We start from the raw sequence: 57671 nt of genomic DNA on the forward strand, positions 1-57671 counted from the left end.
ACCCTTTTTTTCACTTTTTTCGCAAAAATAACAAAAAAATTCAAAAACAGTGCCAACCCGTCCTTTATACCCACAAACTCACACCTTATCCACAGGGTTTTCCACAAAATTAGCCTAAACCTATTCTTTGTGAATGCTTACTGGGCTTATAAAACATTCTTTATCTATCGATTATTTTGTTCTAAGTGACAGTTTTTGCTTATTTCACTATATTTACTACAGTTTCTAGGAGTGCCGTCATGCAACAACAAATCAATCGTCGCCAGTTTATCTCTTATAGTCTTGCTGCAAGTATGGGGTTATTACCTTTAACTAAATTGCAGGCTGCGCAATCTTCAACCTACAAAGTCGGTACTGTTCTTGATCCATTGTTCTTTAAACATACCCGCAATGGTCATACTGAAAGCGCACAACGTTTAATAGCAATTGATAAAGAACTCACCAGACGGGATTACTGGTCTTATCTGACACCGGTTAAAACCCGCATGGCGACTAAAGAGGAACTGTTAAGCACACATCAATCCGGTTATGTCTTCGAGATTAAAACATTGGCCGAAGAAGGGAATGAGATTTTCTATAGCGCTTACAGCAACGACACCTATATCAATAAACACAGTTATGATGCTGCGCGAATGGCTGCCGGCAGTAATATCGAACTGAACTTAGCCGTATTTGATCGTAAAGTTGATCGCGGCTTTGCTCTGCTTAGACCGCCAGGACACCATGCTCGTGCAGATCAAGCAATGGGCTTCTGTATTTTTAATAGCGATGTCATCGCTGCTAAGGCACTACAAAAATATCGTGGCGTAGAACGTGTCGCAATTATCGATTTTGATGTGCATCACGGTAACGGTACTCAAGACCTAACCATTAAAGACCCCTCAATAATGGCAATCTCAATTCACCAACACCCTTTCTGGCCGATGACTGGCTTCAGCAGCTTTACCGGCATTGGCGAGGGTGAAGGCTGGAATATGAACTGCCCATTTAAGAAAGGTGCCGGCAATAAAACCTATCTAGATGTCTACGAACAGGTGATTCAACCGAAACTGGAAGCTTTTAAACCGCAGCACATTATTGTCTTCGCTGGTTATGACGGTCATTGGCAAGATCCATTGGCAGGACATCAACTGTCGGTAGCCGGTTATAACCAATTGGTTCAAAAATGTATCAGCAGTGCCGAACAACTATGTGGTGGACGAATTAGCTTCTCGCTGGGAGGCGGTTATAACTTGGAGCCGCTGGCACAGAGTGTCGCCGGCACATTACATACTATGCTCGGATTAAAAGAAACGTTTACCGATGAAATCGGCGAAAGCGAAGAGTTTGAAAGTGATTTTTCCGGCGAAATTGCGGAATTGCGAAAGCTACATCTCACTAAGGTATAGAAGACTCACTCTTCTATAGAATATTCACACCCCATAGCATTAAGCTGTGCCTGTAATTCGGCGATATTTTCTTCTGGAAGTTGCAGGAGCATAGTGACTTGTTGTGCATAATCAACCGCATCCACAATGCCCTCACCCTGCTGGCACAGATAACGTACCTGCTGTTCCTGAGCAAAATCACATAATACGCTGATAATTTGCATCGGAATTTGCTGCTCAGTAGGCAGCACCTCCATTACCGCCTGTGCTGCTTGGCCGTAAGCACGGGTAAGGCCACCGGCTCCCAGTTTAATGCCACCGAAATAACGCACCACCACAATCATAATGTCACCAATGCCTTTGTGCTGAAGCACATTCAATATTGGTTTACCGGCAGTGCCAGAAGGCTCACCGTCGTCGCCCATACCCGCGTTAGCAGCACATTGCGGGTTACCCAGTAGATACGCCCAACAGTGATGACGCGCATCTGGGTATTGCGCTTTTAGTTCATCTAACCACTTCATCCCCTGTTCACGGCTATCGATGCCATGCGCATAGGCGATAAAACGGCTTTTCTTGATTTCAATTTCTGCAACGGCTTGCTCTGCCGGAACCGGGTAAGACATCTGCTAGGCGACCTTCTCAACGTTGACCTTAAACCAAAGCGCATAGAGTGCCGGTAAAAACAGCAAAGTCAAGAGCGTGCCGACGCCAATCCCGCCAATCAACACATACGCCATCGGCCCCCAGAAGGTCGAGGTAGTTAGCGGGATAAACGCTAACATTGCCGCAATCGCAGTCAATAGTACCGGGCGCGCTCGACGAATGGTGGCATCAACCAACGCCGTGTAATCATTCATACCTTGACGTTTATTATCATCAATCTGCCCTGTCAGAATCAGTGTATTACGCATTAGAATTCCGGCTAGACCAATTAAGCCAAGGTTGGCAACAAAACCAAACGGCTGCTGGAATAAAACCAATGCAGCCACTGCGCCAATCAAGCCAAGCGGTGCTGTAAAAAGCACCATGAACATACTGCTGAAGCTACGCACAAAAATCATTAATAGAAAGGTAATTGCCAACAACATCAGCGGCATCATCGCTTGAATCGAACCTTCTGCAATCGCAGACTCTTCAACCGAACCGCCAACATCAATACGATAACCATGCGGTAAATCGGCTTTAAGCGGCTCCATGAGATCTAGAATTTTTTGGGTCGCTACCGGTGGCTGCATTCCCGGCACAACTTCGCTGTTAACGGCCAAGAATAATTCTCGATTACGACGATCCAGAAGCATATCTTCATATTGCGGCTGTACCCCTGCCAAATGGCTAAGCGGTACTGTCGCTGATGGAGTGCGAATCATAATATTGTCAAGATTACCGAGATCCATTCGCGATTCAGCATCAGCTCGGAGCATTACTTCAACAGTACGATTTGCCTGCCGTACTTGTCCGGCAATCGCCCCCTGCAACTGTGCATCGAGTTGACTCATAACCTGTTGTTGCGTCATACCTAACTGCAATAGACGATCCGCATCAAATTGCAGACGCATTACTAAGGAGCGCTGCCCCCACTGAAGATGCGGGTCAATAGTAAAATCTTGTTTAGCCATCAGCAAGCGAAGCTGCTCGGCAATGTTTCGCAACTGTTCTGGGTCAGGACCAACCACACGGAAAGTTACCGGCCAAGGTACCGGCGGGCCAAATAACAATGGATGGACACGCACGCGTGCTTCCGGGAACAGTCCTTGATAAATCTGCTGTTGCAACTGAGCCTGCAGTGCATCACGCTCTTCTTTGCCATGTGTCACCACAATGATTTTAGCAAACGCCGGATTTGGCAATTCTGGGTTTAATGCCAAGAAGAAGCGGGGCGCACCTTGCCCAACATAGGTCGATAACGATTTAACCTGAGGATAATCCTTAATCAGATTCTCAACCCGCTTGGCAACTGCATCGGTAGCTTGCATAGCAGTCCCTTCCGGCATGGCAATGTCAATCATCAGCTCAGGACGGTCGGAACTTGGGAAAAACTGCTTCTCTACCACATTTTTCATGCCCATCGCCGCTAACACAAAAATCAACACTGTCAGCAAGACCACACTTTTCTTAAAACGTACGCAACTCTTCACAAGGGAGCGTAAGCTAAGATAAAAACGGCTGTTATACATTTCCTGATGCGGATGACTGACTTTCGGTAACAACTTCACCCCTAAATAGGGCGTGAAATACACCGCCACTAGCCAAGAAGCGATCAGTGTCATACCCAGAACCCAGAAAATACCACCAGCGTAATCGCCAACCCGCGACTGTGCCAAGCCAATCGGCAAGAAACCGACCACCGTTACTAGGGTTCCGATAAGCATTGGGGCAGCGGTAACACTCCACGCATAGGCAGCAGATTTAGCTTTTTCCATACCTTCTGCCATTTTGACCAACATCATTTCAATAGCAATAATCGCATCATCAACAAGCAGGCCAAGTGAAATAATCAAAGCGCCCAAACTAATACGGTCAAAATTCAAATCATTTAAATACATAAATACAAATGTCATTGCCAAAGTCAGCGGCACCGCCAAAGCGACAATCAAACCGGCACGCAAACCCAGTGCCAAGAGACTTACTAACAAGACCACGCCTAAGGCACTGACAAATTTCAGCTGAAAGGTACTGACTGCGCCGTGAATCGCGTCGGCTTGGTTGGTCACCTTGTCCAAAACCACTCCGGCCGGTAGTTGATGCACATAGTCTTTTTCAAACTCGATTAAACGTTTTTCCAATTCAAGACCGTCAACACCAGCGGCCATTACTACACCAACTAATAACGCTTGTTCGCCCTTATCACGAACAATATAGTCAGCCGGTTGCTGATAACCTTGTTGTACTTTGGCAATTTCACTAAGAGCAATCGTGTGTTCGCCAACACGAATCGGCAAGACCGCAATCTGTTGAGCGCTCATTGAACGACTGCTGTCGGGCGTGCGCAAGTAGACTCTTGGGCCGGAAGATTCAATAAAGCCACCGGATGTTTTTTGTAGATGGGCGCTGATCTGTTGCTGCAAGTCGCTTAAATCAAGCGCCATATTAGCAAGCTTCTTGGTATCAAAATCAATGTAAATTTTGGAAGGTTGTTCGCCTATTAAACTGACCTTTTTCACACCGGCCACGCGTTTCAAAGCTACCGACATGGTTTCCGCAACCTGTACCAAATCACGGTGCGGCCAATCCGGTGCAGTCAAACTATAGAGAGTAAAATAGACATCTTCGAAATCATCGTTAAAAAACGGCCCTTGCACGCCTTGCGGCAAACGAGAAGCTAAATCTCCGAGGCGTTTACGAACTTGATAATACAAATCTTGCGACATACCGCTCGGCGTACCTTGGGCGAACAGCACCAATAAATCAGTGCGTCCTGGGCGAGATTTGGTCTCAACTCGGTCAAAAAATGCAATCTGTTCCAACTCTTTTTCCATCGGATCAGCAACTTGCTCTTGCATCTCTTGTGCCGTAGCCCCCGGCCAAGTCGCCGAAACCACCATAGTATTCAGCTCAAAGCTAGGATCTTCAGCGCGACCCATTTGCATAAATGCGTAGATACCAGCCAAGGCCACCACAATAATAAAGTATAGAGTAACGCTCTGTTGTCGCACAGCAAGCGCGGAAAGGTTCCATTTCTGAGAAGACACTATGGCATCTCCTCTAAAGATTGCCCTTCATTTAATAGATGCACGCCAAGTGCAATAACCTTGGCATGTGCCGGAAAATCGCCTTTAACCCATGCGCTCTCGTCGCCAAGACGAATAATTTGCACCGCTTGACGTTTGGCTTTACCGTCAACCAATAACCACACAGACGGATAATCACCTTGTTCATAAAGCGCACTTAGCGGCACTTCAACTCCTTGATTCGGTGCCGAAAATTGCAGCGTAGCGGTTTGCCCTAATGAAATTTGATTCAAAATATCGGCATCTGCTAGCTGATAATAGGCATTCCAAGTGCGGCTAACTGCATCGGATTGCGGTTCGGTTGTGCGTAGCGTCACTGAATAAGATTGCTGCTGCACAATCGCCTGTGCTTGCTTTGGTAATTGCCCGATACGATTTTCCGGTACAGCGACACGAATTTCACGCTGACCATCGACAATTAACTGCAAAAGAGCTTGGCCTGCACCAACAACTTGACCGTCTTGAACCATTTTCTGACTAATGACGCCGGAATTCGGCGCTTTCAGAGTCGTGTAGTCAAGCTGATTCTCGGCCTGTTTCAACTGCTGCTGGTTAGCATTTTGCTGAGCCTGTAAAGCTTTCAATTGGTTTTCTAGCTGTTGCTTAGCTTGTTCGGAAGCCAATTTTCGTTGTTGCAAAGCCTCAATACGTTTCAAGTCTGCCTTAGTTTGCGCAATCTCTGCTGCGGTTGCCTTAATTGCTGCTTGTGCCGATTTTACCGCCAATACGAAGTCGGAATCGTCGACACTTAGCAAGGCTTGATCGACTAAGACACTATCACCCAAATCAACTTGCAAGTTTTTAATTTTGCCGCCGACTTGCAATGCTAACGGCGTTTCAATTCTTGCTTGTAAAACCCCATTAAGGTGCCAGTTATAGCTAGACGGGCTATCATTAATCAACACTGTTTTAACTTTCAACAGGGGTACCTCAGCAACTTGTTGATCCTGCTGGCAACCACTTACAAAAACCAAAACGCCAGCTAATGCCAGCGCTATAGAAAGACGATTGTTTTTTTCTTTGGCTTTAGTCGTCTGCATGTACTGATTTTCTCGAAAGTAATTCCACATTTGCCCGTCCATTTATAATATCTACCACTAACACATGATCACCTTCTTTAAGGCTTATTTCATCCGTTTCAATTGGCCAGCCTCTACCCTTGTAGATAACGCACAGCTCACCGTCTGCTTTGCTAATTATGCCGGTACCGCCTTCTTGGTGTTCATCCGCCACACGAATGTGCATCCGCTGTTTATGCCCCAAACGATGTAGCATACCCCAGAATAACAGGAGGCCGATCATTTGGAACAAACCGTCCTGAATAGCAAAAACGACACCTAAAGCACCAGTCAACACCAAACTTAAACCGAGCGTTTTTAACCAGTGCTTCATGGTTAAAATTTCCAGCACCAATAATACCGCACCGAAAGCAATCAAAAACCAGTGATTTATTGATGATAATACCAAGTCCACAAGTCACCTCCAGATACGTAAACCCATCAACGCCGTTCAGCCGTGTAAATAGCTTACTGTGAAATTTCTGATTAATAAGTGACGATGCGCTCACTAACAGACAATCTCACCGTTATTTGATACACATCAACCACTTAATTCTAACGTCAATTCAAGAATCGTTTAACGTATTAGAAAAACATTAATATCGCGATTTGTCTTCATACCAATCTATATAGCGCTAATCGCTCTAGGAAGGTCTTATGCAAACTCAATCCCTGAAGTTCAAAATCATTTCTGTGTCAGTCGCAATTACGGCTTTAGTGGTCACTCTACTCGGTGCGACCATGTACTTTACCGAGATAAAGCCATTGCAAGGCGAGGTTTCCAAAAACCTGCAAAACGAAATGCTGACCTTTATCGATGGTCAAATGGATTTAAAAGTGCAAGGCGCAATTATCGGCTCAGCCATGTTAACGCTGGATGACAAAGTCAAAGATGCGGTGCGCAGAGGCAATACCGACGAAATTTATCCACTTCTAAAAACCATGAAAGCCGATTACGCTGCGAAAACCAACTTCCGCGGCGTATTTACCGAAATCATTGATGCCCAAGGACAGTCGCTATTACGAAGCTGGAAACTTGATCAAAAAGGCGGCAACCGCTTGAACGACCCACTTATCAAAAGCGTTTTCGACAGTAAAAAAGCGCAAGGCTCTCTCATTTTTGGAGAACGCGGCGTTTCGATCGTTTCTGCGACGCCAATTATGGATGGTAAAACCTTCCTTGGTGCGGCGACGGTGGTGATGGGCGTTGGCTCAATCTCGCGAGACTTCGCTGACCAATACCAAGCGGTCGACGGCAAATGGATTATGCTGGTCGACAAAGAGTATGTCGCGCAAAAACTCGGTTCAACCAAAGCGGTTGATAGCCTAAAACCCATTACTGATCGCTATGTCATCGCCAATAATAAATGGTTTGCCGACGATGTCGTCGCCCAAACCAAAGCGCTTTTCCATGAAGTCAATGGTGATCACAGCGAAGTCTATTTAAAGCAAGGCAAAGTCGTCGTCGATTTACCCGCCTATGACGAAACCGGCATTGTCTTTGGTCGTCAGATTTTCATTCAAGACGAAAGTGTCTATAGCGCACCTTTACAGCACGCGATGAATAATGCTTGGATGACGCTGATTATGGTGGCTTTAGGGATTTTGATTCTGGCGACCATTATTATCGGACTTATCATTCGTTTGGTTATCAACCCGCTACAAGAACTCAATAAAACCATCACCGAAGTCGATCAAAGCGGTAATTTTGCGCTGCGCTCAAAAATTACGAGCGATGACGAAGTCGGCGAAACCGCTAAAGCCATCAACCGACATCTTGATAAAGTAAACCAAGCAATTAAACAGGCAAATTCTGTGGTCGGCGCTCTAGCTAAGGGACAGCTTGAACAGCGCATCGAAGGCAATTTTACCGGCAGTTTGATGACCTTGAAACAAGGTATTAACGTCAGTATTGATAATGTGCAAACGATGATGAATGGTTTGCAAAAAACTCTACAAAACCTGAATGACGGCAACTTCTCAGAGCAGAGCAGTAATGTGAAGGCTGAGGGCGCTTTCGGAGAGATGATGCAACAAAGCCAGCAGGCAATGCAAAATCTATCGCAGATTATCTCTGAAATCAACCAAGTGATGAATAAAGTGTCACATGGCGACTTCCAAAACCGAGTGCATATTAACGCTACCGGCGAACTCAACGATCTGAAACAGGAAATTAATCAAACGGTTGAAGTACTCGCCAAAGTCATTGACGAAATTACCGGTGTTATGCAAGCCCAAAGCAACGGAGACCTAACGCGTAGTATCACCGTTGCCTGCGACGGTGAACTGGCGCAATTAAAAGAGGCGATTAACAATAATGCCAAGCACCTCAACCAAACCATCAATCAAGTCATCAGCGCTTCCAATACGGTTTCACATGTCGCTAGCGAAGTCTCCAGAGGATCAATGAGCTTAAGCGATAGCGTTCAACAACAGGCCGCATCAATGGAAGAGACTTCGGCGACCATGACCGAAATGAACAGTGCAATTGAGGCCAATGCCAACAATGCTGTTAATGTCGATAAACTGGAACATGAATTGCAGAAAAACTCGGTTAATGCCGGTCAAGTCATGAAGCAAACGATCAATGCAATGGGTGAAATCCAGGAGTCCAGCAAACGCATTGAGGAAATTGTTACCCTTATTGACAGCATCGCTTTCCAAACTAACCTGTTAGCTTTAAATGCAGCGGTGGAAGCAGCACGCGCCGGGGAACACGGCCGCGGCTTTGCCGTGGTGGCCGGTGAGGTCCGTGCCCTAGCTCAGAAGTCTGCCGATGCAGCACGCGAAATCAATCAATTAATTGGCGATAGTATCAGCGTCATTAATCGTGGTACTGAGTTAGCCAGCGAATCGGAAGCCGTTCTAACCCAAATGAATACGTCTATTGATAATGTCACACAAATGATCGGCGATATTGCCAACTCTTCTTCCGAACAATCACGCGGTGTTAATGAAGTCAATCAGGCGCTGCATCTAATTGATGAAGTGACGCAAAACAATGCGGCACTGGTCGAAGAAACTTCCGCTGCTGCCCAGAGTATGCAAGACCAAGCTGATGAGCTGGAAAAACAGATGCAGTTCTTTAAAACTAAATCTTAGCGGTTTTTGGAAAGCCTAAACAGCAACCCTTCTAACTTGAGTTAGCTTGTTGCACACTACGCACATTCTGGTAAATACGGAAAACCCCGGTCGACACATAACCAATTGATTTAGGGTGTTTTAACACCCTTTTAATCATTTGATATTCATTATCGATTACTATCGGAGCTTGAAAGGCACCGTTGAAAATCTTGCGGTTCCAGATACGTTGCAACCAGCTTTCATTAAGTTGCATAACTTGCCTAGCGACTCCTTTGGTCGCTTCGTGATTATTCGGCAATACATATAATTGGATTGGCGTACCGTCCGGCCAGTACTTTTGACGAAGACTAATCACATCAACCATATTTAATCCTAGTGAAGGCTCTTTGCTAGTTAAAGCAACTAAATGCTTTCCATCCAAATTAGCAATCATTGTGACCTCATCTTGCAGATCAACACTAATACTTCCGTTAGCACTAAGCGGAACAGGCTGAACTAAAGCAAAATACAACAAGAGTTTTACTAAAACTATCCGGCCTCTCATAACACCCTCCTCTGTTCAATAAGCAGTCAAAGACTATTAATTTTGGTTTTATGTAAATTTTTTTCACTTGTATACATAGATTACCAGAACAAAGTAAGTATTAATACTTAAATAAGTGTTTTTTAAATTTTTGATAACGGATAAGAAAACAGAAAAGCAAAAAACCCAGCTTTCGATAAGCTGGGCTGAAGGGAATTAAAAATGGAACTAGCTGGAAGAATCCGCACTGGTGGAAATATCACCATTCACCCCATTTGGGAAGAAGCCGCCGGAACTGACGGAATTAGGGTTGAGGTAAACAATATTCAATACCTGCCCCGGAGAACGGCTGTATGCCAAACCATTACTGTCCAAAGGCACAATGTTTGATGAAGTGTAATCCATATCATTTAGTCTCACCGTTGTATTTGAAATACCTTGGTCAAGATCAGTGCTACCATCCAAACTATCGCGCGCATCAGAAATTGCATCTGCTTCGGCATTAAAACCAGCGGACACTAAAATACTGCGAATCAAACCTGCATGATAGGCTTCGGCGGCCAGCAGACCAGCCGCCGCTTCTAAAAAGGTTTTATCTTGAACAAATGGCGAAGCACCTTTATAAGCCGTCACCCCAACATCTTCAAAAATATAAGCAGCTAGTAAGAAGTTATTTTCATTCTCAAATGGATCAAAAGTTTCGCCATCGCCTATTACACCCGCTGCCTGAGCCGCAGCGGTAAAGCTATCGACAAAATCAATATCTGGACGTGCCACTGCACCCGTACCGAGCGCGGCACGTAAAAAATCGACGTGATCACGTTCATCACCGGCAATCTCGGCAGCATAATTGGCAATTGCAGGGGTCACAAACGATACTTGCGATCCACCAGTAACCGTACCTTGTGTACCGAGACCGGTAATTTGTGTACTATCCAAACCTGAACCTGTGACGGCTCGAAGATAAAATTCCGCTTCAAGATACTCTAGATTTAGAGCAAAGTTTAAAACTTGGTCGTCAGTCGGACCGGTTGCCGCAATGGCATTACTGGTACTATTACAACCACCCAACATCGCTGTACCAAAGAAACCGGCTCCAGCGGCAGTTAATCCGCGTAAAAAATTACGGCGGTTCGCTTGATAGCGGCTGAATTTATGATGTAAATCTTGTTCGAGATCGGTGCCTTTCGGTAGCCCGTATTTATTAAGTTCTTGCTGACTCATGTCATACTCCTAATTACCGCGATGTTCGCGATGAGAGAATAAGTTAGGCAACAGGAAGCCGATGCATTCAATTCGGTAAGTCGAATGCATGATTATTCCCGTTGAAGTTAGCAAGCTTGCATGTATAGAAACGCGCCCTATACAAAATTAGATGCAAAGTTTTGCAATCTATTCGATAAAGGCATGACAGCGCTAGGATAAAAAGCAGAAAGAATTTTGAATTTACGCCAAACTAGGGAACAATCCCTTCAATCCATTGGCAATAAACTCAATAGCGATGGCCGCTAGCAACAACCCCATAATTCGGGTAATGATATTGATACCGAGTTGGTCGATGTGTTTTGAAATCCACGGCGTTAAACGCAGAATAGCCCAAATTATCACGGCCAAAGCCAAAATAGAAACCGCAAGATAACCATAATGCACAGCGCTTTCGTGACGATGCGCTTCGATAATCACAGCGGAAATGGCACCCGGTCCTGCCAAAAGCGGCATTGCTAGCGGAACAACGGCAATCGAATCATTTTGCTCGGGATCATATTCTTCATCTTTGGTTTTGGTTGGCTTCTCACCTTTGGCATGCATCATCGAAATCGCCATCAGCAAAATCAGAATTCCACCACCGACACGGAACGAATTAATAGAGATACCGAAAAAATTAAGAATCGCCTCACCAAAAAGTAGGCTGATCAACAGAATTGCTGCCACTGAAATGACCGTGATGTGAGCAATTTTATAACGCTCTTGCGGTTTCATCTCCGCGGTCATTGCTAAAAAAATAGGAATCGCGCCTATTGGGTTGACCACAGCAATCAGCCCAATCAAAAATTTAGTATATTCGGTAAATTCCATTTTAAGACCCTAACGCCACTGGAGGTTTTATCTTAAGCAATTAGGGAAGCGCAGAACAAGTCAATGGGGACTTATTCTGCGCTTCCTTAGACTACTTTCCGATACAGAAAGAACTGAAAATTCTGATTAGCTTTTCGTCAATCAATATCTAAAAATGAACAGATAAACTTAAATTAGAGTAAAGTGCCGGAGCATTTTCATGTGCACTCTGAACAGGATTTGCATAAACAGTGAAATCAGCCTGCCAGCTATCCCAGTGCCAACCTACACCAAATGTTGGCACAAACGGAAAGGGGAGCTCTAGATCTTTTGTCTGCTGTGATGTCAATTTGAGTGGCACTACGGCACCAAGCCTAAAAGTCGTCATTTCAGAATATTGATACTCTCCACCAAATCTCGCGATCTGAAAATCTAAAGAATCTTTTCCATACTCTCCATTTATCGCCTCATAATCCCCAGTAAGCAATAATTTATCAGACAAATTGAATGCAACACCAAAGAGAGCTTTTATAGGAAATGACAACTTATAATGTTCCGTTGTGGTCCCTAAATCATCTGTCGTTGTAATTTCTGTTTTTAGGGAGCTATTAAGGTCTGTCAAAGATATGCCTATTCGTAAATCTTGCCTTGGCTTTAATAAAAGACTCACGCCAAGGCTGGTTGCTTTCGCATCCCCAGATGAGATTGAATAGCCGTTTGATGTCGCCGTTGTTCCACAAAAGTTTGTTTTGCAATCAATATAATCAAAGCTAAAACCAACAGACCAGAATTGACTATCCTTGGGCTGAGCACTAAATGCGAGTCTATAAACTTTTGTTTTACTTTCTAAATTTCCTGCAAACGTACCATCTAAACCTGGCAACAAGTAACGCAAAAAAATACTCTCAAAATCACTTTCGGCAAAAGAACCTGATGCACTCGCATGTATTCTCGGAAAAAAAGCAAAGCCAACAGTGGTTCTAAAACCTAAGAATTGGTCTACTGGTAATGCCGCTGTAACTCCGAAATAACTTATATTCCTTAGCTTTGCATTCAATTGCCTATCAACAGCTAGATCTTTTCCAACACCCATAGCAGCAGGATTGTAATACACTGTGTAGGCGTCCTTGGTCGATGCGACTCCAGAGCCTCCCATGCCAATTTGTCTTGCACCAACTCCAGCACCAGTATCTGCACCTTCGGCAAGGAAACTCCTAGCTTGTACACCGGACGAAGACCATAAACTAGCCAACAAAATGGACACAACTATGGAATTGTGTACCACATGACTAGAACAACGGCCTCCCTCTACACAGGCAACCATGTTCAATCCTTCATAAATAAATCAAACTTGTAGGAGAGCCCCAGAGCCATAACATTTGCCTTAAAGTTACCGTTAGGAGCCTCCATTCGACCAGCGCCGACGGTCAAGCTAAGATGATCGTTCAATTCATAACCAAGATTGGCATTAGTTTGCCAAACAAAACCACCGCCAACATCGACACCGCCACCGCCGGCCGCGCCAACTAACACTTCAGCTTCCGCATATAGAGAGCCTATAAGCTCGGCGTGTAAACCTGCACCAACTAAACCAGCCATGTAAGCACCGGCTTCTCCATCGTAGGCGGCAATGCCTTGGCCGCTAAGATATAGATTATCGTAAGGAAAATAATCAATTTGTACGCCGAGATTATCGATATTCAAATCGGCGTGATGGGCGCGCCAAGCTGGATCAGCCTTCATATATTGCTGATGAGCTAAGCGAAAACGGAAATGATTATTGTGATAACCAGTTAGTGAACCCATAGGGACTTTCGAACCGGAAACCCTAGGCGTCCCAAACTGATAGCCTAACTTAGCCACCAAACTCGTGGCTTCAAAACTCGCTTGTGGGGCCTGCACATAACCTGCCCCCACCTCAGCGAATAGTTGGCCGCCTAAACGTTGTTGTAACGAAATTTGCGAATCAAGTAACAAACCGCCACCAGTATCCATAGCACCGCCCCCTGCCACACCTGCTGAGGCAGACAATTTCAGAGCGGTACCAGGAGTTAAGCTATACCGGTAACCACCACCCAGAAAAATCTGCATATAACCCTGACTACGGCCTCCCATCGCCCCTTCCGATTCAACTTTCACAAAATAATTATCGTTAAGGTAGTTACTCCATTCCGCACCAATTAAATCAACCGTTGGGTGTTGTGGCAGCCCTGAATCAGTGGTCACACCAGACGGGATTTTGTAACGACGCATAACGACAGAAAATTCTTGAATTGAGGCCTTAGCAGACTTACCGGTATAACCGGAGAAGCTATCACCTCTCCAGCCAGAACTGTGTAGGGTAGTAAACGGATAGCTATAAGTTAAATAAGGCTGAGTACTATCAATGTGACCGTTTGGAAAGTTGACATTACTAATGCCTACGCCCAACTTTCCCCAACCATCCAAATGGTAATTTGCACCAGCGTGCGCTCGCAACATAAGTCCACCGCCAGAGAGGGTATAACCGCCACGGCCACCACCCGCGCCCACAAAATAACCCATATTGAAACTCAATTTATCGGTTAAAGACAATTCCGAATCTACAGCTGCCCCCAAGGTAATAAAGCCACCTCTTTCACCAGTCAAAGCACCATAGGCTGCCGGACCAACGGAGAGCCAAGGCGTTAATTCATACAAAAATTGCCCCCCAAGAAACCCCATTTTTTCATTATCCGGTAGAGTTACGGTTTCAAAAGATAGCTTAAAAGCGGCATCGGTGGTTGGTAAGCTAAGTGGCTGTTCTATATTTCCTGCGAAAACCGCTGAACTCGCGGTAATAAGAGAGGACAGCCCAATGGTAAGTCTCAGTTTTTGTAACATTTTGGTGAATCCGGTAATGAACTAATATAACGAGTAAAACCGATTATCATTGATAAGTCTAGGAACCCTATCAAGTAACCGTAAATTATTTACCTATACAGAATGAACTGAAAATTCTGCCGAGTAGATCGTCCGAGGTAAAGCGCCCGGTAATTTCCGACAGCGCGTCTTGCGCCATGCGTAAATCTTCGGCCAAGAGCTCACCGGCGGCAAACAGTTCTAACTGTTGTTGACCATTGAGAGTGTAATCGAGTGCCAATTGCAATGCATCCAAATGTCGTTTGCGCGCCATAAACACGCCTTCTTCGGTCTGTGCATAGCCCATTTCGGTTTTTAGATGTTCGCGCAGCAATTCCAAACCGACTTTATGTTTTGCCGATAACCAAATCACCGAGCGCCCAGTGGCTTGTTCCACTTCAATCATCGGCTGGTGATTAATTAAGTCGATTTTATTACGTACCAGCGTTACCGGAATTGAATCCGGTAATTTATCGAGAATCACTTGGTCTTCTGGGTGAATCGCTTCACCGGCTTGCAGCATTACCAGTACTCGGTCAGCATTATCAATCGCTGCCCAAGCACGCTCGATACCGATTTGCTCGACTTGGTCGGTCGCTTCGCGTACACCGGCGGTATCAAGAATATGCAGCGGCATGCCGTCGATATTGATTTCTTCTTTGACAATGTCACGCGTAGTACCGGCAATATCAGTGACAATAGCAATCTCTTTACCCGATAGTGCGTTTAATAGCGAAGATTTTCCGGCATTCGGGCGACCGAGAATCACCACAGACATCCCTTCGCGCAGTAAAACACCCTGCTGCGCCGAAGCAAAGACCTGATGCAAGCGGTCGAGAATATGTTGCAACTGCCCTGCGACTTTTCCGTCCGATAAGAAATCGATTTCTTCTTCCGGAAAATCAATCGCCGCTTCGACATACAAACGCAGTTGAATTAACTCTTCGACCAGCGTATTTACCTCGCGCGAGAAATCCCCTTGCAAAGAGCGCAGTGCGGATTTTGCCGCCTGCGCGGAGGAGGCTTCAATTAAGTCGGCAATCGCTTCCGCCTGCGCCAAATCGAGTTTGTCGTTCATAAAGGCTTGTTTGGAAAATTCGCCCGGTTCAGCCAAACGCGCGCCCAATTGCACAACACGCTCCAACAACCATTGCAACACGACAGGTCCGCCATGACCTTGTAACTCTAAAACGTCTTCGCCGGTAAAGGAATTCGGATTTGGAAAATACAGCGCAATACCGCGATCCAGCACTTCACCCTCGGCACCATAAAAGGGCCCGTAATGTGCGTAACGTGGTTTTGGTAATTTTCCTAAAATCGCTTCAGCAATCTCTCCAGCTTTATCGCCCGAAACACGCACGATGCCAACCCCGCCACGCCCGGGTGCGGTCGCCACAGCAGCAATGGTTTCTATATTTTCAAATTCCATAAGCGACTCTCAAAAAGTAATGTCTGCAATTGTAGTCAAAAAACAGTGTCGATAAAAAGCAAAACGCCCACCGAGTCGAAACTGGGCGGGCGTTTTTTTCGAAAAAGCGCGCTGCTTAGCTTGCCAATACTTTATAAGTTTTGGTTTCTAAGTCAGTAATGAAGTCTTTCTCTTGATACAGCGCGATGGTTTTATCCAGCTTCTTTTTCGAAGTAAAGCTTTGCTCTTCAGCTTCGCCATTCACTTTAAAAGACAGCACGTAAAGGTCGCGTGTATTCACATCAGCGGCCTCCGCTGGAGCGGTTGCAACCGGTGCTGCACCTTGTTCTAGCGGGATATAACCGTCAGCGGTTTTGTAGCACAGAGGTGAAGTACCATCTGCAACCAAAAACTCAACTTTGCCATACATAGGGTGGTCAGTACCCAGTTTTTGATAAGTAATTTGCATTGTTAAAATCCTTTATTTCTTATCTTCGCCAGCTTCGATCTTCTTAGTAATGTAGTACTGCTGACCGACCGATAGAATGTTGTTCACTAGCCAGTATAGTACGAGACCTGCTGGGAACCATAGGAAGAAGAAAGTGAAAATAAACGGTAGTAGTTTGAACACTTTCTGCTGCATCTCATCCATCATCGCCGACGGGTTAAGCTGCTGCTGAATATACATGGTCACACCCATTAGCACCGGCAGGATGAAATAAGGGTCCATCGCCGACAAGTCTTGAATCCATAGCATAAACGGCGCTTGACGCATCTCGACCGAGTACAACAATACCCAGTACAGCGCGATAAAGACCGGCATCTGAATCAGAATTGGTAAACAACCGCCCAACGGGTTAATCTTCTCTTCTTTATACAGCTTCATCATCTTCTGCTGGAAGATAACCTTATCGTCACCATAGTTCTCTTTAAGCTGTTGTAGCTTAGGTTGGAACTTACGTAGACGTGCCATAGAACGGTAAGAGGTTTCCGATAGCTTGTAGAACACCAGTTTGATTAAGATGGTCAGCAAGATAATCGCCACACCCCAGTTACCCACTAGGTTATGAATCTGTTTTAGCAACCAGAAAATCGGCTCAGCCAAGAAAGTCAATACACCATAGTCGATAGTCAACTCTAGACCTGGAGCAATATCCGCAAGAACGTCCTGTAGCTCAGGCCCGATATAAAGTTGCGAGCTTAGCTGACCAGAAGCACCGGCCGGAACCGTTACTAGCGGTTCAACCACGCCCACCGCGAAGTTACCGCCTTCCAGAGGCTTAGCGTAATAGTTGTTTTGTACATTTTGCGCCGGCACGATAGCGGTCAGGAAGTACTGCTGAATCATCGCAGCCCAACCACCGGTTACCGCTTTACCGCTCACCGCTTGCGTAGTCAGGTCATCAAATGAGTGCTTAACATACTGTTCTTCCGCATTACCGTCATACAGAACTGGACCAGTATAGGTGTACATCATCCAGTTATCTTCCGGGTTGTAACGGTTTCGCACTAACTGCGAGTACATACTACCCGACCAGTTTTCCGCCGCGTTATTGTCTACCTTGTAGACAACATCAATCAGGTGACTGCCTTTAGTGAACTTATAAGTCTTAGTTACCTTGATACCGTCTTTTTCCCAAGTCATTGGTACTTCAAGGGTATCACCGCTCATCACATAGTTCGTTTGCGTGGTTTGCCAGACGTCTTTGTGCGTCGGTGCAGGCAGAGCAGCACTTTTTTGTACCGCAAGACCGTTTTGCGCCATATAAATTAATGGGCCTTTGTCGCTCATTAACTGGAATGGTTGGCTATGATCTTCTGTCGCCCCGTAACCAAGCAACTTAGCGTCACGGATATCACCACCCTGGGTATCGATAACCAAGTCAAGCAGGTCAGTGGTTACAGTAATGCGCTGTGCAGAACCAATAGTTTCGGCAATGACCGGTACCGCTTCATTACCGACTGTGCCAATATTAGCGCCAGGCACCGCTGAAGCACTGCTACCGACACTTGGTACTGCTGTATTATTGCTTGCGACCGGCACTTCTTGTGCAGCGCTGCTTTGCAAAGTTTGCTGCTCTTTCTGCGCAGTAAACTGCATCCATTCGAGCCAAATCCAGGTTAGCGTAAAGGCTAAAGCTAACCACCAAAAAGATCTCATATTCATGTATAACCCTTTATCACACTGATTTTGCGGGGCGGTTTTTTAAATTACTTTTCTTGATCTTACGAACTAAGTGCATAAAGCTGTCATGCAGAACTTGGTTCTCGATCTGCTCCATGCCCTTTCGTCCCAAGACGACAATATCATAACCAGATAAGTCTTTTTTATGTGAACGAAATGCCTCACGCGCAATTCTTTTTACCCGATTACGCCAAACCGCGCGTGCCAACTGCTTTTTAGCAATCGCCAAACCTAAGCGTGGATAGGATTTATCATTAGGGCGGACAATCATGGTCCAATTACGGTTACCAAAGCGTTCCGCTTTAGCAAAGACATACGAATAATCTTTCGGTGTCAGTAACCGAAGCGATTTATCAAAAGAGTTATCTGAAATAGATGGGGAGACGGGAGAAGTTTGGTGAGCTGAGCGCTGTTCTTGGGTCAGCTCACCTGAGGTCGATTCTGCGTGTACCATTCGACAGCACACCCAGAATTAAGGCGTTAAGCGCTTACGTCCTTTCGCACGACGAGCAGCTAGAACTTTACGACCGTTTTTTGTCGCCATACGGGCACGGAAACCGTGAGTACGAGCGCGCTTGATTACGCTTGGTTGAAATGTACGTTTCATCTCTTAAGTCCTTAATATTGACTTTCCAGAATCGGAAAAAACCGGAATTATAAAGAGTTACACTTCAGAAAACAATTCTTTTTTCAATAATTTAGCGCTTTATTAATAGACAACGCTAATTCAACCTATGATTACTGAAGCCATTGAATTTGCAAAGAAAATTTATATTGTGGTCAAGCTACCCGTAAACCACAATATAAGCGATTACTGAATTTAAAATTTAACGTTCTCCAAAAGCGGTTTAAGTATAAAAACACCAACCCGTTTCATTTTCTACGTGGCCGCTCTTTATTTAAATAACTAAGTAAAAAATCGTATTATTCAGAATTTAATTATTTCATTTTATAAAAAATTCTTGACGGATATTAAGCAATATTAGACTGTATTTTATGCAACAACCACTACATCTATACGTTACTTAAAAATTTAATAAATCTATGAATTACAATAATTTATAACCTATTTAGGGTAAATTCTAATTACCCAATATAAACCACTCCCTTTCAGAAGAATTCAGCTACGCCCCAAAAAATTTAAATACCCAAATTCATCGCTAAATGTTGACCAAACAGCATCAGTCGCTAACAATAACGCCTGCTAGCGACAAGATGGCGGTTGCCAAGCAACAATAAAAACAATTTAGATAAACGGAATCGAGTAATCGATGACGTTGCTAAAGATCTTTACAAAAAGCATGTTAAAAGTACTGAGCGCTAACTAAGGAAACACAGGAATAAGTCCCCATTGACTTCAGCGAGGAGTTTGGACTTGTTTTGCGTTTCCCTAAGCTTAGTTGTGCAGGACTTAGGTGTTGCACATTAAATATAAAACCGAAGGCCAGTTTTTAATGGCCTTACCCTAAAACTTCGTTTCCTGAAGCATTAGGATTTTAGTTGAGTTGTTATGTTAAGCGGGTTTTAACCCGCTTTTTTTCTTTTAGCCGCTCGGTCACCTTCGCGAAAGTTATTCCTCATTACCGTAAACAAGCCTTCATGTTTTCCACCGTTAGCTCCTCTATAATAAATGCTTGATTACCCCCTTCCACTTCAAACTGAGTAAACGCTATGCCGGAACAGTTCCTCCTAGAAATTTCCATCTATTTAGTTACCGGGGCATTTGTCGGTTTTGCTGCAGGTTTGTTAGGTATTGGCGGTGGATTGATTATCGTTCCAGTATTAACGACCGTCTTTGTTTACTTTCTTGATTCGAGCGATATCGTGCATATAGCCATCGGTACCTCACTGGCGACCATCTTAATTACTTCGCTTTCCTCTGTAAGAGCCCATCATCAACACGATGCGGTGCGCTGGGATGCCTTCAAATTACTGACCCTTGGCGTACTTGCCGGCGCTTTTATCGGCGGTTGGATTTCACAATATTTCGCCTCCGCAACCTTATCGAAAATTTTTGGGGTCTTGGAATTATTGATTGCCATTAATATGTTACTGTCCATCAAACCAAACCCCTCGCGTCAGCTACCGGGCCTTGCCGGCAACACTGTAGCTGGCTTGATTATCGGTAAACTGTCTTCTTTAGTTGGCATTGGTGGCGGAACTCTGACCACCCCTTACCTAGTCTGGAACAATATTTCCATGCACCAGGCGATTGCTACCTCGACCGCGGTCAGCTTACCGGTTGCCTTGGCCGGAACGATTGGTTATATCCTTGCAGGTATGCAGGCACATGATTTACCGGCATACACCACAGGCTATATTTATTGGCCGGCTTTCTTCGGCATTATTCTGGCTAGTATTTTCACCGCACCGATTGGCGCACGCTTGGCGCATAAGCTGCCAGTTAAGCTTTTAAAGCGTGGTTTTGGCATTTTTTTACTGTTGCTCGCAGCAAAAATGCTGTTTTTTTAGCAGAGAGTTATCAACCGATAAAACTCTTTAAAAAACAACTCATTAAAAATTTAAATAACAAAGTTATCCACACCCCTTGTACACAACTTATCCACAAAAATACCGCTTGAGTTAACTTTACTCACAGGTATACTGTTTCCAAAAAAACAGAATGGTTGAACCCATCTGAATTCTGTCAAAAATTTCTATTTTTAATTTCTTGTCTGTTCTGCTGAACAAAATTCGGCATGGATAGCTTTTTGGTAAGGAAACTCACTTTGTCTTCACTTTGGGCACAGAGTCTTAAAATTCTCGAAGATGATCTAAACGATCAGCAGTTCCATACATGGATTTTGCCGTTACGCGCGATTGAAGATCAAGACACAATCCGTCTTATCGCGCCTTCTACTTTTATCTTGGACTGGGTAAACAAACGCCTGATGGAAAATGTCCGTCAAGCGGTAGCACGTGTGGCACCGATTAATACGCCGGAAGTATTGATTGAAATGGGCGATTACGCCATGAATGACGTCGAGGAAGATTCCCAACCGACCATTCCACAACCTTTGAAAGAGAAAAGTAAGCCTACGCCGCAAAAACCTAAGACTGGCGCATCGGGCATTCAGCACAACCTAAATACCAATTTCACTTTCGATACCTTTGTACAAGGTAAAGCTAACCAACTAGCCGCTGCAGCTGCACGTCAAGTCGCAGAAAACCCAGGCGGTAGCTACAACCCGTTCTTTATTTACGGCGGTGTTGGCTTGGGTAAAACACACTTAATGCACGCCATTGGTAATCAGCTTTTGGCTGACAATCCACAAGCACGCGTCGTTTACCTGCACTCGGAACGTTTTGTACAAGATATGGTAAACGCGCTACGTCACAACAAGATTGATGAATTTAAGCGCTTTTACCGTTCTTTAGATGCGCTTTTAATCGATGATATTCAATTTTTTGCTAATAAAGAGCAGTCGCAAGAAGAGTTTTTCCATACCTTTAATACACTACTGGAAGGCAATAAGCAGGTTATCTTGACTTCCGACCGCTTCCCGAAAGAAGTGGAAGGTCTAGAAGACCGTCTGAAATCGCGTTTTGGTTGGGGTTTAACGATTGCCGTTGAACCACCTGAGTTTGAAATGCGTGTCGCCATCTTGCTGAAAAAGGCGTCTGAATACAACATTACTCTGAGCGAAGAAGTGGCATTTTTTATCGCCAAACGTCTACGTGGGAATGTTCGTGATTTGGAAGGCGCGCTAAAACGTGTTGATGCATATGCGCAGTTCAGCAATAGCCGCGGCATTACTGTCGAAACAGTAAAAGAAGCGCTAAAAGATTTGCTGGCTCTGCAACAGAAGATGGTTACACTAGATAACATCCAGAAAACGGTGGCTGACTACTACAAGATTCGCGTTGCCGACCTGCATTCCAAACGTCGTTCGCGTAATGTTGCCCGCCCACGCCAAATGGCAATGGCGATTGCAAAAGAATTGACCAATCACAGCTTGCCGGAAATCGGCGATGCATTTGGTGGTCGCGACCATACAACGGTATTGCATGCGGTTCGCAAGGTTAAAGAACTGCGTGAAACCGAGCACCAACTTGACGACGACTACAACAGTTTAATTCGAATTATTACCAATTAATTTTTGCGATAAGCATTCAAAGGCATTGGCATGAAAATCACCATTACCCGTGAAAATCTTTTAAAAGTTCTACAAACGGTTGGCAGCGTTGTTGAAAAACGACACACCATGCCGATTTTGAGTAACCTGCTGTTTGTGGTCAACAACAATATGCTGACAGTGACTGCATCGGATTCGGAAATCGAAACCCGTGCACAAACCGAGTTAGAATCTTGCGATTTAGAGCATTTCAGCATTACATTACCAGCGTTGAAATTAATCAATATCGTACGTTCTCTTCCAGACGGATTAACCGTGGTAATGGATTTTGAAGAAACTCGCTGCGCACTTTCAGCTGGTCGTTCGCGCTTCAAGCTGTCAACGCTTCCGGCGGAAAACTTCCCTATTATCGACTTGACGCAAAGCGATCTAAGCTTCTCGCTATCGCAGAACCAGCTAAAACAACTTATCAGCCACTCAAGCTTCGCGATGGCGAGCCAAGACGTACGTTTCTACCTAAATGGTATGTTGTTCGACATCAGCAACCAAACTTTGCGAGTGGTTGCCACCGATGGACATCGCCTCTCAACTTGCTCAACCGAGTTAGCAATTCAAGGATTACCGGCAACGCAAGCGATTCTACCGCGTAAAGGGGTAATGGAATTGTCTAAGCTGATTACTGATGAAGACAATTTGGTACAGATTTCATTGGCGAAAAATTACCTAACTGTTGAACTGGATTCAACCGTCTTCACTTGTAAATTGGTAGATGGACGTTTCCCGGACTACCGCCGAGTTATTCCACAAAACAACGACCAAGTAGTACAGACTGACCGTGAAATGCTACGTAGCCTGCTACAACGTGCATCGATTCTATCAAATGATAAATTCAAAGGTATTCGCTTAAACTTGAGCCAAAACCTATTGGCGGTTAGCGCATCCAACAGCGAACAAGATGAATCACACGAAGACATGGCTATCGACTATAGCGGTGCAGAGATGGAAATCGGCTTTAACGTTAACTATATTCTTGACGTCTTAAGCTCGATCCAAGACGACTGCGTAACGCTCCTATTTAAAGACGCCAACAGCAGCTGTTTGGTATCTGCAAATAACAATAACTGCTCTTGCCAGCACGTTATTATGCCAATGCGTCTATAGAGGCCACCACCACTAACGACCTAAAAAGGAGTGCTTGCTTTAATTTAAAAGGCAAGCACTCCTTTTTGTTTTAATAAATGAGAATGATTTGCACTCAAGTCTATTTTCTATATAGAATAGATTCTTCGCTCATACTACAACTTATGGTGGTCAATATATGACTAATCCACAACTCGTTAGAATTGCGACAATCGCATCAGTAAGCGTTGCCATAACGCTTCTGGTTATTAAATTCTATGCTTGGCTACAAACTGACTCGGTCAGTATTCTTGCCTCTACGCTAGACTCAGCATTCGATATTATTGCCAGCTTAATGATTATGATGGCCGTCTATATCGCGCAAATCCCTGCAGACAAAGAACACCGCTTCGGACACGGCAAAGCCGAACCGCTAGCCGCTCTGGCACAAAGCGTTTTTATTGCCGGTTCGGCAGTGTACTTAATGGTCTATTCCCTAGAACGTATTTGGACACAAGCTGAAGTTGAGAAGGTCAATATCGGCTTAGCGGTAATGATACTGTCGCTAGTATTGACCACCGGATTAGTGATCTTCCAAAAATACGTGGTACGTAAAACCGAATCAACGGCCATTGCCGCCGACGCCTTGCACTATCTCTCCGATGTTTTAGCGACGCTACTGATTATTGTCAGCCTATTTTTTGTCTCTTTAAACTGGATAGATCCTCTGCTGGCAATCTTGATTGCTGTCTGGATTCTACACAGCGCATACCAAATCGCTAAAGATTCACTTAATCAACTATTGGATCGTGAACTCAGTGATGAAATGCGTGCTGAAATCAGTGAAATCATCCTGTCCACACCGCAAGTACTCGGCTTTAACGATCTTCGTAGCTATCAATCCGGTCCAAACCGTTTTGTACAGCTCGACTTGGAGCTTGACGATAAACTTACCCTGCTAGCGGCACACGATATTGCCGAACAGGTCACTAGCCGACTAAAAACACGTTTTGAAAACTTGGATGTCATTGTTCATCAAGAACCGGCCAGCCTAAGACATGACCACAGTCATCACACCTGGGGCAAAGAATACAACGAATGACGCAACTGAACCGATTACAGCTGCAAGCTTTCCGAAATGCCGAGAACCTTAGTTGCCGACTCAGCTCTGGGATGAATCTATTTATCGGCGATAATGCCGCCGGAAAAACTTCCTTGATTGAGGCCATCTGGCTGTTAGCAACCGGCCGCTCTTTTCGCAGTCGACAAATCACTCATTTAATTCAGCATCAACATACCGAAACAGTGATTTTTGCTGAATTGCAGAGCCATCTAGAACCTCAGCAAACCTATCGTATCGGCATGCAGCGTTCTGTTCAGAAAATGACTTTACGATTGAATGGCGAAAACGTTCGTGCGCAAAGTGAAATTGCTCAGCAATTACCGGTGCAACTACTTACACCGGAAAGCCACCGACTATTGGAAGAAGGCCCAAAAGCGCGCCGCCAGTTTATCGATTGGGGCTGTTTTTATCAGTTTCCGGAATTCATCAGCCTATGGCGTCAACATAAACGCCTATTAAAGCAGCGTAATCATGCCTTAAAAAAGCGTTTACCGGCAATGCAAATTCAACTCTGGGATGCACAATTGGTCGAGACGAGTCTGCAAATCGACCAGCTTCGCCGTCAGTATCTGGAATTTTTAATGCCATTTATCGAGCAATACTGTCAAGCGTTGATGCCGGAACTAGAACAAGCGATTAATAGCTCCTATCGAGCCGGTTGGCCTAAATCGGCGGAAAGTTTACAGCAGCTAATGCACGACAATCTCCATAACGACATACAGAAAGGCCATACTCAATACGGCGCACATCGCGCTGATGTACGCTTTAAATTCGGTACTTTTGAAGCTTTACAAGCGTTATCTCGCGGCCAACAAAAACTGTTTGTCTGTGCCTTGATGTTGGCGCAAGCGCAGTTGCATCAACAGGTCACCAACGAGCCGTCAATCATGCTGATTGATGACCTACCGGCAGAACTGGATCACTTTCATCGAGACAAGCTGATGCAGCTACTTAGTGATCTGAAAATTCAGCATATTGTCACCAGCACTGCGCAGGACTTAATTCCGATTACCAACCCGAAAAATGCGCAAGCGTGGCAGATTGAAAACGGCGTATTAAAGCCGTTACAAATCTAGCAATAACTGGCAGAAATATAGACTTCTGGTTACACTGAGTTAACGTAAATTTTGTAACAAGGAAAAGGTATGGAACAAAACGTCCCGCTAACCAAACCAGAAGCGCCACAAACACCAATTTCAACAACCGTCCCGACCATTATTTATATTCTTTTTCTGGCTAATATCGTCATGCAGTTCACCGGTTTAATCGGCCTGATTATGGCTTATGTCAATAAGGGCGACGACAACTACCTAGAAAGCCATTATCAGTTCCAGATACGCACCTTCTGGATTGGCCTGTTATTCGGCCTGCTAGGCTTCTTTACCTTAGCCATCGCCATCGGCTGGCTAATCCTATTTGTGGTCTTGGTTTGGTGGGTGATTCGCTGCGCTGTCGGTTTGAAATACCTCGGCAAACGCCAACCGGTTCCAAACCCGACTAGCTGGGGAACCGGTAGTTAATCGCTATTCAGAAAACGGCCATGAATTTCTTTTTTGGCCGTTTTTCACACGCCCTGCCAAACTCAAATATTTTGTAATTATTTCAACCGCATTTTCACAACAATTAATCATCCTCCCCCACTCTATTTTGTAAAAAAACAGCGCTTTTTGACACTCATCAAAGAACCCTATTAAACACTTGATTTTTATCTGCTTTGAGCCCTTATCCAGTGGGCGATTTTATTAGTAATAACAGTGCTCAAAATATGGTAAAATCGGCAAACATTTTTGTTGGTGAATAAATAACAAGACGCTAAATTCTATGACTGAAGAAACGCAATACGACTCCTCCTCCATCAAGGTTTTAAAAGGGCTGGACGCCGTCCGTAAACGCCCTGGGATGTATATCGGTGATACCGACGACGGCACCGGTCTACACCACATGGTTTTCGAGGTGGTCGATAACGGCATAGATGAAGCCCTTGCCGGCCACTGTGACAAGGTTGTTGTCACCATTCATACCGATGGCTCGATTTCGATTAGCGATAACGGCCGTGGTATTCCGGTCGGTTTGCACCCGGAAGAAGGGGTTTCGGCAGCGGAAGTTATCATGACCGTGCTGCACGCCGGTGGTAAGTTCGACGACAACTCTTATAAAGTTTCCGGCGGTCTGCACGGGGTCGGTGTATCGGTAGTAAACGCGCTCTCCGAAAAACTATACCTGACCATCAAACGCGAAGGCCACATTTGGAAACAAACCTATACTCATGGCGTGCCAGATGCGCCGCTGGAAGCAGTTGGCGACACCGATGAAACCGGAACTGAAATCCGTTTCCTACCATCGAAAGAGACATTCACCAATGTCACCGAATTTGATTTCGATTACCTATTGAAACGCCTGCGTGAGCTGTCATTCTTAAACTCAGGTGTTCACATTGAACTAACTGATAAACGTGACGACCGTCATGAAATCTTTGAATTCGAAGGCGGTATTCGCGCGTTTGTTGACTATATCAACACCAATAAAACGCCAATTCACGACAAAGCCTTCTACTTCAGCGCCGAAAAAGACGGCATTACCGTTGAAGTGGCAATGCAGTGGTCGGAAGCCTATAAAGAATCGATTCTGTGCTTCACCAATAACATTCCGCAGCGTGATGGCGGGACTCACTTATCCGGTTTTCGTGCTTCCTTGACCCGTACTCTGAACAGTTACGCCGAGTCGGAAGGACTGAATAAAAAGTATAAAGTGAATGTTTCCGGTGATGACGCGCGTGAAGGTCTAGCTGCGGTTATTTCGGTTAAGGTTCCAGACCCGAAATTCTCGTCGCAGACCAAAGACAAACTGGTTTCTTCAGAAGTGAAGAGCGCGGTAGAAACCGCGATGAACGAGAAATTCTCGGAATTCCTACTGGAAAATCCAAAAGACGCACAATCGGTCTTCTCGAAAATCGTCGATGCCGCACGAGCGCGTGAAGCAGCGCGTAAAGCACGTGAAATGACACGTCGTAAAGGTGCACTCGATATCGCGGGTCTGCCGGGTAAATTGGCCGACTGTCAGGAGAAAGACCCTGCGCTTTCTGAACTGTACTTGGTGGAGGGTGATTCCGCCGGTGGTTCTGCCAAGCAAGGTCGTGACCGTCGTACCCAAGCAATTCTGCCGCTAAAAGGGAAGATTCTGAACGTCGAGAAAGCACGTTTCGACAAAATGCTGTCTTCTGCGGAAGTCGGCACTCTAATTACCGCACTAGGTTGCGGGATTGGCGAAGAAGATTTCAATATCGAAAAACTGCGTTACCACCGCATTATCATCATGACCGATGCCGATGTCGACGGTTCACACATCCGTACTCTGCTACTGACTTTCTTCTACCGTCAATACCCTGAATTAGTCGAAAAAGGTTATATCTATATCGCGCAACCGCCACTGTATAAAGTGAAGAAAGGTAAACAGGAAAACTATCTGAAAGACGATTTAGAGCTAGAAAACTATTTGCTGCAAAATGCGATTGACGGCGCAGAGCTGTCTCCAGGCAATGACGTTCCGGCAATCAGCGGCCTTGCTCTAGAAACCTTAGCGAAAGAGTACTTCAAAACTCAGCATGTTATCGAACGCCTAAGCCGTCGTTACAATCCCGTTTTCTTAGAAATGTTAGTTGACCAAGCAACCATCAAAACCGATTTATTGAACGACTTTGATGCGCTAAACGCTTGGGTTAACGAAATGCTACCGCGTTTACGTGCCAATGGCGAAATTAATAAAGTCGATTACCAACTAGCGGTTGAACCAGCAAGTGACATCAGCGGTTCGGCGAAATTCCAAGTGCGTCTGACACAACGCGAGCACGGCACCCCGAGTTCACACGTTTACGACTCAGACTTCTTCGATTCAAGAGACTATCAACAAATCGCTAAACTGGGCGAGCAACTGTTCGGCCTGATTGTCGACGGCGCAGCAATTAAACGCGGCGAGAAAACCGAATCGGTCGATAACTTTAAACAAGCGATTGAATGGCTATTAAACGAAGCCAAACGCGGTCAAAACATCCAGCGCTACAAAGGTTTGGGTGAGATGAACCCAGAACAGCTGTGGGAAACCACCATGAACGCTGAAGCACGCCGTCTGATGCAAGTCACCATCCGCGATGCAATGGTGGCTGATCAGGTATTCACTACGCTAATGGGTGATGAGGTTGAACCGCGCCGCGATTTCATTGAATCGAATGCGCTACAGGTGGCGAACTTGGACGTTTAACCGAAACGTAATCTGCCGCGTAAAATCGCGGCATAGAATTATTTTCTTTGAAAATAACATGCATTTAGTTTCTAATATCGGCCATTGGTCTAAAGCTAACAAGAATTTCAAAAAGTAAAAACCGTCATTAACCAATTGATTTAGTTAATGATTTTTTAAATTTAGGAGACATTTATGTCAGTAGAACATCCAATTGTTACGGTTACCGGTTCATCTGGTGCAGGTACTTCTTTCGTTAAACGCGCTGTTGAAAAAATCTTCGACCGTGAAAGTCTAAATGTTGCAGTTATCGAAGGTGATAGCTACCACAAGTACGGCCGTGCTGAAATGAAAGAGAAAGTTGCTGAATCAAAAGCAAACGGTGGTCCAATTCTGACTCACTTCTCTGAGCACGCTAACGAATTTGGTGAACTAGAAGCGCTTTTCAAAGAGTATAAAGAAACCGCTACAGGTAAACGTCGTTACTACATTCACTCTGACGAAGAAGCAGATGAGCATAATGCACGTCTAGGTGGTACTAACTTCAAGTCTGGTGAGTTCACTCCTTGGGAAGATATTCCAGAGGGAACTGACGTACTATTCTACGAAGGTCTACACGGGATGGTTAAGCGTAAAGACCACGGTCCGGCTGAAGGTATGCACGATGTTGCACAGTACGTTGACCTAGGTATCGGTGTTGCCCCATCGATCAATATCGAGTGGATGCAAAAAATCTATCGTGATACCGCTGAACGCCCATACTCAGTACAACAAGTACGTGACGTAATCCTAGAACGTATGCCGGACTACATCGAAACAATCGTTCCTCAGTTCCACCGTACGCACATCAACTTCCACCGTGTACCACTGATCGATACATCTGATCCATTCTCAACAATGTCTCCAGATGCTCCTATGGGTCCGGCGCCAGAAGATTCACTAATCATCTGTCACGTTCGTCACCAAGACATCGACCTAGAAGCGATCAAAGATCAAATCCCTGATGCTTTCCTACAAAACGACGAAACGCTAGTTTGTAACGGTAAGTACATGATCGACGCAATGGATCTAATGATGACACCAATCATCCAGAACCTAATTGCGAAGAAACGCGCTGCGATGGCTGCTGCCGGCGAGTAATTGATTAATCACTAATCAAATACCCAAAAAAGCCCGAGTTGAATTTTCAACTCGGGCTTTTTGCTTTCTTAGCGCTAAAAAATTAACGTTTAATCGCTAAGGTCGCTTCCAGCTGAATCGGCTCGCCAATCTCTTTTACTATTCGCGCTTTAATCACATCTAAATCTTCATTTGTTAGCGGCCGATTTGCCAATAAAGTTGCCGAGATTTTCAAGGGATTTCCGCTTTGGATGCGCACCTCTTTAATGTCCACCGGCGTATCTAACTGTTCGCAATGTAAAACCTCTAATGCATTGACTAAACGCTGTTCTTGCACCATCGAATTAAACGCCAATACTAATGGTACGCTGACCGCCACCACAAATACCGTAGAAACCAATAAGCCTTTTTGCGCCAGACGGAAAGGGCTAAAACCCATTAACAAGAAAGTCGCTGCGGCCGCCAAGATTATGCCCACCAAATTGGTGACAAACAGCAAGAAAGCGCCGTAGAACACATGCCAATCCATCCAACCGATACCGATTCCGGAAACGGCCAGCGGCGGCACCAAAGCGACCGCAATCGCCACCCCAGCCAGACTTTTAGCAACTTCTGACTTGGCATTCGCATAAGCACCGGCGATACCGGAAATAATCGCCACTCCCAAATCAAGAATCGTAGGGCTAAGACGCGCCGAAATTTCGCTATTTAAGCTCTGTAGCGGCATTAACATGGTAAATAAGGTGGCAAACAGTAAACTGACAGATATGCCGACCACGAGGGTTTTAGAAGCATTAAAAATCAATTCTGGGGTCTGTCGTAACAATCCCATCGACAAAGAAATAATCGGCGCCATCAATGGCGCAAGAATCATCGCCCCGATAATTACCGGTGTAGAGTTGGCAAAGAGTCCAACGGTCGCTAAAAGCGTCGAAAGCACCATTAAAACCAGGTAAGGTTGGTTACTTTTAGCATTTTCTTTAAGCGTGACAAAAGTCTCTTTGATTTCCTCCGGATCGGCATGGTCAATCCAAGGCAGTGGTCGCATCGCCAAATCTTTAATTGCTTCACCCTTCGGTAAACCAGTGACTCGTACCGATTCCTTTAGATCTTGATGATAGGCATTTTCGGGATAATCGCGATTCAGCAAGTGTATTGCTTGTGGCCGAATGTTAAAGGTTAACTCTTCAGCTTGCTTCAATTCGCCGTCAATACTGTAATTTAGGGTACGACCACCATGATGAATAACTAGAGATTCACTTTTGATCTTACCAAGATAGTCTTTATTTCCAGAGTTTTCAAAACGCCTCGAAAAGAAACGGTTATAGACAAAATTCAAGGCGTCCATAATACTGCGCGGAGCCAAAATTACTGCATTTAATGTGCTTTCGTCTTCATCCGTCGGCTCCAAAACTCGGCGAGTAAAATCATTGTCCTCACCTCGATAAACCATCGTCAGCCCCATTGCCGCGGTATGCACTTGAGTCTCTTTCGCGGTTTTGATTTTGTACGGCATCAAACTGGATTGCATCAACTGCACGCTCATGCTCACAAACTGCTTCAATTTGCCCCGTAAACTGAGCGGCACTTGCGAAGCCGGGCGCATAATATCCGGGTCGCCAATCATTACCGAGGCCAGTACCAATTCCTGATTGCAAAACATAAAATCCGCTGACTTGCTCTCAGCATCGATAATTTGTTCGCAAGCGGCCGGAATTTTCGGCGCAACCTTAAAACGTCGCTGGGTACGAATGCCTTCCGGATGCGGAAGAAACGCGAATTGCCAAGTCAGCGTCTGTTCTGCTTGCAGGATCTGACGCTGGTTCAAATCACTCAACCAGCACACCAATGGTTTTTGCGGGTCGATATCCTGTAAATCCAACTGCTCAAGATGCAAACTCTGCCAAGCCGGAATCCTTCCCTGCTCAACCAAAGCATCTAAATGCGGAGCCACTTTTTGGCTAAATTCGCTACTATCCTGATCACTAAACAGCACTTGCCAAGCATTCTGTACACTTTGTTCCGCTGACATCAACGCATCCTCTAACTGTTACAGAGGATAAATTACCAAGTTTTGGACATAAAAAAACCCCTGAAATCAAATTCAGGGGTTTCTTAGGAGAATTAACGCTTTTCAATTAAAAGCGGTAAGTTGCTGCCATTCGAATGATCGGCAACAAGTCATACTCATCCGCCTCTGCTTGTAAGTTGGCTTCTTCATCACTAATGATATTATTATCATCTTGAGCAAGGTCATACGTAACTAGACCAGTGCTGTCTTCGACCGTACCAAAGCCATTCAAACTTACCGTTGGCGCACTATCCCAATCTAAATTGCCATTCAAACCGGCAGTATTCGAAGTAACGGTATATTCATTACCGTCAACGGTAAAACTATCTCCATTGGCATATTCAGCAGACGGTTTAACTTTAAAATTACTCAAACCATAGCCTGCTGAAAGGAAAAAGGCGCCTTGAAACGGACGTATATCAAGAGCCAAGCGATTGATTGCGCCATCCGTTTCTACATTGTAAGTAATATCAGTATCGCTAATTTCTTCATCCATCGACCAACCTGTCGACAGGCTACCACGGACACTGACATAATCGCTAATTGGATAACTTAGTTCCAATGTTGGGCCGGAGATCAAATCAACACCGACGGCTACACCAACTTTATCCACCGGACTTGTTTGAGCATAGCTATTATTTGCACTTGCCGCTATTGCCGCAAAACTGATCGCCACGATAACTTTTTTCATATTGATTCCTTCTTTAAATATAAGCAAAAGACACATTATCAAAACATATTAATGCATACATTATGTTAATAGAACGTAAAATCTAATTGACTAAACCAAAGCTTTTGATAGCCTTAATCCATATTGATTAGCAAGGCTTTCAGTCTGTGAATTTATTCGAGTTTCAACTCCCGCTAGTGGTATTACTGCCATTTTTCGGTGCTCTGCTGGCTTTTTATAGTGCTCGCTATAATCGGCTCGCCGCTGCTTGGGTCAGCTCTTTTATTACCCTGTTAAGTCTCGCCAGTATCGCACCGGCAATCGGCACCGTTTTCAGCGGTAGCAATCTAATCCAAAGTTGGCCATGGCTGGAATCCATTGGCTTGTATTTTTCCTTCCGCTTAGACGGCTTATCATTACTGTTCAGCCTGCTGATTTTGATTATCGGCCTATTGGTGATTATCTACGCGCGCTGGTATCTGGCCGCCAAAGACAATATGGGGCGTTTCTTCGCCTATCTGTTAATGTTTATGGGCTCGATGCTCGGCATTGTGCTTTCGGAAAACCTGATTCAGCTCGTTATTTTCTGGGAACTGACCTCAATCAGTTCGTTTTTGCTGATTAGTTATTGGCAACATCGTAAAGATGCTCGGCAAGGCGCTCGAATGGCTTTAACCGTTACCGCAGCAGGTGGCTTGGCGCTACTCGGTTCGGTACTGATTATCGGTGAAATAATCGGTTCTTATCAGCTCAGTGATGTGCTGGCAAATGGCGAACTCATTCGCCAGCATAGGCTCTATCCAATCGCTTTAATTCTGCTCTTGCTGGCGGTCTTTACCAAATCGGCTCAGTTCCCGTTTCACTTCTGGCTTCCGCACGCTATGGCTGCACCGACGCCGGTTTCCGCCTATTTACACTCAGCCACCATGGTCAAAGCCGGCATATTCCTATTAGCCCGCTTCTTTCCTGTATTTTCCGGCACGGAAATGTGGACATGGTTAGTCGGTGGGGCAGGCTTAATTACGCTTTTGATTGGTGCCTATACGGCACTCTTTAAACATGACCTAAAAGCACTACTGGCCTATTCAACCATCAGCCACCTTGGTTTAATCACTCTGCTTTTCGGCTTCGGCACACAAACCGCGGCGGTGGCGGCGATTTTCCACATTATCAACCACGCCACCTTTAAAGCCTCGCTGTTTATGGTCGCCGGCATTATCGACCATGAAACCGGCACTCGCGATATGCGCAAACTCAACGGCCTGATTAAATACATGCCGCACACCGCCGCCTTGGCGATTATCGCGTCACTAGCGATGGCCGGAGTACCGCTTCTCAATGGCTTCTTGAGTAAAGAGATGTTTTTTGCCGAAGCCGTGCTGATGTCAGACAGTAACCGATTCGCTTGGCTAGTCCCTTTATTAGTCACCATCGGCGGAATTTTATCAGTCGCCTACTCACTGCGTTTTGTACACGATGTATTCTTTAATGGCGAGCCAATAGGTTTAAGTCATACCCCGCACGAACCGCCACGACGCATGAAAGTTCCAATCGATTTACTGGTCATCACCTGCCTAGCAGTCGGTATTTTCCCAGCCTTTACCATCGAACCAATACTCAATATTGCGGTCAGTGCCACACTCCAACATACAGTGCCGGAATATAGCCTTGCCCTCTGGCACGGTTTGACCTTGCCGTTACTAATGAGTGCCGCAGCGCTTTCATTAGGCGTTTTGGTGTACTTCAACCGCAACGGTTTGATTGCCAACTACGAACGTCATCAGCACATCAATGCCAAACACTATTACTTAAAAACAATTAAACGATTACTCAAGCTTGCTAATGCAATTAGCCAACTTTTCGATAAAGGTTCACTACAGAACGCGACCGCTTGGGTTATTTTTAGTGCATTGTTACTTGGCAGTTTTGGCTTTATTAACTACTCTGGGAGCTTGTTCGGAACCCGAAACTATCTGCCGGTCGATGCCGTCAGCTTAATGATTGCCGGTCTACTGATGATTGCTGCGATATTGACCGTTGCATGGTGTAAAAAACGTCTGCAAAGCCTGATCTCGCTCGGTGTGGTCGGTCTGGTTTCGGCGTTGGTGTTTGTAAAATTCTCGGCACCGGACTTGGCACTGACGCAACTGTCGGTCGAAGTCGTTACCATCATTTTACTGTTGTTGGCTCTGTACTTCCTACCGGCCAGTGCTCCACGTGAAACCAGCCGAATACGTTTGTGGCGCGATGCCATCTTAGCGATTGCCTCAGGGTTAGCGGTGACCTTGCTAACTTTGATGGTGTTGAGCCGTGACTTTGACAGCATATCCGACTTCTTTATCGCCAATAGCGTCTCCGCAGGCGGCGGCAGTAATGTTGTGAATGTCATTCTAGTCGACTTCCGCGGCTTCGATACCCTCGGCGAAATTGTGGTGCTGGCACTGGCCGGTTTAGGCATCTACGCGTTACTGCATAATGCCAAACTGACACCAATACAAAAATTCAATACCGATGAAATCGCCCATCCAGTTATTCTGCAAACCTTTAGCCGTTTAATGCTGCCTTTGATGTTATTGGTAGCGGCCTATATTTTCCTACGCGGTCACAACCTACCCGGTGGCGGTTTTATTGCCGGACTGATCGCCTCGGTGGCACTGATATTAATGTATCTGGCAAACGGCATCGCTTGGACTAGCCAACGCTTGCAATTGAATATGCAGATTGTGATTGCTTTGGGGCTACTCAGCGCCAGCGCTACCGGCTTAGCGGCGATGTTAGTCGGTTACCCGTTTTTAACCTCGGCCTTTAGCCATATTCACTGGCCGTTAGTCGGCGAGTTTGAAATCGCCAGTGCCATCGCTTTCGACTTAGGCGTATTCTTGGTCGTAGTCGGAGCCAGTGTCTTAAGCTTGGTACAACTCGGCCAACTCAACCAACATCCAGCGGTTAAGGAGCAACAATAATGGAAGTTTTGTTAGCTTTGAGTATCGGCGTCATGACCGCCAGCGGCGTATTTTTGATTCTGCGCCCGCGCACCTTTGCAGTCGTGCTCGGCTTGACGCTATTGGCGTATGCAGTCAACCTATTCCTGTTTGCCATGGGGCGTTTACAGATTGGCTTACCTGCGGTGATTGACGCACAACAAAGCGGCTATACTGACCCGCTACCGCAAGCATTGGTACTGACTGCCATTGTTATCGCCTTCGGCATGACCGCGTTTTTGATTGTGCTGGCAATCAAAGCACGAAGCGAACTCGGTAATGACCATGTTGATGGTCTTCATCTGGCAGCGGATGAAGAAGAGCAAAGACATCATCCAAGATGAGTAATCAAGAATGAACTTAAACCCTGTTATCTGGCCACTGCTACTGCCGCTGCTCAGCGCAATTGTGCTATTGCTGGTCGGTAAACTGCCAAAAGTGCAACGCGGTATTAATCTGCTCAGTGGCACCCTGCTAGTCGTGTTTAGCCTAAATGCGATGCAGTTTGCGCTAAGCAACGACCCGCAAGCCTATGCACTTGGAAACTGGCCAGCGCCATTCGGGATTATTTTGGTTCTCGACCAACTATCGGCATTAATGCTGGTGATTACTTCACTGCTGGCAATCGCGGCATTGTGGTTTGCCATTCGCCAAAACAGCGACCGCCTCGGCGCCAATTTCCATGTCCTATGGCAACTACAACTGTTCGGCTTAAACGGCGCTTTCCTGACTGGCGATCTTTTTAACCTATTCGTCTTCTTCGAAGTATTGCTACTGGCTTCTTACGGCTTACTACTGCATGGCGGCGGACGTCGCAAAACCAAAGCAGGATTGCATTATGTTGCCCTTAACCTGCTTGGTTCGACATTATTCCTATTTGCAGTCGGTGCCTTGTACGGTACGCTCGGCACTCTAAATATGGCAGATTTAGCACAAAAAATCGCCGTCATTCCTGAACAAAACCAAGCCTTAGTCGCCAGCGCAGGGCTTTTACTACTGGTGGTATTTGCCATTAAAGCGGCGATGTTCCCGCTCTATCTATGGTTACCGCAAGCCTATGCCAATACCACCGCACCGGTCGCCGCCCTATTCGCGATTATGACCAAGGTCGGTATCTATGCAATTATCCGCGTGCACGGCATGCTGTTCGGCGAAGGTGCCGGAGAACTCGCCGGACTGCATTTTTCGTGGCTTCTGTGGCTTGGACTGGCTACCTTGCTGTTCGCCGCTTTTGGAGCCTTAGCTGCGGCTTCCTTACGACAGTTGGTTGCCTATTTAGTCGTGGCCTCGGTAGCAACTTTATTAGTCGCTATCGGCATCAATCAACCGGAATCGATGCCGGCAACCCTGTTCTATCTGATTCACTCGACCTTTATCGCCGGCGGACTGTTTTTACTGGCCGACTATATCCGCCAAGGGCGCCCGCAACACGCCGACAAACTGCTCCCTGACTTCGCCATGCCTCGCATCGCTTTAATCGGCTCGGTATTCCTGTTTGGCTCGATTGCCATTAGCGGCATGCCGCCGCTTTCCGGCTTTTTCGGAAAACTGTTAATTCTGCGCTCAGCTCTGCAACATCCCGACTTTTGGTGGATTTTAACGACCATACTCAGCACCAGCCTATTAATTATCATTGCTTTGGTGCGTGCCGGCTCGGTAATTTTCTACCAAACTTTGCCACAAGAAAAATGCCACACTCGTGACGGGACTGCCATCTGCGCCAATCCATCTATCAATATGCTTGGTTGCGGTTCGATTGTCGGTTTACTTTCAATTGGCGTGATACTGACGCTATTTGCGCAACCTATTTTTAGCCTGACCGAATCGATTAGCCAGCAACTGGCCGATAACAAGCGCTATCAACAACAGGTTTTACAGCTACAACCGAAAGATAACCCGCATAAAACCTTACACTGGGAGGGCATACAATGACGTGGAAAACATGGCTGCCGCACCCGATTTTAAGCGTGACTTTATTGCTGGTTTGGCTTCTTTTAAATAATAGCTTTAGTGTTGGTCAACTCTTATTGGGGGCGATTTTGGCGTGGTTAATTCCACTACTGACTCACCCTTTCTGGCCGGAATCGGTATGCTTGCGCAAACCAATGACACTAGTTAGATTTGTGCTGACCGTACTTTGGGATATTGTGGTGGCGAATTTTGTGGTGGCAAAACAGATATTGAGTAGCAACCGTAAGCTACAATCAACCTTTTTGGAAGTACCACTAGAACTGAAAAGCCCATTGGCAATTGGCTTGCTCGCCAATACCATCTCTCTGACACCGGGCACGGTTTCTTGTCAGTTGAGTGGCGACCAAAAGACATTACTGGTACATGCGCTTCATAGCCCGCAACCGCAAGCCGATATCGACCTAATCAAACAACGTTATGAACGCCCGCTACAGAAGGTATTTGAATCATGCTGCAAATAAGCCTTTATAGCGCCCTATTCCTGCTTTCATTGGCACTGTTATTCAGTTTTTATCGGTTGGTCAAAGGCCCTTCGATGCCGGATCGAATTTTGGCATTGGACACTTTATATCTGAATAGTATCGTGGTGTTGATTTTGGCGGGATTACTGCTGGATAGTGCGCTGTTTTTTGAAACGGCTCTGTTAATCGCGGTAATGGGATTTGTCAGCACGGTCGCGCTCAGCAAATATTTGCTGCGTGGCGATATTATGGAGTAAATAGGAAAATTATGCCGTTTTGGTTTGAATTGCTGCTATCTGTTTTAATCTTGCTTGGAACAATTTTGGTGTTAATCGGTTCTTGGGGCATGGTGAAACTACCGGACTTCTACACTCGACTGCATGGCCCAACCAAAGCCAGCACTCTTGGCGCAGGCTTGGTATTGATTGCTTCAGCGCTGTATTTCAGCCAGAAAACCGGCCAAATCAGTCTGCACGAAATATTGATTACTTTGTTCTTGTTTATTACCGCACCGATCTCGGCACATCTTATGGCCAAAGCCGCGCTTCATTTAAAGCTAAAGACGGTCAAAAAGTAAACGTTAATAACCCAGCTTTGTAATCATGCGACGATCACGTTTGGTCGGTCTTCCGGCCCCTTTATCACGATAGCCGTGCAACGCCATATCATCGGTCGGTTTACGCTGACTAAGCACTTCGCTATCCAATTGATACATAGTCTGTGCTTGCTCGGCATTGCCACGCTTATCACTAACTATCAGCACCGTCACTTCAACTTGGCGGTGCACTTGAGTAATTTGCAATTTATCACCGACCTGCAAGGTTTTACTCGGTTTCGGCTTGTGACCGTTCAGCTCGACTTTACCGCCCTTAATCGCTTCCAGAGCCACACCTCGAGTCTTAAAGAAGCGCGCTGCCTAAAATTTATAAACAGCTAAAATTGTATCCTATTTAGAGAGTGAGTGAGTGTAGTCCCAGAAAAAATAGTGGCTACAATCATAACCTCTAAGAATAAATACATACGCTTTTCAAAATACAAATATTTTCTTAGAGAATCTGTTCCCTTAATTCATAATACACATACAAATTTACGAAACGCCTGCATTTATTCTAAACAAATCTCGATGCTATTTCTTGTCAGGTTTATGGTCAGACCTATGGCTATGAATTTACCAGCCTTACACATTTTTGCCCATTATATTTAACTTTTACCAATTAAATAGCGTTTCGAGCCATCGAGCGCGTGAATCACCACCTATTCAGCTAGACATTTCTCAGCGACTTATTTTTTGTCGTTTGAAGCTAGGCCATTAATAGCAAACTAAGCAATCAAGCCTTTATAATTCTTTCTACAAACCAAATAAGGATTTATTTAAATTGATCGCAGAAACAAGGCTCAGATTAGACAAATGGTTGTTAAGTGCAAGGTTTTTTAAAACCCGTGGTGTGGCCTTGGATGCCATTAAGGGTGGAAAAGTCGAACTAAATGGCCATAAACCCAAACCGAGTAAAACCGTGCAAGTAGGGGATAAGCTCAAAATCACTCAAGTACACCGTACAGTTGAAGTGACAGTATTAATTTTGAGCGATAAACGTGGTAATGCAGAACAGGCGCAGACACTTTATCAACTTGATAGTGAAGTCCTCAACCAGCGTAAGCCGACTGCAGATATGGCTCTCATGGGGTATCGTGATAAAGGTGCGGGTCGTCCAACGAAACGTGACCGCCGTAAAATCGATAAATTGGATTGGTAGCATCAAATCCTAAACACTACCAATTTAAAGCCTTCTGTATAAAGTCGCCACACCAATACCCAGTTGTTTAGCTACAGCTTCTTTTGTCATTCCAGAATCTACCAAAACTCTTGCTGATTGGATAATCGAGTCGTCGATAGGTTTACGACCTTTGAATTTGCCTTCGGCTTTTGCTCGATTAATTCCAATGCGTTGTCGTTCAAGCATCATTTCTCGTTCAAGTTCCGCAAGTCCAGACAACATTGTAAAAAGTAGTTTGCCAACCCCTGATGCAATATCGATTCCGTTTAGCTGGTCAACAAAGACAGCAACACCTCTTTCTTGAAGAGTCTCAACGGTTTCCAGCACTTCGCTCGTTTTACGCCCAAGACGGGATACGTGATAAACGATCAAGGTATCCCCTTTCTCAAGTTTATTGAGTAGCTCTTGAAATTTTGGTCTGTCAGTCGTGGTTCCTGTAAATTTTTCAGTGACAATCGCATCGTACTCATATTTTCCTGCAAGATATTGGGCTTGCTGCTCTGCATTTTGTTCTTCTGTTGATACTCGACTGTAAATGTATTTCATATCACTATCCTTTTAGAGTTAGTGATAGTCTATCATAAGAGTGTGCTGCTTCAGGTTTAATGATAGGTTTTTGATGATGTTTGATTTCTATCTTTGGAGGTAGCTCTAGTGAGGATTTTTGAGAGAGAAATTCTCGGTTCCTTGCGAGAGCGGCTTGCTTGCCGCATCTTGCAACATGGTTTCTCGGGGGGATTAACCACCCATATTTCTATGGGCGCATAAATTTTAGAAATAAAAAACCGGCCGGTAGAATCTCCACCGCCTGGTTTACTTTAAATCAAAAAGGGGTTCATTAATTAACTTTACGAAGTTAAAATCGTGTGATAAATATATTTTTTATTAAAATTGTAAGAAAGGTGCTTTTTCATGGCGATAAAAACAACTGTAATAACCATTAAGAGAATTGAAATAAATCGTCATTCGACATCAGGAGCTTATGAAAAAACGGTTCACTATAAAGATGTCGATGCTTGGGGGGAATACCCTAATGGAGAGACCGTTTACCTAAATGATTTATTTATAGACTTTAACCAATTGTCTAGCGCCCTCTCATTATCAGAAGGACATAAACTGAAAGCCAAGTCAATAGTTGATTCCTCAGATGGTAATACAATTTATGAGTATGTTGAGAACTCAACAAATGGAAAAACTTATTTCAGGAAAGCCAAGGAGAGTACTGGGCTATTTGAGTTTTTGATTCTATCTCTATTTATGATTCCATTAGCATACGTGCCTTTCGCTAATTGGCTCACAATATATTTTGGATTATCTCCAATACATTTTTCCCATAAGCAGCACAAATTGCTTTCAGACTTAAAAACTAATGTTGATATCAATATTCAGAAATCTAAACTTCCAACCATAGTTAAGTTAATTTTAATAACGCCCGCGTTTATTATTGGTTTGTTGTATTTTAATGTATTTTTCGATGGTTTTGTCTTCTGGAGCACGCCAACCAGTGAAGAACAAGATATCTATGTTGTAACATCTGCCTTTCTGGCCGCATACGGAATATTTGGGGGAATAATTAGTTTAATCATCCTCCAAACTAAATATGATAGTGAAGTGAAGCGAATACTTATTAACCACAGCATTTAAATTTCACGATGGCAATAAACATCTCACTCGGACGATAAAATAGCAAATTGCGGTCTTAATATTGACGCTCGCTAATTGGGTATCGGTTCTGGCAGTTGAACCGGCATTGGATAGGTCAATTAACTTACTCTGTTTGTACTTAATTAAGTGACTTTTTCTCATATCCTGATAATACAAAATTTTGTGTTATCAGTAGAAAAAGGACACCCACGTTTCTCTGAAATACAAAGGCCAAAAGCAGCTGTCTGTATGGTTGCAAACCAGTTACTGTAAAAAGCGTGGTATTACACTAGGAACAGTTGCTCCAATCATTAAGCAGACAATTGCAAGTGGGCAGTAACGTCACGCATAATAAGCGCAAGCAGACATAGGCAAATTTTCCGCTGGCACTGCAAGTTTTCCCTTGTTGCGGGCGTTAAATGGAGTAGAACCCTTCCAATTTAATTACCTAACAGACTCCGCTGACGCTCCGCAGCCCTTAACGCCCGACAAGCGGGCTTGGGCTTTGGCTGTCTAAATAGGCGCAAGGGGACTTTTGCATTTGGCCGTAATTACGTCTATTGCGTCACAACCCAGCATTTTGACAGAGCATCTTTTGTTCTACGGCAAGCAAGCTTGCCTATGCTTCACTTCGTTCAGCTTGATTGAGCTATCAATTCAGCTAGGTATGTTTGACGTATATTTGATGCTGACTGGCGCTGAACGGCATGATTGAATGTAAGTTCACTACCAACAATGTCCAGCTTGGATTCCACTCGTGTTACTGCTGTATAAAGCCACGAGCGGTCAACAATTCTTGAACCCTTTAGTGCCACAATGACATGCTCAAATTGAGAGCCTTGCGCTTTATGCAGGGTAATAGCATAAGCAAGACTTAACGAATCAAATAAGTCGTTATCCAATTCCAGAACGGAACCATCTTCAAGCTCTACAGCACCCCAATTTTCGATACTGACAAGTTTACCCAAAGACCCATTTTGAACACCAGCCTGATAGTTATTCTTGGTAAAAATCACAGGGTCTCCAAGCCTGAATTCAGTCCGATATTTCTGCTCAAACAAACTTAGCTCCATTGGAATGCCATTTGGATTTTTTAAATCTTGTGCAAGGAGGTTAATTTCACTCACCATTTGTTTAGTCGGAGCCAGAATCATGGCATCCAAGGAGGACTGAATCATTAATTCAACGCACTGTTTTGCAATGAAATCATCAGGCGAGTGATGAAATGAAATACACCCTGAATTCAATTGGTTTGGCAACTCTCCATTTTTGATGGCATTGGCATAATCGGGTACACCTGATTCAGAAGACTGACGTTGAACGATGGTGAGTTCTGAGACTGCAACCGCATTAGATTTGATGGTGTCGTTTAAAACGACTCCTGAACCAATTGGAGGGAGCTGGTATGAATCTCCAACCATAAGGATTCTGCAATCAGGATGAATGTGTTTAACGAGGCGGTACATGGTTGCAATATCAACCATTCCAGCTTCATCGATGACCAAGAGTTTTTTGCCTTGCTCGACTGGCTTTTCTCGAAGCAATCGTGCGATAGTCGTTGTGATAAAGCCAATGGATTCATGCATCCGTTTTGCCGCTCGCCCAGCAAGAGCAACAGGAATAATCGTGAATCCCGTTTCATTCATGGCTCTGAGCGCGGTTCGGATAACCGTCGTTTTTCCTGTGCCTGCACCGCCCGTAATGCAACTAATATGATTTTTCATTGAAGTCGAAATCGCTTCAATCTGTTCAGAGGTTAACGCATAAGGGAGTTCACTCAACATCAGTTGAAGTGCGTTTTGATGTTCATTACTCCAGTCATCTACTTGGGAAGCTAAAAGCTTGAACCGTTTTGCGACCACCTGCTCCATGATGTAGGTTGAGGTGAGATGATAACGCTCATCTTGTTTGATGAATGACAGCTTGTTAGCACCCACTGTGAATGCCTTTTCTACCAATCCACCGTATGCCCCTAATAGGGTCTCTAATCTGGGTTTTAAGTCAGATGCTTTTGCAATGGTATGGCCTTTTTCAGAATGTTTTCTCAAAGAATCTTCTATCGCGGCAGACAAGCGGTTTTCGCTGTCTTTTTGGTATCCAAAATGTTTTTGGGCAATTGCATCAGCTTGTTTGAAGTTCAAACCCATCGTGACAAGGTGATAGGGGTTTTGTTTAATTTGCTCGACAGAATCTGTCTTATGAAGCTTGATTAAGCGCTTTTGAATGGCAAGAGGAATCTCTTTTTCGGTCATCCATTGTGTGTACTTAAGATTAGAATACTTCTCATAGCCCCTCAGAAGCGATTCTAGCGATTTTTTCGTTAAATGATTGGTAAGTACTGCAATATCCTGTTTTTCGCAAATCTCGAAGATTTGAGAGCCAAACGTATTCCATAACTCACGAGCCTTTGATTCCCCAATTCCCTTGAAGTCTTTGTCATCCGTTAGAAACCGAACAAACGCTTCGTTTGAACTTGGCAAAACAGCTGTGAGTTTTGGTTCAGTGTAGGTTTTTGCTTTCATCACATAGCTGCCATGAGACTGCTCTGACTCAATGCATGCACCTTCAACTTGCCATACTTGCCCTAAAGCGGGTTCTAGACTGATATGGGAGGGCGTGGTGCGAACATACACAACGGTTCTAGCGTCAATGCAATTGCCTTGGTCATCGACCAGAATGGCTGAAAAATTGACGTGTTTAGCGTTGCTTTGATAAATCGCGGTGATGCGAACAAGATTCATACATGAATGCCCATTTCTTCAATCACTTGAGCCAGTTCTTCGAGTCGGGCAAGCTTGGCTTTGAGTTCTAGATTTTCCTTTTCAAGGCTAGCGAGACGTTTTGAATCCATCACCTTGTCGGACTTGGCTTCATACAATGGAGCGTCTGCTTTCTCGCATTCACCTTTTTCGGATAGTCGAGGTAACACTCCCTGCACTCTTAAATCTTCTTCTAGAGTTTCAAGTCGTTCTCTAATGCGAGGATTTTGGGTTAATGCAGACTTGGCAAAACCGCAAGCTTTGGTAATATCTCCTCGCTTAAGCTTTCCCCTGTGGGTGATGTTTGCATAGCTCTCAGGTGTTTGAACCTCAATCCATTGCTCGAAGGCTTGAAAGTTGGCTTCTGCTTTTTGCTGACCGTTCATGACTTACACCAACTTTAATCTGCGTTTTACATCAAGGGGTAGGCGTTCTAGCGTGCGCTCTAATACCTGATCTGTGGTGGTGGCTGAGATTTGCTCATCTCTTGCTTTTAGCTCCCTTACCGCCTTTATCAATTCATCCTTTGTCTTTGCCTTATTGCCGCTGTATCGCTTCGCCAGTTTTGCTTCTTTAGCTTTATGCAGTTTTTCGTTAGTCTCGTCTAACTCTTTTTTCAAGAACTCGGCGTAGTTCACAGAATGGAAGATCGCTTGCATCTTCACACCAACGACTTTTGCGACTTCACTTTTGGAAATTTCAAAGTTTCCTTTTTTGATGAAATCCACTTTCTTGCTGTGATTACGGATATATCTCAATTTTTCGCTATAGAGACTCTGTATCGCTTCATAAGCGGCTTCGGAGCTATTTTTATTCGTTACCCAAGCTGGACGCGACGCTTGCTCTAAAGATGGTTCGAGCTCTTCCTTATCAAGAAATTCATCTAAGTAGTCACTCATTCTGCATAGCCTCGCTGCGCCTCAGCCATTAATACTGTGTCTTGTAAATGGGCAATAAATTTATCATAGGAGGCTTTACCACTGTTTCGTTTAAGCTCTTCAATGCGTTTTAATGCCAGACGCACAGTGTGATAACACGGCTCTTTGATGAACCAAGGAAGCTCAGGGTTTCTGCATGCATCGATATCATCTTTAATGTAAATCACAATGCCATTGAAATTTCCCTCTGTAATATCTGCATTGATGCAGCCTAAACAGAGCTTTGGTGAAGCATTTTGACGTTGTGGCTCGCCATTAATGCTGCACTTGGCTGTTTGCTGTGTCCCGTCACGTAAAAAACACGTTGCCCAAGGGTTCGACTTCATCGCAAGGACTCTTTTTGAGGTAGCGTTTGCCAGTTCTTCTTTCATTTCGTTAATGCCTATCACATGGGTGATGTTCACCGCTTTACTTAAAAAACGGTCAAAACCTCCTGCATAATCCCTGTGTTTATCTTCAATCGCATCAATATGTATCCTCACAACAGCGTTAATCACATTGCGTGTCGCTACTTGCTGGATGACTCTAAACTCTTTATCCCGCAAATAAGCCATGAAAAAGCGTGAATCCAGATGCTTAAAATGCGCCCTGATAAACTTACCGACATCCCCGCGATAGCGACGCAAAACCGCCTCGGCAAAGATATGCCGAAACGCGTGAGGAGTTGGATAAGAAGCCTTACCTAAAAATTCACTCCTAACAGATCGTACACCTGCTTTATCAAGCGAAATCTCGCCAGCCATGAGTGTGGCTTTGGTTTGCTTACTTAAATGACTGTCAAACAAATCGGTGATTTCTTCAGGTGCGGTTCCTTCCACATACTGGCGCAGTCTTTTACCAAAATACTTTCCACCACCCAACTCGATAGCCAATAACACTCGTGGTAACTCTGCTTTTAGCGACTGTCTCAGTTCACGAAGTCTACGAATATGTGATGAATTCATGTCATACGTGGAAATTAAACTGTCATATTGCCCCCGTTCCTGCTCGTTGAGGTGATTTTTTTCGCTTAATACTTGTATCGTATCGATATCTTGAAACATCGAATAATGATGGACAAAATCTTCCCAACAGGTGTTTACAGCCGTGCTAATTTTCAGTTGAGAATCAGCTTTTTGTTTATCCGTCTTTGAAAAATAAAGGGCGGGTAATGACAGAGATTTATCCTCGGCAAGATTTAAGTGTGCTGACTGTGCAGCAAGAATGTAAGCGCCAAGCGTAATTTCACGAGGCAGAGGGGTGTCACCAGAGGTTTTTGGTACTTTCCAACGCACATGGAAACGCCATGGGGTGTACTGATTATCGAGTACATCGGAGTTGACGTCTATTTCAATATCATTTAGTGAAAAGGCATACTCACTAGCACGCCAGCCCGTCAGCCCAACAAAACAGGTCACTCCAGCATCTTCAACCATGTTGCACATTTTGTTGAAGTATTCCATACCAGATAAATAATGCTCAGACGGTGGAATAGGCAAGGTTTCAGTAAGGTACTTTAATCGCTGCCTCATCTCTTGTGTGGTATCTGCAAATGACGTGCGTCGTTCATCTAGAATATTTTTTGTAATCTCATCAAACTCCGCCAATGTAATGGATAATGGCGAATCATTAGAATCAGATTTCACGCTCGAAATCGCAGCTTTGTACTCTTCCCAAATGGCAGATTTGGTTTTACCGTTATCACCAAAAAACTCAACAAATAAAAGCGCTCTGACAAACTCCTGTGCATCATAACGCTCAGGTAAGTGGCAAGCTGACACTATCTGATTAATGGTATCGAGCTTGAAGGCATTGTTACAACGTTCTACTCTCTCAAACTTTTGTTTAAAGGTCTTATGAACAAAGGCCTCTATCGCCAATAACTTTTCCAGTGAAACACTCTTAAAAAACCTTTCCTTAATATCAGAGGATTCTAGCTGCGCACCGATAAATACTTGTCCAAGCAATTTGGTCGTGGTTTGTTTTTGGAGTTTCAAATCTGAGTTTTGAGATTGCATATCATACAACGCCATCGTTGCACGCTTAATCGCCGTGACATAAGCGCAGTGACCCTCAAATAAATGCTGGCAGTGGTCAATATAATGTTTTCCCACTTCAAGACCTAAATAGTTAAAGCTTCCCCCTTTTCTGTATTCTAGACGCGTCATATCTAGCATGGCTATGCAGGCATCGTTAAGCGCTTTATCACACTGCTTAGACGTAACATGACCGATGACACCAGATATCTTGTATTTAGCCAGAATACGCCTAAACGCATTAAGATTAAGCGGCTCAAAGCGGTTTGAATAAGCTGGTGAAGATAGCCTGGGCGTCAATCCTTTTCTTGTGGGGTTTTGCATTAGACAGGTACTATAAAACCCCTCTAAATGGGAAGTATCTAACTGGTCTATGCCTTCACTGTAAAGGTAGGCCATTACCAGCGCAAGCATATCAAAGGCCTGAGAATAAGCTTTACGGAGTGCTGCCTTACCCATTGTTATCTCAAGCCACACGAGCTTCGCAAATTCCACCAGAGTAATCTGGGTCGTCTGTTCATCAAAACTGATAGTAATAGACTCAGTAAATTGCAAATAAGGGCTGGTAAAAATTGTAAAGTCGATGGTTACAACCTGTTTGGCCGTCTGAAAGCGCCAGATATCATCATTAAAGAAGGTATTATCCAATGGATTCAGAGCCGATAACTTACTCTCCAGACTCTCTGCTAGTGAGGTGTTGTTCAGTAAATGCGGTACATGGGTTGCGTATGGCATGTTGATAGTTCCTTATGACAATTGCGCAGAAAAGTGGGGAGGCAATTCTTTTTTCCAACGTTGATAAAGTGACAGCCCTTCTGACAGGCTTTCTTCACTAAACCCTTCTAAGTCTTTGGCTTTGTTTTTTGCAAGCAGACACTCAATCCACTCAGCCTGTGGCAATGCCGTGAAAAATAAATATTCGGGAGCACGCTGGAGCAACAAATCATGCTTGGCTTCTAGCTCATCTAAGAAGTGCCTTAATTTCATTACGGTATGCGCACTGTCATGCAGATATAAAGTGTCAGGCAAATCATTTTCAATCGGTGAGCCCTTTGTAATAAAGCCAAATTCATCTACGCGACCACTTTGCTGCTCGGTCACTATTTTGAGCACCGCGAGCACCTCATCAGAGCGGTTTTTAACATACTCAACGGCATGAGTGTAATCGCTGTGAAAAACTTGCTTATCTTCTTCGCTTGGACAAAACACGTTTACCGTTAAGTCACGCATCACTGCACGTGTCACACGGCCAGTCAGGTTCTCCCATTCCTCGTTGTGCTCCGTTAAATAATTTTCGCGTTCTGTCTGGTTGCTATGGCTTCTGTAATTAGAGAGCCGAGTCGGGTCAAAGGTATCGGAATGTGCGTATACGCTGCTGGTTTTGATGTGGGCGCCAGCAAAAAAACACTCCGTTGTTCTGGTCTGGCAATCCGAACTCTTTCCTGCCTTTGTTCTACAAGAAAGGCCATTTTTAAGTAGTGCAGCGATAGCCTCAACAAAAACAGATGCAACTTTCGCAGACGCATGCTTTTGCGCCAGCACTGTCGATAATGGCGCTTCCTGACAGAGTAGAAACAACAAACCAACGGTATTGGATGGACTAAAAGTTAAAGCTTCGATTCTTGCGCCTTGCACGAGTGGAATATCTTTACTTTTAAGCCTTGTCATATCTTCCAGATATCTAAGCACCGCTCGCCCGATATCTTCTTTGGTTTGGAGTGTCTTTACTTGGTGTATGGTGTTCGCTCGTCCTTTGAAGTAATCACTTTCGATGTGGGTTATATTCCCATTTCTGCGCCGAACGAATTTAAAATCACGCAAAGTCAATTTTGAAATGTCACTTGGTTGCACCGTTTGAAACGCCATCAAATAACTAAATAAGAACGATTCTGCCTCGCACACAGGGACAGGTTTCTTTCGTTTATTATTCGCGGTATCAGCGGTATAAATAGCAAGCCTCTGCAAAAACGCCATATCAAAAATTAGGACATCTTTTTTTGAGGATAAAAAACCACTTATTACCTTTGTATGTATAACAGGAATCACCTCATTCTTCTGAAATTTATCTGCGATGAACGCTCTGTGCTGTGGTTTGGTATGCACAAACACTAATAGAGTAATTGCGTCATTTAGATGCGGAATTTCACCGAGAAAAGGGTTCAGTTTTTCTCTAAGAGTATTGAGTATCGAGGTTTTTTCACGAATGACACGGTAGTTTGCAGCGGCTCCTAGTTCTTCTTTTTGTTTTGGAGCAATCTCAGGAATATCGTGTTCACTGATACCCGCCTGTTCAAAAGCACTTATCAACGCATCTTTGCAGGCTTGCAGATGGATAAGCAGGGTTTCTATCGTGATACGAAATGACGTTACAAGTGCTCTAGGTGAGCCAAGTCGAGAATATAACTCATGACCAATGCCGACATCCTCCCTTCGAAGCCAAGTATGCTGTGAAAACCAGTAATTTAAATTGATTGCATCGACTTCATCTATTGGAGCAGGCTGTGTAAGGCTTTGTTGGTGAAGATATTCACGTTCATAATCGGTCAATGTGCTAGAGAACTCACTAAAACTTAGTGCATGCTGAGTAAAAACCTTTAAAAATTTTAGTCCTGTGGATTGCGTTTTTACGTTATGCTTTTTCACCCGCCATGCTTCAAAGTTTTTAAACAATTTTGCACAGTTTTCTTTTGTGATTGTTACCGAATCTATGTAATCAAAAAGCCAACGAAAAAAAATTAATTTTTCTTTACTTGAATCGGCATAATCATCCGTCATGAAATACAAGTAATGGGCGGCATTTAACACGCCAAAGAGCAGTTTTCGGTAAGAGTCATCACTCTTATTTAGCGTTACAATAAAAGTTGGAGAACTCCGAAATTTTGGCACATTTACACTTGTTGCTGAAGGGTTAAATCTGAGAGGCGTCACGACTTGTTTGGTGCGAAATTCTTTAACAATATTAGACTGTTCAACTAATAATGATTGATTGTCGAGTTTCGACTCTTCGTTATTGCGGCCAGACTCGTTCATAAAATCCGTCATTCGGTCGCCTCTTTCATAAATGCTTCTTTAATGTGAGCGCTGCGGATATAGGTTTTAGTGGTTGCGGGTGCTTTATCGCCAGCGGCATTATGTCCCATCAGCGCTGCAACAAGCAGATATACGGCTGAAGTCGTCGTTACATCATCAATCTGAACACGCTGTTCTTTGCAAGCGTCGTAAAACTTATCCGTACCAAAGCTATGACGAAGCACATGATGAGTATGGTCTTCTTCTAAGGCCTGTCCTAATGGGGGCAAATCATTATTCAACTGTTTTTTAAGTACCTTCTTTTTAACCGTTGTAAAAGCACGAGAGGCCGAATTTTTTGAAACAGGCTCTCCTATGTTACTAGGGGCGTTACTCACCAAAAGTGTGTCGCTCGCACTGTCTGGCCTTTCCCTGTCGTAGTATTCTTTAAAGCGCTCAAGCAAAGTTCTGTGAAGATAAAGCATTCGCCCATTTCCACCGCCAGCAGAACCGCGAGGGGCTTTGGTAAATTTGCCTTGTAAGTAATAGGTAAACTCTGTTTTGTCCGGGTTTGACTCTAATTCAGAAAAAAGGGATAGAAACCCGCTATACCGCTTTGTGCCAATTTGAAAATCAGCGAGTAGCAACCCTTGATTTTCTTTTGAACGCAGCCCAAGCTCACCGCCCGTACGCAGGAGCAGTTCATCTTTAATGCTGTTTGTATTTTGATAAAGAATGGAGCGAAGTTCTGGTGTGAGATATTTAACAGCTGTTCGCTGCTTAGTGTTTCGTTTAACCGTGGCTTTCAGTCTTGGTTTGACGCGAATATCCTTCGCGTCGGTAAAGCCTGTCATTGAAAGGTAATTGTAGTAGTCTCGCAGGGCCATCAAATGATGATCTATTGAATGCTCACCACTTTTAAGCTCTTCAATCAGGACATCGTTAATGTAGTGATTTAACAAATCCTCTGGCAAGTTGTGATGATTGTCTAAGCTGACATATTCACTTAATTGGCTGTACTCAATGACCCAATTTAGAAAGCGCTCTAATCTATTCGTAATATTAGCTATCGTGGTTTCTGTGACTTCCTCTTCTTTATAAAAGGTTTTAGAAAAACCATGCTCACCATCGACTTTTACACGCTTCCAAACCACACCATAGCGATTAACTGCCATGCTAAAGAACGTGGGGAGCAACAATACCGAAAGGTCTTGAGCCATAAAGATATGGCATTGATGAAAATCTGATTTTCGAGTGGTGACAAAATGCATACAAATTTCTCATTAAATTTATATGCATAGTAATTCAGTGATATAAACTATGTCAATACATTTTTAACATACAAATACAACTACATATTTCATAACCATTTATCTACTCTTAACTTATCCATAGTCTGCTCAAATTCTAGCTCACTTGAATAAGTTTAAACGGCGCAGAATCAATAATCCAACCACGCCCATAAATAAGAGTAGCAGTGACGGTACTGCGGCACGCTCATACAGAGCTTCTGCACTTAATTCAAAAATGCGAATCGCCAAAGTGTCCCAGCCAAACGGACGCAAAATATAGGTTGCCGGTAGCTCTTTTGAAACATCAAGAAAGACCAAAACAGCCGCCGTCATTAAGCCCGCTTTTAATAGCGGTAGATAGATCTCCCATACTAAGCGCTTTGGACCTGCCCCAAGACCGCGAGCAGCCTCAATAATCGATGGTTTAATTGTCTGGAAACGACTCTGAATAGGCCCGTAAGCGACGGCTAAAAAACGTACCGAATAGGCCAATAGCAACCCAAATAAGCCGCCAATAAACCATTGGGTAGATAGCCATTGATTCAACCAAGCCATGGCACCGAGAATCCCCATCGCCAACACAACCCCCGGCAACGCATAGCCCATACGCGCGACACCCATTAAGCTCATCAACGGTTTAGGCAAACGGCGTGAGAATTCCAAACTGTTTAATAACAAGGCGACAACAATCGTAATCAACACAGCAATAACACTGAGCAACAAAGTATTACCGAACCACTGCCAGTAACGCTCGTCCCACTCTTCGGTAATAACGCTATAGGCCCATACTGAAAGTTGCATAGTCGGCAGTAATAACACTGCCAGCAAGACCAATAAAACAAATCCAAACGCCAAGATTTTATATCTTTTCGAAGGGTTAAAAGGAGGAGTATCAAGGCGCGAAGTCTGTACATAACCTCGACGACCCCGACTAAGCTTCTCGACACTGAAGGTCAATAGCGCAATCAGCATTAAAATCGTTGCTAACTGAGCCGCCGTTGCCAAAGAGCGGAAATCTTCCCAAGCACTATAAATCGCTAGCGTTAGAGTATTGTAATTAAACAAAGCGACTGTGCCGAAATCGGCCAGGGTTTCCATTAGTGCCAGACTGATACCGGCCACAATCGCCGGACGAGCTAAAGGTAAGCTAACTTTCCAGAAAACACCCCAGGAAGAATAGCCCAAACTACGAGCACTTTCGATCATGGTAATCGATTGATTCGCAAATGCAGTTCGAGCGAGTAGATAGACGTAAGGATAAAATACTAAGGTTAAAATCAGCGCTGGACCTAGAACACCTTCCCTAATATCCATATACGGCAAACCCAAGACCTGTGTAAACTGCTGAAAAGCCCCGCCATAATCAAATGCCCCCAGGACCACAAATGCCAACACATAGGCTGGCATTGCAAACGGTAACAGTAGCAACCAACTGAACAATTTACGACCAGGAAACTCAATCATTACCACTAACCAAGCCAAACTTACACCCAATAAAAAAGTGCCGATGCCGACACCCAATAGCAAGAGTGTAGTATTGATGACCAGTTCAGAAAGAATCGTTTTTACAAAATGCTGCCAGATATCGGTATCAACACTGTTCCAACTGAATAGCAAATTCAGTGTCGGCAACAAAAGCAAAAACACCAGTGTCACTAAAAACAGCGACACCGGTGCAAGTTTTAATAGATGAATAAATTGTCTGTTCAAAATAGTTTAAGAAAATTTTTGAGAAACGACATACTGAAGCCAATAACGTCGTTTTATTTCATTCCTAGCGGTAGCCAACTCTCTGCATTAGCTTAACTGCCTGCTGCTGATATTTTACAACTTCATTCAAACTTAAGGAATCGGCTTTAAATTCTCCCCAAGAAGCAACCAGCTCGGAAGGCTTAATGGTTGGATTGGCAGGATATTCGTTATTCCACTCAGCATAAATTTCTTGTGCTTGGCCGTCACTTAGCCATTCAATAAACTGCTTCGCTTTTTGCACTTGATCGGCATGTTTAATTACCCCTGCACCAGAAACATTAATATGGGTACCGGTTGTATCCTGATCAGGCCAGAATAGTTTTAGCGGTACGTCCGGCTGTTGTTTTACCAAACCGCCAAAATAGTAACTGTTTACAATTCCCACATCACAACCACCGCCAATAATTGCCTGCATTACTTGCGAATCCTTAGCCTGAGGCTTCATTGCCAGATTATTCACCCAACCTTTTACAATTTGTTCGGCTTTTTCTTCACCATGATGTGCAATTAAAGAGGCGACTAAAGACTTGTTATAAACTTTCTTTGAGGTGCGTAAACATAGCTCATTCTTCCATTTTGGGTCAGCCAAGTCCGCATAACCTTTTAGGTCTGAAGGAATCAGTTTATTCGTGTTATAAATCAAGGTTCGAGCACGAATCGATAATGCCGTCCAAAGCCCCGCGCCATCGCGTAAGTTCGCCGGAATATTTTTTTCAATCAACGTTGAATTTAAAGGTTGGAATAGACCTTCTTGTGCCGCATAGCCTAAATTCCCGGCATCCGCCAACATCAAAACATCTGCTTGAGTCTCAGCGCCTTCCGCCTTTAGACGTTCAATCAGCGCCCCTTCCTTACCGGTATATAACGTAATTTTAACGCCGGTTAGTTTGGTATAAGCATCCGTTAACGGCTTAAGTAAATGCTCTTTGCGGGAACTGTAAACCACTAAATCACTTTCAGCCGCTTGCACACCTTGCACTGCTGAGATCGCTACCAATGGCATCGCTAGGGAAAAACTAATGATTAATGAAAAAAATCTTAATTGTTTCAGTGCAGCAAACGCTTTGAGGAGGTTCATAAGCTTCCTTCGCTAAATAATATAAATCAGATACAAGGATTAAGAGATAAGGTTACGCAGCGCTTGAATAGTCTAAAAGTTGACCATTTTTCAACATTGCCATACGGTCACACAAAACACCAGCTTCATCCGGTGAGTGAGTCACAACAAGAGCGGAAAGGTTTTCGGCTTTAAGCCATTCGCGTAATGTCTTCGCCAGTCGTAAAGCTAAAGGGCGATCCAGATTCGAGAAAGGTTCATCAAACAAAATTAAATCCGGCTTTGGCGCCATTGCACGGGCAATCGCCACTCGTTGCTGTTGACCGCCAGATAGCTCATGCGGATAACGGTCTAGTAGATCATGGATGCCCATCATCTGCGTCAATTGGTTACAGCGAATGCGTTTTTCTGCTTTAGAAAGATGTTTAATACCAAAAAGAATATTTTGCTCAACACTTAAGTGAGGAAACAAAGCATAATCCTGAAAAACCATCGTAATACCTCGCTGCTCTGGAGCCGTACATGAATGGCTACAGCTTAAACAACGTCCGGCAACAATCACTTCCCCTTGGTTTAGGCGCTGAAAACCGGCAATGGCACGCAACAAAGTGGTTTTACCACTACCGCTTTCGCCCATCAAACCAACAATTTCACCCGCTTCCAATTGGAGATCACAGGTATTTAATACCGGCATCTTGTCATGGATTACTGTGACTTTCTCAAGTGCTAACATTTGCTTTATCCAAATTCATATCTTAATGATAATAATTCACAATTCGAATATTAGATTAAATAAGAATTGTTTTCAATATCAATTAAGGATAATCATCATTTATTTTTTTGCATTAAAACTAAATGATAATAGTTTTTATTAATCATCTATTGATAGTGCCTCTTAATTGAAATAAAAACCTAGCAAAAAAGTCAGTTTTTAGCCTAAAAGGCTGATTTTTAGAGACTATGGATAAAGTTTGGAGAAAAGCAATTTTGAGAAGTGAGCGCTAGAAGTGCCTTACTGCGAGACACTTCACGATAGGCTTTGTAAGCGATTACACCCAATTGCGTGGGCTTAGATAATCATAAATACGCGCTTCTTCGGTGCCCGGTTCCGGCTGATAACCGTATTTCCAGACGACTTCCGGCGGCATCGACATTAAAATCGACTCGGTACGACCACCGGTCTGTAAACCGAAGATGGTACCGCGGTCAAAGGCCAAGTTGAATTCTGCATAACGACCGCGACGATATAGCTGGAAATCCTTTTGACGTTCGCCATACTCATCGTCTTTGTGTTTCGCAAGAATCGGACGGTACGCTTTAATATAACCATCGCCGACAGCTTGCATAAAGGCGAAACACTGGTCGAAATCCCAACCGTAGGTATCTTCATTTAAATCATCAAAGAACAAACCACCAACACCACGAGTTTCATCACGGTGCTTCAAATAGAAATAATCGTCGCACCACTCTTTATATTTAGGATAGATTTCTTCGCCGAATGGTTCACAAGCATCTTTAGCCGTTTGATGCCAATGCACACAATCTTCGTCAAACGGATAATAAGGCGTCAGATCAAAACCGCCACCAAACCACCAAACAGGCTCCTCGCCTTCTTTTTCGGCAATGAACATACGCACGTTAGCATGCGAAGTCGGTGCATAAGGATTACGCGGATGAATCACCAAAGACACACCTAAGGCCTGAAAAGAGCAGCCTGCCAACTCAGGACGGTTTGCCGTTGCTGCCGGCGGCAGAGTTTTGCCTCTTACATGCGAGAAGTTAACGCCCCCTTTTTCAATAACAGTTCCACCTTCCATTACACGGGTACGACCGCCACCGGTCAGTCCCATCACGCCTTCTTCGCCTTCACGCTCCCAAGCGTCGATAATGAAATCCTTCGAGCCGTCTTCTTCGGCAAGTTGCGCACAAATATCATCCTGTAGGGACAACAAATACGCTTTGACCGCTTCAACATTCACTGGATTGGTCATGCTCTTTCCTTTGCACTTTTTTATGTTAGGCGCTTATTCTAACAACCGCCCTTGCTAAGGATTCAATATTTTACTCAGCAATTATTTATGTTTAGGTATTGCCGATAGTTGTGCTGAGGATTATGCTTTTCAAAACCTATTAAATTTACGGAACAATTCTATGAAAAAAACTTTGCTCATGACCTTAAGTTTATGCGCCCTGCTACTGAGTAGCCAATCCGCGTATGCTAATTGGTGGGAAAAAGGTGTGGAGATGTATAAAGAGATGCAGACCACACAAACAAACAATACAAATACTGACAGCTCAGCAAGCAGCCAATTTTCTGTCGAAGAACTACAAAAGGCATTTCGACAAGCGCTGAATATCGGAGCTGAAAATGTTATCTCGCAACTCGGCGTCGAAAACGGTTTTAATCTCGACCCAAAAGCGCATATCAAGCTTCCTACAAGCCTACAAAAAGTGCACAGTCTATTGGATCGTTTTAGTTACGGTCAGTTGACCGATGATTTAGAACTAAAACTCAATCAAGCCGCTGAAGAAGCGACTCCGCAAGCCAAGCAACTATTTGTAGACGCAATTAAAGAGATGAGTTTTGATGATGTTCGTAAGATTTATCAAGGTGCCGACGATTCGGCAACACAGTATTTAAAAAGTAAAACTGCCGATAAAATCCGTACTCAAATGGGGCCAATCGTCACCGCCAAACTGCAAGAAGTCGGTGCACTACAACTGTATGAAAACGTACGTGAGCAGTATATGAGCTATCCTTTAGTACCCAATTTAAATGCTGATTTACAGTCACATGTTTTGGATAGTGGCATTGATAGTATTTTCTATTACCTTGCTGAACAGGAAAAAGCGATTCGCGAAAACCCGGAAAAACAAACTACAGAACTCCTTAAAAAAGTGTTTCAACAATGATAAAAACCACAAAAAAATCTTTCATTCTTAGCTCGGCTATCCTTCTTGGAACCGCCACTTTAAGCGGCTGCGGAACGACTACGACCAAACAAGGTACGGTAGGAGTCGAGCGCACGCAAATTATGCTAGTTTCCGAAGAACAGATTATGCAAGGCGGTAAAGCCGCCTACGCGGAAGTGCTCGGCAAAGCCAAAGAAGAAAAAACCTTAAATACCAATGCTAAATTGACTAAACGGGTTCGAGCCATTGCCGACCGACTTATCCCACAAACTGCTGTGTTCCGTACCGATGCCCCGAAATGGGATTGGGAAGTGAACGTATTAGAATCTGATCAATTGAACGCATGGTGTATGCCGGGTGGCAAAATCGCGTTCTATACCGGTATTATCGAAAAATTAAACC

General features: G+C 44.4%; 48 protein-coding genes (1 of these 48 running past the window's edge). 20 read left to right on the top strand and 28 right to left on the bottom strand.

What is annotated here, in order from left to right:
- The first annotated feature begins 239 nt into the window (after positions 1–239).
- Positions 240–1388 carry a histone deacetylase family protein gene (locus J3998_RS07045; RefSeq protein WP_208149242.1) on the top strand — a complete coding sequence of 383 codons (1149 nt, stop codon included), beginning with the start codon at positions 240–242 and terminating at the stop codon, positions 1386–1388.
- 5 nt (positions 1389–1393) lie between these two features.
- On the opposite strand, the gene J3998_RS07050 is transcribed toward J3998_RS07045, so the two are convergent.
- Genes J3998_RS07050 through J3998_RS07065 form a run of 4 tightly spaced genes read right to left on the bottom strand, consistent with a single transcriptional unit; the run spans position 1394 to position 6571 of the window.
- On the bottom strand, positions 1394–1993 hold the full coding sequence (locus J3998_RS07050) for a YigZ family protein (protein ID WP_208149244.1): 600 nt from the start codon (positions 1991–1993) through the stop codon (positions 1394–1396).
- A gap of 3 nt (positions 1994–1996) precedes the next feature.
- Entirely contained in the window at positions 1997–5059 is a 3063-nt protein-coding gene (locus J3998_RS07055; RefSeq protein ID WP_208149246.1) for an efflux RND transporter permease subunit, read from the bottom strand.
- On the bottom strand, positions 5059–6168 hold the full coding sequence (locus J3998_RS07060; RefSeq protein ID WP_208149248.1) for an efflux RND transporter periplasmic adaptor subunit: 1110 nt from the start codon (positions 6166–6168) through the stop codon (positions 5059–5061). The genes J3998_RS07055 and J3998_RS07060 overlap by 1 nt, the downstream gene beginning before the upstream one ends.
- Positions 6125–6571: an NfeD family protein gene (locus J3998_RS07065; protein ID WP_208149250.1), complete on the bottom strand. Its 447-nt coding sequence runs from the start codon at positions 6569–6571 to the stop codon at positions 6125–6127. The genes J3998_RS07060 and J3998_RS07065 overlap by 44 nt, the downstream gene beginning before the upstream one ends.
- Before the next feature lie 242 nt (positions 6572–6813).
- Between J3998_RS07065 and J3998_RS07070 the strand changes: the two genes are divergently transcribed.
- Entirely contained in the window at positions 6814–9258 is a 2445-nt protein-coding gene (locus J3998_RS07070) for a methyl-accepting chemotaxis protein (protein ID WP_208149252.1), read from the top strand.
- 31 nt (positions 9259–9289) lie between these two features.
- Here the strand turns inward: J3998_RS07070 and J3998_RS07075 are convergent, their stop codons facing one another.
- The 10 genes from J3998_RS07075 to rpmH all read right to left on the bottom strand — a co-directional run bounded on the left by J3998_RS07075 (position 9290) and on the right by rpmH (position 18898).
- Positions 9290–9784, bottom strand: coding sequence for a hypothetical protein (locus tag J3998_RS07075; RefSeq protein ID WP_208149254.1), 495 nt, complete (start codon positions 9782–9784; stop codon positions 9290–9292).
- Positions 9785–9991: 207 nt separating this feature from the next.
- Positions 9992–10987 (bottom strand): ferritin-like domain-containing protein, encoded by a 996-nt coding sequence (locus J3998_RS07080; protein WP_208149256.1) that lies wholly within the window; start codon positions 10985–10987, stop codon positions 9992–9994.
- Between the two features lie 222 nt (positions 10988–11209).
- Entirely contained in the window at positions 11210–11839 is a 630-nt protein-coding gene (locus J3998_RS07085) for a YchE family NAAT transporter (protein WP_208149258.1), read from the bottom strand.
- A gap of 148 nt (positions 11840–11987) precedes the next feature.
- Complete coding sequence (locus tag J3998_RS07090; RefSeq protein ID WP_208149260.1) at positions 11988–13142, bottom strand: PorV/PorQ family protein; 1155 nt, start codon at positions 13140–13142, stop codon at positions 11988–11990.
- A gap of 2 nt (positions 13143–13144) precedes the next feature.
- Positions 13145–14680 carry a hypothetical protein gene (locus tag J3998_RS07095; RefSeq protein WP_208149262.1) on the bottom strand — a complete coding sequence of 512 codons (1536 nt, stop codon included), beginning with the start codon at positions 14678–14680 and terminating at the stop codon, positions 13145–13147.
- An 85-nt stretch (positions 14681–14765) separates the two neighbouring features.
- Positions 14766–16127 carry a tRNA uridine-5-carboxymethylaminomethyl(34) synthesis GTPase MnmE gene (gene mnmE / locus J3998_RS07100; RefSeq protein ID WP_208149264.1) on the bottom strand — a complete coding sequence of 454 codons (1362 nt, stop codon included), beginning with the start codon at positions 16125–16127 and terminating at the stop codon, positions 14766–14768.
- Positions 16128–16242: 115 nt separating this feature from the next.
- Positions 16243–16575: a hypothetical protein gene (locus tag J3998_RS07105; RefSeq protein WP_208149266.1), complete on the bottom strand. Its 333-nt coding sequence runs from the start codon at positions 16573–16575 to the stop codon at positions 16243–16245.
- 12 nt (positions 16576–16587) lie between these two features.
- Complete coding sequence (gene yidC / locus J3998_RS07110) at positions 16588–18273, bottom strand: membrane protein insertase YidC (RefSeq protein ID WP_208149268.1); 1686 nt, start codon at positions 18271–18273, stop codon at positions 16588–16590.
- Between the two features lie 13 nt (positions 18274–18286).
- Positions 18287–18745: a ribonuclease P protein component gene (gene rnpA, locus J3998_RS07115; protein ID WP_208149270.1), complete on the bottom strand. Its 459-nt coding sequence runs from the start codon at positions 18743–18745 to the stop codon at positions 18287–18289.
- Positions 18746–18763: 18 nt separating this feature from the next.
- Positions 18764–18898: a 50S ribosomal protein L34 gene (rpmH, locus tag J3998_RS07120; RefSeq protein WP_208149282.1), complete on the bottom strand. Its 135-nt coding sequence runs from the start codon at positions 18896–18898 to the stop codon at positions 18764–18766.
- Positions 18899–19962: 1064 nt separating this feature from the next.
- On the opposite strand from rpmH, the gene J3998_RS07125 reads away from it, so the two are divergent.
- From J3998_RS07125 to J3998_RS07160, 8 genes are all read left to right on the top strand, one after another.
- Entirely contained in the window at positions 19963–20763 is an 801-nt protein-coding gene (locus J3998_RS07125; RefSeq protein WP_208149283.1) for a sulfite exporter TauE/SafE family protein, read from the top strand.
- Between the two features lie 227 nt (positions 20764–20990).
- Positions 20991–22388, top strand: a complete 1398-nt coding sequence (gene dnaA / locus J3998_RS07130; RefSeq protein ID WP_208149285.1) for a chromosomal replication initiator protein DnaA — start codon at positions 20991–20993, stop codon at positions 22386–22388.
- A gap of 30 nt (positions 22389–22418) precedes the next feature.
- Positions 22419–23528 (top strand): DNA polymerase III subunit beta, encoded by a 1110-nt coding sequence (gene dnaN / locus J3998_RS07135; RefSeq protein ID WP_208149287.1) that lies wholly within the window; start codon positions 22419–22421, stop codon positions 23526–23528.
- A gap of 157 nt (positions 23529–23685) precedes the next feature.
- On the top strand, positions 23686–24588 hold the full coding sequence (locus J3998_RS07140) for a cation diffusion facilitator family transporter (protein WP_208149288.1): 903 nt from the start codon (positions 23686–23688) through the stop codon (positions 24586–24588).
- The gene (gene recF / locus J3998_RS07145) at positions 24585–25685 is read left to right on the top strand and encodes a DNA replication/repair protein RecF (RefSeq protein WP_208149290.1); all 1101 of its coding nucleotides are present in this window, start codon (positions 24585–24587) and stop codon (positions 25683–25685) included. Before J3998_RS07140 ends, recF begins: the two co-directional genes overlap by 4 nt.
- A gap of 69 nt (positions 25686–25754) precedes the next feature.
- Complete coding sequence (locus J3998_RS07150) at positions 25755–26129, top strand: DUF4870 family protein (RefSeq protein WP_243750647.1); 375 nt, start codon at positions 25755–25757, stop codon at positions 26127–26129.
- Between the two features lie 301 nt (positions 26130–26430).
- A complete protein-coding gene (gyrB, locus tag J3998_RS07155; RefSeq protein WP_208149292.1) occupies positions 26431–28863 on the top strand; it encodes a DNA topoisomerase (ATP-hydrolyzing) subunit B in 2433 nt (810 codons plus the stop codon).
- 174 nt (positions 28864–29037) lie between these two features.
- Positions 29038–29982: a phosphoribulokinase gene (locus J3998_RS07160; protein WP_208149294.1), complete on the top strand. Its 945-nt coding sequence runs from the start codon at positions 29038–29040 to the stop codon at positions 29980–29982.
- 82 nt (positions 29983–30064) lie between these two features.
- Here the strand turns inward: J3998_RS07160 and J3998_RS07165 are convergent, their stop codons facing one another.
- Together J3998_RS07165 and J3998_RS07170 are read right to left on the bottom strand one after the other, a co-directional pair.
- Positions 30065–31993, bottom strand: a complete 1929-nt coding sequence (locus J3998_RS07165) for a TIGR00341 family protein (protein ID WP_208149296.1) — start codon at positions 31991–31993, stop codon at positions 30065–30067.
- 106 nt (positions 31994–32099) lie between these two features.
- Complete coding sequence (locus J3998_RS07170; protein WP_208149298.1) at positions 32100–32723, bottom strand: hypothetical protein; 624 nt, start codon at positions 32721–32723, stop codon at positions 32100–32102.
- A 146-nt stretch (positions 32724–32869) separates the two neighbouring features.
- On the opposite strand from J3998_RS07170, the gene J3998_RS07175 reads away from it, so the two are divergent.
- Genes J3998_RS07175 through J3998_RS07200 form a run of 6 tightly spaced genes read left to right on the top strand, consistent with a single transcriptional unit; the run spans position 32870 to position 38692 of the window.
- Positions 32870–35665 carry a monovalent cation/H+ antiporter subunit A gene (locus J3998_RS07175; protein ID WP_208149300.1) on the top strand — a complete coding sequence of 932 codons (2796 nt, stop codon included), beginning with the start codon at positions 32870–32872 and terminating at the stop codon, positions 35663–35665.
- Positions 35665–36027: a Na+/H+ antiporter subunit C gene (locus tag J3998_RS07180; protein ID WP_208149302.1), complete on the top strand. Its 363-nt coding sequence runs from the start codon at positions 35665–35667 to the stop codon at positions 36025–36027. The genes J3998_RS07175 and J3998_RS07180 overlap by 1 nt, the downstream gene beginning before the upstream one ends.
- A gap of 10 nt (positions 36028–36037) precedes the next feature.
- Positions 36038–37615, top strand: a complete 1578-nt coding sequence (locus J3998_RS07185) for a monovalent cation/H+ antiporter subunit D (RefSeq protein ID WP_208149304.1) — start codon at positions 36038–36040, stop codon at positions 37613–37615.
- Positions 37612–38115, top strand: a complete 504-nt coding sequence (locus J3998_RS07190; RefSeq protein WP_208149305.1) for a Na+/H+ antiporter subunit E — start codon at positions 37612–37614, stop codon at positions 38113–38115. Before J3998_RS07185 ends, J3998_RS07190 begins: the two co-directional genes overlap by 4 nt.
- The gene (locus J3998_RS07195) at positions 38103–38372 is read left to right on the top strand and encodes a K+/H+ antiporter subunit F (protein ID WP_208149307.1); all 270 of its coding nucleotides are present in this window, start codon (positions 38103–38105) and stop codon (positions 38370–38372) included. Before J3998_RS07190 ends, J3998_RS07195 begins: the two co-directional genes overlap by 13 nt.
- 11 nt (positions 38373–38383) lie before the next feature.
- Positions 38384–38692 (top strand): Na+/H+ antiporter subunit G, encoded by a 309-nt coding sequence (locus J3998_RS07200; RefSeq protein ID WP_208149309.1) that lies wholly within the window; start codon positions 38384–38386, stop codon positions 38690–38692.
- A gap of 3 nt (positions 38693–38695) precedes the next feature.
- Here J3998_RS07200 and J3998_RS07205 read toward each other — a convergent pair whose 3' ends face one another.
- Positions 38696–39004: an RNA-binding S4 domain-containing protein gene (locus J3998_RS07205; RefSeq protein ID WP_208149311.1), complete on the bottom strand. Its 309-nt coding sequence runs from the start codon at positions 39002–39004 to the stop codon at positions 38696–38698.
- Positions 39005–39491: 487 nt separating this feature from the next.
- Here J3998_RS07205 and J3998_RS07210 point away from each other — a divergent pair, with 487 nt between their 5' ends.
- Positions 39492–39869 (top strand): RNA-binding S4 domain-containing protein, encoded by a 378-nt coding sequence (locus J3998_RS07210; protein ID WP_243750648.1) that lies wholly within the window; start codon positions 39492–39494, stop codon positions 39867–39869.
- A 24-nt stretch (positions 39870–39893) separates the two neighbouring features.
- Here J3998_RS07210 and J3998_RS07215 read toward each other — a convergent pair whose 3' ends face one another.
- Complete coding sequence (locus J3998_RS07215; RefSeq protein WP_208149313.1) at positions 39894–40436, bottom strand: recombinase family protein; 543 nt, start codon at positions 40434–40436, stop codon at positions 39894–39896.
- A gap of 366 nt (positions 40437–40802) precedes the next feature.
- On the opposite strand from J3998_RS07215, the gene J3998_RS07220 reads away from it, so the two are divergent.
- Entirely contained in the window at positions 40803–41534 is a 732-nt protein-coding gene (locus J3998_RS07220; RefSeq protein ID WP_208149315.1) for a hypothetical protein, read from the top strand.
- 635 nt (positions 41535–42169) lie between these two features.
- Here the strand turns inward: J3998_RS07220 and J3998_RS07225 are convergent.
- The 10 genes from J3998_RS07225 to hemF form a co-directional block, all read right to left on the bottom strand.
- The gene (locus J3998_RS07225) at positions 42170–44275 is read right to left on the bottom strand and encodes an AAA family ATPase (protein ID WP_208149317.1); all 2106 of its coding nucleotides are present in this window, start codon (positions 44273–44275) and stop codon (positions 42170–42172) included.
- A complete protein-coding gene (locus J3998_RS07230; protein WP_208149319.1) occupies positions 44272–44679 on the bottom strand; it encodes a VPA1267 family protein in 408 nt (135 codons plus the stop codon). Before J3998_RS07230 ends, J3998_RS07225 begins: the two co-directional genes overlap by 4 nt.
- 3 nt (positions 44680–44682) lie before the next feature.
- Positions 44683–45192 (bottom strand): hypothetical protein, encoded by a 510-nt coding sequence (locus J3998_RS07235; RefSeq protein WP_208149320.1) that lies wholly within the window; start codon positions 45190–45192, stop codon positions 44683–44685.
- Positions 45189–47981: a hypothetical protein gene (locus J3998_RS07240; RefSeq protein WP_208149322.1), complete on the bottom strand. Its 2793-nt coding sequence runs from the start codon at positions 47979–47981 to the stop codon at positions 45189–45191. The genes J3998_RS07235 and J3998_RS07240 overlap by 4 nt, the downstream gene beginning before the upstream one ends.
- A 12-nt stretch (positions 47982–47993) precedes the next feature.
- Positions 47994–50288: a hypothetical protein gene (locus J3998_RS07245; RefSeq protein WP_208149324.1), complete on the bottom strand. Its 2295-nt coding sequence runs from the start codon at positions 50286–50288 to the stop codon at positions 47994–47996.
- Positions 50285–51526, bottom strand: a complete 1242-nt coding sequence (locus tag J3998_RS07250; protein WP_208149326.1) for a site-specific integrase — start codon at positions 51524–51526, stop codon at positions 50285–50287. The genes J3998_RS07245 and J3998_RS07250 overlap by 4 nt, the downstream gene beginning before the upstream one ends.
- Before the next feature lie 141 nt (positions 51527–51667).
- Positions 51668–53257: an ABC transporter permease gene (locus tag J3998_RS07255; RefSeq protein ID WP_208149329.1), complete on the bottom strand. Its 1590-nt coding sequence runs from the start codon at positions 53255–53257 to the stop codon at positions 51668–51670.
- A gap of 64 nt (positions 53258–53321) precedes the next feature.
- A complete protein-coding gene (locus tag J3998_RS07260; RefSeq protein ID WP_208149331.1) occupies positions 53322–54377 on the bottom strand; it encodes an extracellular solute-binding protein in 1056 nt (351 codons plus the stop codon).
- Positions 54378–54429: 52 nt separating this feature from the next.
- A complete protein-coding gene (locus tag J3998_RS07265; protein ID WP_208149333.1) occupies positions 54430–55089 on the bottom strand; it encodes an ABC transporter ATP-binding protein in 660 nt (219 codons plus the stop codon).
- A gap of 316 nt (positions 55090–55405) precedes the next feature.
- Positions 55406–56347, bottom strand: coding sequence for an oxygen-dependent coproporphyrinogen oxidase (gene hemF / locus J3998_RS07270; protein ID WP_208149335.1), 942 nt, complete (start codon positions 56345–56347; stop codon positions 55406–55408).
- A 160-nt stretch (positions 56348–56507) separates the two neighbouring features.
- Here hemF and J3998_RS07275 point away from each other — a divergent pair, with 160 nt between their 5' ends.
- Both J3998_RS07275 and J3998_RS07280 read left to right on the top strand, forming a co-directional pair.
- Positions 56508–57269: a DUF4197 domain-containing protein gene (locus J3998_RS07275; protein WP_208149337.1), complete on the top strand. Its 762-nt coding sequence runs from the start codon at positions 56508–56510 to the stop codon at positions 57267–57269.
- A protein-coding gene (locus J3998_RS07280; protein ID WP_208149340.1) for a M48 family metallopeptidase crosses the window boundary here: on the top strand, positions 57266–57671 show its beginning. Its footprint extends 431 nt past the window's final position; 406 of the gene's 837 nt are visible here — the first part of the coding sequence; its start codon is at positions 57266–57268; its stop codon lies beyond the right edge, outside the window. The genes J3998_RS07275 and J3998_RS07280 overlap by 4 nt, the downstream gene beginning before the upstream one ends.

Origin of the sequence: Thiomicrorhabdus marina, assembly GCF_017571465.1 — a bacterium.
In the GTDB taxonomy this organism is placed as follows: Bacteria; Pseudomonadota; Gammaproteobacteria; order Thiomicrospirales; family Thiomicrospiraceae; genus Thiomicrorhabdus; species Thiomicrorhabdus marina.

Excerpts from the sequence above, each read along its gene's own strand:
- J3998_RS07045 (WP_208149242.1), top strand. The coding sequence starts at position 240 with ATGCAACAACAAATCAATCGTCGCCAGTTTATCTCTTATAGTCTTGCT.
- J3998_RS07050 (WP_208149244.1), bottom strand. The coding sequence starts at position 1,993 with ATGTCTTACCCGGTTCCGGCAGAGCAAGCCGTTGCAGAAATTGAAATC.
- J3998_RS07060 (WP_208149248.1), bottom strand. The coding sequence starts at position 6,168 with ATGTGGAATTACTTTCGAGAAAATCAGTACATGCAGACGACTAAAGCC.
- J3998_RS07070 (WP_208149252.1), top strand. The coding sequence starts at position 6,814 with ATGCAAACTCAATCCCTGAAGTTCAAAATCATTTCTGTGTCAGTCGCA.
- J3998_RS07075 (WP_208149254.1), bottom strand. The coding sequence starts at position 9,784 with ATGAGAGGCCGGATAGTTTTAGTAAAACTCTTGTTGTATTTTGCTTTA.
- J3998_RS07080 (WP_208149256.1), bottom strand. The coding sequence starts at position 10,987 with ATGAGTCAGCAAGAACTTAATAAATACGGGCTACCGAAAGGCACCGAT.
- J3998_RS07085 (WP_208149258.1), bottom strand. The coding sequence starts at position 11,839 with ATGGAATTTACCGAATATACTAAATTTTTGATTGGGCTGATTGCTGTG.
- J3998_RS07090 (WP_208149260.1), bottom strand. The coding sequence starts at position 13,142 with ATGGTTGCCTGTGTAGAGGGAGGCCGTTGTTCTAGTCATGTGGTACAC.
- J3998_RS07095 (WP_208149262.1), bottom strand. The coding sequence starts at position 14,680 with ATGTTACAAAAACTGAGACTTACCATTGGGCTGTCCTCTCTTATTACC.
- mnmE (WP_208149264.1), bottom strand. The coding sequence starts at position 16,127 with ATGGAATTTGAAAATATAGAAACCATTGCTGCTGTGGCGACCGCACCC.
- J3998_RS07105 (WP_208149266.1), bottom strand. The coding sequence starts at position 16,575 with ATGCAAATTACTTATCAAAAACTGGGTACTGACCACCCTATGTATGGC.
- yidC (WP_208149268.1), bottom strand. The coding sequence starts at position 18,273 with ATGAATATGAGATCTTTTTGGTGGTTAGCTTTAGCCTTTACGCTAACC.
- rnpA (WP_208149270.1), bottom strand. The coding sequence starts at position 18,745 with ATGGTACACGCAGAATCGACCTCAGGTGAGCTGACCCAAGAACAGCGC.
- rpmH (WP_208149282.1), bottom strand. The coding sequence starts at position 18,898 with ATGAAACGTACATTTCAACCAAGCGTAATCAAGCGCGCTCGTACTCAC.
- J3998_RS07125 (WP_208149283.1), top strand. The coding sequence starts at position 19,963 with ATGCCGGAACAGTTCCTCCTAGAAATTTCCATCTATTTAGTTACCGGG.
- dnaA (WP_208149285.1), top strand. The coding sequence starts at position 20,991 with ATGGATAGCTTTTTGGTAAGGAAACTCACTTTGTCTTCACTTTGGGCA.
- dnaN (WP_208149287.1), top strand. The coding sequence starts at position 22,419 with ATGAAAATCACCATTACCCGTGAAAATCTTTTAAAAGTTCTACAAACG.
- J3998_RS07140 (WP_208149288.1), top strand. The coding sequence starts at position 23,686 with ATGACTAATCCACAACTCGTTAGAATTGCGACAATCGCATCAGTAAGC.
- recF (WP_208149290.1), top strand. The coding sequence starts at position 24,585 with ATGACGCAACTGAACCGATTACAGCTGCAAGCTTTCCGAAATGCCGAG.
- J3998_RS07150 (WP_243750647.1), top strand. The coding sequence starts at position 25,755 with ATGGAACAAAACGTCCCGCTAACCAAACCAGAAGCGCCACAAACACCA.
- gyrB (WP_208149292.1), top strand. The coding sequence starts at position 26,431 with ATGACTGAAGAAACGCAATACGACTCCTCCTCCATCAAGGTTTTAAAA.
- J3998_RS07160 (WP_208149294.1), top strand. The coding sequence starts at position 29,038 with ATGTCAGTAGAACATCCAATTGTTACGGTTACCGGTTCATCTGGTGCA.
- J3998_RS07165 (WP_208149296.1), bottom strand. The coding sequence starts at position 31,993 with ATGTCAGCGGAACAAAGTGTACAGAATGCTTGGCAAGTGCTGTTTAGT.
- J3998_RS07170 (WP_208149298.1), bottom strand. The coding sequence starts at position 32,723 with ATGAAAAAAGTTATCGTGGCGATCAGTTTTGCGGCAATAGCGGCAAGT.
- J3998_RS07180 (WP_208149302.1), top strand. The coding sequence starts at position 35,665 with ATGGAAGTTTTGTTAGCTTTGAGTATCGGCGTCATGACCGCCAGCGGC.
- J3998_RS07185 (WP_208149304.1), top strand. The coding sequence starts at position 36,038 with ATGAACTTAAACCCTGTTATCTGGCCACTGCTACTGCCGCTGCTCAGC.
- J3998_RS07190 (WP_208149305.1), top strand. The coding sequence starts at position 37,612 with ATGACGTGGAAAACATGGCTGCCGCACCCGATTTTAAGCGTGACTTTA.
- J3998_RS07195 (WP_208149307.1), top strand. The coding sequence starts at position 38,103 with ATGCTGCAAATAAGCCTTTATAGCGCCCTATTCCTGCTTTCATTGGCA.
- J3998_RS07200 (WP_208149309.1), top strand. The coding sequence starts at position 38,384 with ATGCCGTTTTGGTTTGAATTGCTGCTATCTGTTTTAATCTTGCTTGGA.
- J3998_RS07215 (WP_208149313.1), bottom strand. The coding sequence starts at position 40,436 with ATGAAATACATTTACAGTCGAGTATCAACAGAAGAACAAAATGCAGAG.
- J3998_RS07220 (WP_208149315.1), top strand. The coding sequence starts at position 40,803 with ATGGCGATAAAAACAACTGTAATAACCATTAAGAGAATTGAAATAAAT.
- J3998_RS07225 (WP_208149317.1), bottom strand. The coding sequence starts at position 44,275 with ATGAATCTTGTTCGCATCACCGCGATTTATCAAAGCAACGCTAAACAC.
- J3998_RS07230 (WP_208149319.1), bottom strand. The coding sequence starts at position 44,679 with ATGAACGGTCAGCAAAAAGCAGAAGCCAACTTTCAAGCCTTCGAGCAA.
- J3998_RS07235 (WP_208149320.1), bottom strand. The coding sequence starts at position 45,192 with ATGAGTGACTACTTAGATGAATTTCTTGATAAGGAAGAGCTCGAACCA.
- J3998_RS07240 (WP_208149322.1), bottom strand. The coding sequence starts at position 47,981 with ATGCCATACGCAACCCATGTACCGCATTTACTGAACAACACCTCACTA.
- J3998_RS07245 (WP_208149324.1), bottom strand. The coding sequence starts at position 50,288 with ATGACGGATTTTATGAACGAGTCTGGCCGCAATAACGAAGAGTCGAAA.
- J3998_RS07250 (WP_208149326.1), bottom strand. The coding sequence starts at position 51,526 with ATGCATTTTGTCACCACTCGAAAATCAGATTTTCATCAATGCCATATC.
- J3998_RS07260 (WP_208149331.1), bottom strand. The coding sequence starts at position 54,377 with ATGAACCTCCTCAAAGCGTTTGCTGCACTGAAACAATTAAGATTTTTT.
- J3998_RS07265 (WP_208149333.1), bottom strand. The coding sequence starts at position 55,089 with ATGTTAGCACTTGAGAAAGTCACAGTAATCCATGACAAGATGCCGGTA.
- hemF (WP_208149335.1), bottom strand. The coding sequence starts at position 56,347 with ATGACCAATCCAGTGAATGTTGAAGCGGTCAAAGCGTATTTGTTGTCC.
- J3998_RS07275 (WP_208149337.1), top strand. The coding sequence starts at position 56,508 with ATGAAAAAAACTTTGCTCATGACCTTAAGTTTATGCGCCCTGCTACTG.